Below are 57,671 nucleotides of genomic sequence, written 5' to 3'. Positions count from 1 at the left end.
CAACAGGGTTTTCGGTCTCTAAGTACTTTTTAAAGGGAACATCATCGACTCAAATCTCTATTTGCAACAGTGCCATATTTAGCTTATCACGTCAGCCTATTTGCAACAGTGCCGTACAAAGGTCGGGTGCATAAACTAAAGCCTGACCAAGCTGAAGCTTTACGACAAGCATGGAAGGAGAGGAAGTATCCATCGAAAATGGCATTAGGGAAAGCTTTTGGGATTAGTTGTCAGGCGGTATACCGATATTTACAAGTTAGTGAATAGCTTATTGGGATTAGCAACTAAATTTAGTTTAACTTATAAAAATCATGAAACACTGTTCGAATTTTAAGCGTGGAACATGAATAATCAATAAAAAGCCGCTCTGGTGCCTTACTTCCTAGAGCGGCTTAATCTAATATACTGAAATTTAATGATAAATATAAAGTGTTTCGTATAAGGTGTATTATGTTAATTTTAGAAAAATTTAAGTACAGGCTACTTTTAAAGTACGATATGAGTAGAGATAAATTTTTAACGTATTGAGCATTTTTTATGAGTAATATTATTAACACAACTAAAGAAATTTTTAGGAAAAAAGCTGCGCAAAAGAAAAATAGTAATTTAGGTAAATTTTCTTCTATTACAGAAGAACTTACTCATTATATGACACCTTCGAATATAAAATATGAAACAGAAATCCACAAACAAGTTAAAGATCTCCTTTCAAAAAAATTGGGTATAAAAACATATGCAACATCTAAAAAAGTTATTTTTAATCAGGAAGGAACTAAAAAATTTTTATTCTTACCTGATAAAAAGATAGTTATTCATTTTATTTTTAATGAATTAAAAACCCCAACAGAAATTCAAGATGAATGGAATCACCAGCTATTGGTGTTGACAAAACAGCCTAAAATACAGAACATTGAGAGTCGATTAATCGACTTAATAAATGAGTAAGATGCTATGACTGAGCTTGAAAAACAGTTACAAGGTGAAATTAAGAACTTTATTGCAGGTGGACGAGCTGTAAACAACTCATTTAAAAGTGTTGCTGGGCAACAACTTCAGAAGGGAGATAATACTGTAATGCACATCTGCCAAAAAAATGATCGAAATCTCGATAGTATTGAGGAAAAATATATTTCGTCTTCTAAATCTGATACAGAGGATAAAACAGGAACCTAAATAAATTTAGTGGCATCTTATTTTTTATTCTAAAAAAGCCTCTTAATCGAGGTTTTTTTTATACTTATTTTTTCAAATTATCCTCTATTTAACATAATGGCTGTTATACGAAACGAGAGTGTTAGAACCCATTTAAAGTGTCTATATTCTCACCAATAAAAATGTCCGGTTTCTCCGAGGTAAAATATGACTTTTGAACAAAAATAAGCCATTGTTTATTCTTTTTATTTCCAACAAAATTCCAGAACTCATCTACTTCGAGAGATTCATAATGACTTTGCTGAGGCTGAATTTCATAGGTTGATTCAGTTAAAGTACGTAAAACTTTACCGATACTGATGCGCTCAACTTCAGCAATATCTCGTATACCGCTGCCTCTGACCATCAACTGTAATATTTTACGAGTAATACCTGACTTACATCCTAGATAGCTCAGTGCATGATCACCAATAAACTGACGTTTACAGTCTTTGCACTGATAGTTTTGTTTCCCATCTACTTTGATACCATTTTTCTTTATACTATCACTGAGGCAGGTTGGACATTTGATTGCTAGAGTTATTTGCATTTCTCTATTTTATCAAAATCCAATCGGCTTTTTCTTCAGCATACTTTTTGAAACACTACCAAATTTTAAAGTTGTATATCATGAAATTATTAAAAATATTGAGTTTAGTTTGCTTAAGCATAAGTATTGGGGCTTGTGCTGAGCATAGTATGAGTCGAGCAAAAACAAGTACAATTCCACAAGTGAATAACTCAATCATCGATCAGAATGTTCAAGCGCTTTTTAATGAAATCTCAGCTGATGCTGTGTTTGTCACATATGATGGTCAAAATATTAAAAAATATGGCACGCATTTAGACCGAGCAAAAACAGCTTATATTCCTGCATCTACATTTAAAATTGCCAATGCACTAATTGGTTTAGAAAATCATAAAGCAACATCTACAGAAATATTTAAGTGGGATGGAAAGCCACGTTTTTTTAAAGCATGGGACAAAGATTTTACTTTGGGCGAAGCCATGCAAGCATCTACAGTGCCTGTATATCAAGAATTGGCACGTCGTATTGGTCCAAGCTTAATGCAAAGTGAATTGCAACGTATTGGTTATGGCAATATGCAAATAGGCACGGAAGTTGATCAATTTTGGTTGAAAGGGCCTTTGACAATTACACCTATACAAGAAGTAAAGTTTGTGTATGATTTAGCCCAAGGGCAATTGCCTTTTAAACCTGAAGTTCAGCAACAAGTGAAAGAGATGTTGTATGTAGAGCGCAGAGGGGAGAATCGTCTATATGCTAAAAGTGGCTGGGGAATGGCTGTAGACCCGCAAGTGGGTTGGTATGTGGGTTTTGTTGAAAAGGCAGATGGGCAAGTGGTGGCATTTGCTTTAAATATGCAAATGAAAGCTGGTGATGATATTGCTCTACGTAAACAATTGTCTTTAGATGTGCTAGATAAGTTGGGTGTTTTTCATTATTTATAAGAATTAGAAGTTTGAGGTTAATCTATTTTTGGTAGTGTTTCAAAAAGTATGCTGAAGAAAAAGCCGATTGGATTTTGATAAAATAGAGAAATGCAAATAACTCTAGCAATCAAATGTCCAACCTGCCTCAGTGATAGTATAAAGAAAAATGGTATCAAAGTAGATGGGAAACAAAACTATCAGTGCAAAGACTGTAAACGTCAGTTTATTGGTGATCATGCACTGAGCTATCTAGGATGTAAGTCAGGTATTACTCGTAAAATATTACAGTTGATGGTCAGAGGCAGCGGTATACGAGATATTGCTGAAGTTGAGCGCATCAGTATCGGTAAAGTTTTACGTACTTTAACTGAATCAACCTATGAAATTCAGCCTCAGCAAAGTCATTATGAATCTCTCGAAGTAGATGAGTTCTGGAATTTTGTTGGAAATAAAAAGAATAAACAATGGCTTATTTACGCCTATCATCGAGAAACAGGTGAAATTGTTGCTTATGTTTGGGGTAAACGAGATTTAGCTACAGTCTAACAATTGAAGACAAAGCTTAAACAATTAGATATTCACTACACCCGAATTGCAAGTGATCATTGGGACAGTTTCATCACTGCTTTTAAAAATGGTAAGCAAAGTATTGGTAAATTTTTTACTGTAGGTATTGAAGGCAATAATTGCAAAATAAGGCATAGAATTAGGCGTAGCTTCAGAAGAAGCTGTAATTTTTCAAAAAAGCTTGAAAACCATTTTAAAGCTTTTGATTTAGCCTTCTTTTCTTTTACATCAATAATGGCTTCATTTAAAGGCAGCATACTTTTTGAAGCACCACCAAAATTTTATGTTAAGTAGAGACTAAAAATGCCCTTGATTAAGGGCTTACAAGGGCATTTTGTATAAGGTGTATTATGTTAATTTTAGAATTTCTTCATTAGATAATTTTTGATAAGCTAAATCCATTAGGACTAATTAAGTAAATATGAGCAATTGGGTCAATGTCACACAGGATAAGTCTACAGGTATAGAACTAATTCATGCCCACTTCAAAGGCTTTGCATACGATCCTCATCTACACTCAAGTTATCTTATAGGGGTAACAGAGTTAGGACATCAACAATTCAATTGTAGAAAAAAAATTATTGATAGCTATCAAGGTCAAACTTTCATGCTTGAACCTGAAGAAGTTCATGATGGTAATGCACCAGATCCTCTCGGCTTCACTTATAAAATGATGCATTTAGATCCAGCATGGTTAAAAAAAAGCTATGAAGGAATATTTAATGAGCCTATCGAACTTGCTATCGAATCAACCCTACGTTCTGATCCTCAACTTTCACATTTGATACTTTCAACCTACAATATATTGAATAACAATGAATCTCAATTGATGAAAGATACGTATTTAGATCTTTTATTAGAAAACTTAGTAAATAAAAAAATTTTATATAAACGTGAAAAGTCTATCCAGACATTACCTAATATTGCATTAAAGCTAAAAGAAATTTTACATGAAAGTCTCTTTCATGATTTAGACTTACAAACACTCTCAACATTGGTGAAAACAGATCGTTTTTATATTAACCGTGTATTTAAAAAAAACTTTAACTGTTCTCCACATCAATATCTGATCCAACTCCGTTTAAATAAGGCAAAAGAATTGTTAAGAAAAGGATTATCAGCAACAACTGTTGCTTCATATCTTTGTTTTTCTGATCAAAGTCATCTAGGTCGATGGTTTAAACGTTGTTATGGCATAACATTGAATCAATATCAAAAAGCGTGCACAAATGTTCTAGATATATCTTGAAGATATTTATCAAACTAGCCAAATAGTTTATTAATTTTTGGATTTTATTTTGGAAACGATTTTAGCTTTTTGTGCCTTTTCTTTTGTTGCATCAATTACTCCTGGACCAACCAATTTCCTTATTCTTAGTACAAGTCATCAATTTAGTATTAAAAAAACATTAGGCTTAATCTTCGGTGGAAGTATTGGTGCTGCATCATTAGTCTTAATTACAGGACTTGGAATTGGTACAACACTCAATGAATACCCCAAGATTCAATTAATATTAAGTTTCACTGGCGGCATTTGGTTAAGCTATATTGGATGGAAAATTTTTAATTATAGACCTGATCTAGAATCTAAAATCCAAAATCAAAATAAGAAAAATGGTTTTTTTACAGGCTTCTTTTTACAGTTTATCAACCCTAAAAGCTGGTTGATGGCTATTGCTGTTATTACTGTTTATACAGCACAACTAGCTAACTACTATCAGTCACTCATTCTATTTTCATTCATCTTTATGCTGATTTCTCTACCTTGTTTATTTATTTGGGCTTATTTAGGAAAAATCACAAAAAAAATACTTTCTACAGCTCATCATATGGTGCTCTTTAATCGAGTATTAGGTACTGTTTTACTTATTTCAGTATGGTATCCAATATTGCATGCTATTTAACATAATGGTGGTTATACGCAGTCACAAAAATGGGAGCCTAAGCTCCCATTTTTATTGATGATTTTTTAATTCTTTAAGCATGGCATCCCGTAAAATTTTATTCATTCGTGTTTGATAGCCTTTGCCTTGGGCTTTTAGCCACTGCATGACATCTGCATCGATGCGAACCGTAGTTACTTGTTTAGTCGGCTTGTAAAATGGATTTTGCACTGCATTTTTCCAGAAGCTGTCATCAAGTTCAGGAATATCTGAAAAATCGATTTCACTGTCTGGACGTTTAGCTAACGCTTCCAGTCTTGCCTTTTGTTCTTCAGACAAAACAGGAGGATTATTCAAATCCATTTTGTAGGTAACGGTTTTGCTCATATTGTTTCCTCTCTTTTTTCTCTGCCTGTCGTGCTGAAATAATACGGATATGATCAATCCCATTATGATCTTGTACAGTATGAGCCACCAATAAAACTGTCTGCCCGTGTACGAGACCTATCGCTTGCCAACGATATTCACCATTTTCAAAGCGATCCTGTTTGAAGACGGCATGAGCATCATAAAAAACCAAGGTTGCATCTTCAAAAGCTACACCATGTTTTTTGAGGTTTGTTTCTGCTTTATGCTCATCCCATGAAAACTCAATTTCCATAGTTGCATCGCTTTTGTTAATATAAAAATGTTAATACAAAATTGTAAATTTTGCAAAGTTGTTCCATTTTCTATTGGCAAAATCTTACAGAATCGAACATAAAAAAGCCGACTTGTTTCAAAATCGGCTTTTTGGGCATTTTGAGATTTTTCTGATTTTATTAAGTATCTGATATTTATATTAATATACAAGTGTATTGCGTGTAACCACCATTATGTTAAATAATTAAGGATAAAAGCTTTATTACTAAATAGAACAGTTGCTTAAAGCAGTATAGAGTTAAGTTTGCATTTTAATATCAAGTTGTCTTTCAGCACCGATAATCACCATACGAATCCCATTTTCAAAAATGTCATCCGCATTCATATTTTGTAAGGTATTCACTCCTTGGAGCATGAGTGGATATATAGTTGGATCGGCTTCGAATGGTGGGTCTGATCTTATTTCTTCTTGCTGCTCCTCAAGGACCCACCCAACAATAAACCTTCCTAATGTCATAAGTAATGCAACTGCTTCAACAGGAGAAAACCCAGCATGAGATAACAGCGCAACTTGGGCCTCAATCGTGTTGAAATGTCCTTGACTGGGGCTAGTTCTTGCATGTAGACGAGCACCATCACGGTAAGCTAGTAGTGCTCGACGAAAGCTTACAGAATTAGCGAGCAACCAATCTTGCCATGTCATCCCATCGATGGGTAAAGAAACTAAATGGTGTTCATTTATAATGGTTTCCGCCATTGCTTCCATTAACAAGGATTTATTCTTGAAATGCCAATATAGAGTTGGAGATTTAATACCCAATCGTTGAGCTAGCTTGCGTGTGGTTATTGAATCTATGCCTTCTTCATTCAACATATCCAATGCGGTACGCAGGACTATTTCACGTGTCAGACGTTGAGGTGCAATATCTTTTTTACTCATAAATCTATCACTGATAGGGAGTGTGTGAGAGAATATTAATTCTATCATTGCTAGAGAAGGCATTTGTGAAGAAATCATTGAGCGTGATTTTAATCACTATATTTCTGGATGCTGTTGGGATTGGTTTAATTATGCCGATCTTGCCTGAATTATTACGGTCATTGGCTGGAGCTGAAGCAGGCGGTGTTCACTATGGTGCTTTATTAGCTGTGTATGCTCTGATGCAGTTCATTTTTGCACCTATCCTTGGAGCGTTGAGTGACCGATTTGGACGTCGACCTGTATTAATTATTTCAATTGCTGGTGCAACGGCTGATTATCTCCTAATGGCTGCTGCTCCTTCTCTATTGTGGCTATATATTGGTCGTATTTTTGCGGGAATTACAGGTGCCAACATGGCTGTTGCAACAGCTTATGTTTCAGATATTACTCCAGCCCATGAGCGTGCAAAAAGGTTTGGTCTCCTTGGAGCTGTCTTTGGTATTGGGTTTATAGCGGGTCCGGTAATAGGTGGAGTTTTGGGTGAATGGAACTTACATGCACCGTTCTTTGCTGCTGCTTTTATGAATGGGATTAATTTAATAATGACAGCAGTCTTATTAAAAGAATCAAAACACAGCAATAAAATGACTGAGAAGGTTCAGGAGCAATCAATATTAAAGAAATTATCCTATTTGATCACTCAACCTAATATGGCTCCATTGCTTGGTATCTTTTTAATTATCACATTGGTTTCACAAGTCCCCGCAACTTTATGGGTTATCTATGGGCAGGATCGTTATGGCTGGAGTATATTTATTGCAGGTGTTTCCCTTGCTAGTTATGGAATATGCCATTCTATTGCACAGGCTTTTGCTATCGCCCCTATGGTAAAGAGGTTTGGAGAGAAAAATACGTTGTTATGTGGAATAGCTTGCGATGCAATTGGTTTACTTCTTTTATCTATTGCTGTTGAAGAATGGGTGCCTTTTGCGTTGTTACCATTGTTTGCCCTTGGTGGAGTAGCCGTTCCTGCTTTGCAAGCAATGATGTCCAGAGGTATTAGTGATGAAAGACAAGGTGAATTACAAGGGCTATTAAGCAGTTTTAATAGTCTGGGGGCTATAATTGGTCCTGTATTAGTTACTAGCCTCTATTTTATGACTCAGGCATCAGCTCCTGGAATGGTATGGGCATTAGCTGCAATACTTTATGTAATCACCCTACCCTTATTGCTTAAGTATCGCCTGAATAAATATTCTGGAGTTCCATAAAATATTTAATTTATTGGTTTAAAAACTAATGGATTCTATAGTTTATCTAAAATTAACATAATACACGTTATACGAATTCCCAAGGCATGGCTTTTAGTCATGCTTTTTTTATCAAAAGACTATACCTGAATGATAGCGAGCCAAATCGCATACAATATCTATCATTAGACTTAATGCAATAATTAAATGATAGTATTATCATTAATCTAATAGAATTAAGATTAAATGATAGAAATGAATACACGTATTTATCTACGAGCTTCAACTAAAGATCAAGATGCAGAAAGGGCTTTGCAGATTCTTCAGGATCTAAACCAAAACTTGAATTTGGGTGAAACCATTGTGTACGTGGAAAACTATAGTGGTACGAAGTTAGACCGACCTGAATTGAATAAGCTACTGTCAGAAGCAAATCAAGGTGACACATTGTTAGTTGAAAGTATTGACCGCTTATCACGCCTAACCCAACGAGATTTTCAAGAGCTGAAGCGCAGGATCCAGGAGAAGGGACTTCGTTTAGTCGTAGCAGATCTTCCTACTACCTACCAAATGATTCAAACCAGTGACAGCATTACTCATTCAATCTTGGAACTCATCAACAATATGTTGATTGATCTTCTGGCAACAATGGCCCGCCTAGACAATGAGAAACGTATAGAACGTATTAAGCAGGGCCTGGCACGTTCGGGTTACAAACCAACAGGCAAGAAGGCAAATGAGGCTAAACATAAACGAATAAAAGAATTGCTAGTAGTTGGCAATATGACTAAGGAAGAAATTGCCAAAGCAGTGAATTGTGGAGTTGCAACTGTCTATCGAGTTGCTAAAGTTATCTAAAAGAGGCTTATCTCAACGCGCCCCCAATGGGGCACCGCTGCATTCAGGTTACTTCACATAAGAAATTTTATGTTAAATGATTGTTAGAAATGCCCCTTGATCGAGGCATTTTCTATAAAGAATACTAAAAACTAATTAAAGCCAACCAAGTTTCAAAACAAGGCAGTTCTCAGCAATCATATTTTTAAATTATATAACTCCCAACTGAGCTTTTGCTCCAACGATAAGGCTTTCATTTTGAGTTTCTAAGGCAAATAAACCATACATCAAAGGAGAGGCCGCTGCTCTTTCTAAAGTCTGTTCATATAGTTTATTCCAAACTTTACCCCCTAGTTTTTCATACTCGATGATTAGAGTTTTGAGGCTTTCTTCTCCAAACAAAGTTACATGCCCAGCAAAATCAATCGCTGGGTCATCTATATGGGCTGTTGACCAATCAATAACGCCTGAAACAGCTCCATCCTTTGAAGCTAGTACATGCCCAGCATATAAATCGCCATGTATAAATTGGGTGAAATCTGCCCATAGAACATCATTATCCAACCATTTTCTGTAGCGGGTTTCCAATTGCTCACTTATACCAATTTCAGATTTTACTAACTGCAAATTGTTTGCTATTTCAGGTCTTAAATCTGAAGGTTTCATAATTTTCAAATCATTTTCCCGAACTTCTTTTTCAGGAATACTATGGATTTCAAATAAGGTTTTTGCCAAAGATGTTATGTATTTCGGGCTATCTTTGTCCATATTCCAAATTATTTCATAGGTTTCAGCATCCAAATTTAAAACAGGATTATCTTTAAGTATGGGATAAGCCACTAATTCTGTAGATGAAATTCTCCAATCAGGAACCTCTACAGAAAGATGTTTTTTTACCAATTCTAAAATGCGTTTTTCTTTCTTGATTTGTTCCCTCATGCCATCACGACGAGGAATACGCAGCAACCATTGTTGCCCCTTTGTATCAAGAGCAAAAACGACCTTAAAATCAATGCCCATTTCATTGAAATTCATTTTGTCCGTAAGCAACAAGCCGTGTGCTTCAGCAAGTGATTGAATATCTTGAATTGTCATTTTTAATTTCCTTTAAAGAGTTCAATAATTAATGTTCGGATTAGATTGGCTATCATTAACAATCTCTCTCAAAAGTCTTGATGATTTTGTGGTCTTTGATCTCGTAGATAATGTCAGCAATATTATCGACCAATTGCTTGTCATGAGATACGAAGATAATAGTTCCTGCATAGGACTTCATCATTGTTTCTAATGCGGCAATACTTTTTAGGTCAAGATAGTTTCCTGGTTCATCCATAAGCAAAATATTATATTTTCCTAAAAGCATTTTGGATAAAAGCAGTTTGATGATTTCACCTCCCGATAAGTCGGATAAGTTTTTTTGAATATCATTCGCTCCGATCCCCATTGAAGCCAATACTGCACGAATTTCCGCAACTGTGTACTCGCACTCTTCCTGCATAAAGGAGAGCACAGATTTATGCGTGTTAAATTTATATCCTGTTTGTGTAAAGTAGCCAATTTCAGCTTTTGGAGATATGGTTAATCCATCAGCACGTTCTGATATCATTTTTAACAAGGACGTTTTCCCTGTTCCATTCGATCCAGTTATAGCGACTTTAGCGCCAAGCGGTATTATAAAGTTAGCGTCATCAAAGATAGTACGGCTACCAAATTTTAAGCTCAGACCATCTGCCGTAATCGGGAACTTATTGTGCAGTTCTAGGGCTGAACTTTGACGAAAACGAATAGAACGCAAATGCTCTGGTGCTTGAATATCTTCTAATGCAGCCAAACGCTTTTCCATACTCTTAGCTGCCTGATACAGTTTTCTTTGCTTGGTGCCAGTCATTTTTGCATGCCCAAGTCGTCCAGCACTTTCGGTAGAGTTTTTGGATTTTTCTCCTTTTTTCTTATTGTCTAATCGATTAGCTTGCTGGCGTTTTTCTTGCACAGCAGATTCTAATCGCTCCCGTTCCTTCATCATCAGCTCATATTCTACGGCTTGGTGTTGTCGCTCTTCTTCTTTTTGACGCAAGTAATCCGAGTAACCACCCCAATATTCCGTAATTTTACCGTCTTTTAACTCCCATATCTTGTCTACAACCATATCAAGAAAATATCGGTCATGACTGATAACAAGTAATGCTCCATCAAATGCTTTAAGTTGACCAATAAGTAGATCTATTCCATTGAGATCAAGGTGGCTGGTTGGTTCATCCGCTAGAATGCCATGTACTTGTTGGGAAAATGCGGCAGCAATTTTTGCACGAGTTTCCTCTCCGCCACTCATTGTGTCGTTTTGTACATTGGAAACACCAAGGCGAGATAACATTGCCCGGTCTTCGACCGTTTCTATTTCGATTCCGCCCAGTTGGCTGATATGTGCAAAATCACCAAAACGCTGTAATGTCGCTTCGGCTAAAACAATTTCGCCATTAAGTACTTTGAGTAAACTACTCTTTCCTGCTCCGTTATCACCCACAAGACCAATACGGTCATAAGAGTGAATTTCCAATTCATCAATATCCAAAACATCACGCCCAGCATAATCCAAGCGTATGTTTCTCGCTTTAATAATTAAACTCATTTTTATTTACTCCTGTTTAGCTCTTGAAATTTTTTATGCAGCAAACAGGATTTAGGTGAAAACAAAAGCTAGCATCACAGTGTCCTCCCAAAAAAAAAGCTATTCATCCACAGGGTGGACAAATAGCTAGTCAATTAAGTTATAACTGGAAACTATGCACTAAAAGCATACTTATAAATTAAGCATACTTTTACTTTATATATCCGCATATATTCTTAAAGACACAACAAAAGCCCACCATTATAAAATAGTGTCACTATGCAAATAGTTGTGTCTTAACGAATGCGGATAGAATGCATAAACTTACCTAAAAAATAAAATTCAGTTTTATGATAACTTTACTGTTAAAAGAAGTCTAGACAACCTTGTTTTATGCTTGGATATAAGGCTTATTTTAAAATAATAGTAGTGAAGATTTTCTAAAATTAACATAATACACCTTATACGAAATAAAAATGGGAGCCTTAAGCTCCCATTTTTTAAGTAATTTTTTCAAATAAGGCTTGGGTGAGCATCTAAAATTCGAATCAATGTAGCTGCTGGTCCAGTTGGATAGCGTCGTCCCTGTTCCCAATTTTGCAGGGTACGGGGGCTAATATGTAGACGTGCAGCAAATTCATTTTGGCTCAAGCCAGTTTTTTCACGTACTTCTTTAATATCAGGCAATTCGAGTTCTGTAACTCGGCTTGCTTTAACTTCTTTACGTTTGATAGCTCCAGCTTCTTTGATTGAAGCAACCAAGTCATCAAATAAGTTGTTATCCATGAAATTGCTCCTTCACGAGTTGGTGCAGAATGGCGGTTTCCTTATCTGTTAAATTATCTTTTACTGATTTTGGATAAGCCACTAAGAAAAAGATCTGATCATCCTCGGTGACCCAATAATAAATCACCCGTATCCCACCACTTTTCCCTTTGTTACCTTGAGCACAACGTACTTTGCGAATACCACCGCCATTCTTGATTAGGTCACCTCTATCAGGCTGTACCAAAAGATCTTGCTGAAGTTGACGATATTCCTCATCAGATACAAGGTCTTTAATTTGCTTGGTAAAGATGCTGGTTTCAATAAATAACATGGACTCTTTATACGTCAATGGCGTATTTGAATTTTAGCAGTTTCCATAACAAAAAACGAGAGCTGGTAGATCTCTGTTATTCGTATAACGCCCATTATGTTAAATAGACTAAGACTTTGTTGAAATTTCTTTTATAATAAATGAAAATTTAGGGCATTTAATATAATGAAATTACTAAGCTTTATACTGTTATTCGTTAGTTGTAGTTGTTTTGCTTTATCTAGTGAAGAATTTGATAAACAGTATCAAAATTTAAATGGTGAACTCAATAAAGCCGTAATTAATAATATGATCTATTCGAAGGATTATGATGATAAAAAAATTCCATTGTCAGAAAAAATAGAATCTAAAAGTAAGTGGTGTGACTTAACCAAAACTAGAATAAATTTATTAGATTTTGTGATTCAGAATTTTTCTTCTTATAAAGAATGGGTGAAAAAAAACAATCTTGATGATGATTCTAGTTTGGATGATTTTAATAAATTCTATGAAAATCAACAAAAATCATATATTGGTTGTATGGCGGGTCTTGAAGAATTAAAGATGGGTCAAAAGATCGATTAAATTAGAAAAACTAAATTAACATAATACACCTTATATGTAATGCAAATTTTTATTTCATATAAATCATAGTCTTATCGTATAGTAAAAAGCCCAACTGTGCTCAGTTGGGCTTTTTTGTTGATTTTTCATGTTCCACGCCTAATATTTAAACAATGTTTCACAAGTTTGATTAGCTCAGTTGAATAGTTAGGATACATCCCCTTTCTCTTCTTAGCATCCATTATTGTGGCTAGGATCGAAGAGATCAAAACAGATAAAAAAACAGCCCTTAAAGAGCTGTTTTTTTTGGTGGTTGAAAGCCATTCTCTAAGAGTATCGGATAAACTTTCTTGAAAAAATTTTCTTGTAAAAGCATATCAGCAAGTGCAGCTCCAAAGGCCTCAAAAGTATCACTAGGAAGCTTTTGAGCGTATTCGGTTTGTATCCTTTGAACCTTACCTGGTTTGTCGGAGAGTCAATATTCTGAGAGACTATTCCGATGAAAAAACTAAACTATACCCCCGAAATCAGAGAAAGAGCGGTTCAACTTGTGATTGAATCTGAAAAAGATTATCCATCGAATTGGGCAGCAGTTTCCGCAATTGCTCCAAAGTTAACATGTTGAGCAGTCCAAAATGACCGCTATATTAACCAAGTAGGGCATTTTTACACTGCCGCTAACATCAAACCTTATGATCTTCGTTATTCGATGCTGTAACATCTTATAACTGCGTACCGCCAAATCTAAAGCCCGCTTGACAAACGTCAGAGCGGGATTTTTTAATTTTTGTTTATTAAAACATATACTTATTGACTTATGCCATGTTCTAGATATATATTAAATATAAATGTTAATAATTATTTAATTTAAAATGAAGAAGTTAATGAAAAATATTGCGGTGATTCTGGGGTTTGGTTTAATCGGTCTTACTACAACAGCAAACGCCCAATATCCAAAAACGAAAGCACCTGGCGAAATCTGTTATTATTTTAATTCACAAGGCTTGCTTGGAGAGTGGAACGAAGAATTATTGGTTTCTAAAAAGAAATTAACTGATAAACAAGCTGCTGCTTATATGCAGAAAAATCACGGCATGTCCGATATCTATGATATAGAGGTATTGCCAGAAGATGAGTGTGATGCTGCTGTTGTAAGTTACAGCTTTGAGCCAGGCTTCCTGTTCTATTATAAAGAGCCTAAACCTCAAAAAGTTAAAATTAAAAAATAGCAAAAAAACCTCTCGTTGCTATAGGGACTGGTATGATCATTACGGCTGTCATACGACAGTTTTAGGGATAAGCTCTTGCAATTGATTTGATAAAGCCCAACACACAAGCGTTGGGCTTTTATGATTTATCAACAGGATTATTAAAGTGTCCAACTTGGATGAGAATCGATGTTCAAGTAGTTGTTGATTTTGCACTTCAGTTAAGTAGTTGTGAATTTCAACTATTTTGAAATCAATATACAACTATTGTAAAACCAAAACGAAATCAATTTATATGCAGGACAATCACTTTATACAAAGCAGTTGATCCCACTTAAAGTAGTTCTGTGTTAGCCGATCTCGTGACATATTCCATGTTCTGTTCGGCATTAAACTCGCGCCCAAGGCAATCTTGGTTTTGCCATACTTAAGATGAATCGCTTCAAGGGAATCCATCAAGGCATTGCTGACTTCGATGTGTTTCATATCAGTGAACATGTCATACACATGGTTTTCCTTTGGTTCGAGACACGTCAGAATCACGCCGCATTTCTTGAATGCTATATCATTTGCATACAGGCCATCAATCATCGTTGTAGCGAGTTTAGAGAGCACTAATAAGTTGTCGGTAGGTTCTGGTAAAGCTAATGATAAAGACTTGTTGTAGAAGGGCTTTGAGCTATCAAATGGGTTTGATTGAACGAAACCAATCAGACAACCACACAACAAATTATCATCTCTCAGTCTGCTAACCGCATCCATAACATACAATGACATGGCTTCTTTAAGATCATCAATGTGGTAGATGCGTTGACCAAAAGAACGACTAGCAATGATTTGCTTCTTTGCAGGTGGCGTATGTTCCAATTCAATGCAAGCAATTCCATGGAGTTCCAATAAGGTTCTGTGCATCACTACAGAGAATTGGTCTCGGATCATCAGAGGGGAAGCCAAGACAAAATCCATCACTGAATGAATCCCCAAGCTGTTGAGCCTCTTCGTATGCTTTCGACCAATGCCCCATACTTCACTTACATCAATTGCTTGATATACGCTCTCGGCTGAGCATGGATCCATTGAAACCAAGTTGCATACGCCATTGAAGTAATCGTTCTTCTTGGCAATATGGTTTGCGAGTTTCGCTTCAGTCTTTGAGCGTCCTATGCCAATACATACAGGTAAACCAAGCCAAGAAAACAAACGCTGACGAATCTGATGAGCATATTCAGTCAAGTCGTAATTCCCTGCATGAGCTGTCAGATCCAGAAAGCACTCATCAATTGAGTAAATCTCTTGCTCTTTTGGCGATACAAAATCGGCTAGGATTTTCATGAATCTGCGAGACATCTCTGCATACAGTGCATAGTTGCTCGATAGCACCTGAACCTGATGCTGCTCTACGATGTCCTTGATCTGGAAGAGAGGAACACCCATCTTGATGCCCAAGTCTTTGGCTTCTTGGGAACGTGCCACAGCACAGCCATCATTGTTGGATAGCACAATGACAGGCTTATTGTTCAGACTAGGGTTGAAGACACGTTCACAACTGACATAGCAATTATTGATGTCTACAAGTGCATAGATCTTCTGGTGAGCTACTTGCATGAGCATGAAACCAATCAAGTATTAACGCTTTCTGAATGGCTTGATGACAAAAGTCACTACACCCCAAATTAGCATTTCCTGCCCATCTTGCAGATGAATGTCGGAATACTCAGGGTTCTCTGCTTTAAGCCAACGATTATCATCACCTTCGATCATGAGGCGTTTTACAGTGAACTCGTTGTCTATTAGTGCAATTACGATGTCTTCATGCTTGGCTTCAATGCTACGGTCTACAATCAGTTCGTCATCAATCTCAATACCTGCATCCCTCATGGAAAGTGAAGCGACCTTCACAACGAATGTTGCTGCTTCATTTTTGATGAGGTGTTCATTCATGTCTAATGTTTTGTCTATGTAATCCTGGGCAGGAGAAGGGAAGCCAGCAGCAACCTTTTCTGAAGCCAAAGGAATATGCATGGAGATAGATGGATCTACAAGAGTGATTGAAGCGACATCATTGAATCTGGCTTCATTGGATTTGGCCAAGTAGTTCTTAATCTCAATGACACGAGATTCCGGCACACGTACAACCTTTGTTGGTTCGTCGTACAAAGACTTTCTTCCGGCACCATCTCGACTACCTCCACGTTGTCCAACCATACAATTCACTCCCCAACAATTGAATATGTAACATAATCAAATGATAGGGGATGAGCTTAATCGAAGACAATGAAATTACGATGAATGGTTACACACGTACTCAATATTGGTTACTATTCATCTAATTAAAACTAGATAAGCTATTCATTACAGGTTGATTTTATGGCTCGTGCTCCAAAGCAAACAAAACAAGAACCCTTAGAGGTTGTGTTATGGAAGACTGCAGACAAACTTCGCAAGAACATTGATGCTGCAGAGTACAAGCATGTAGTCCTTGGTTTGATCTTCCTCAAATACATCAGCGACACTTTTGAAGCGCACTACAATTTACTGGTTTCAGGTGAAGGTGAGTTTGATGGAGCAGATCCTGAAGATCGTGATGAATACACGGCATACAACGTATTCTTCGTACCAGAGAATGCACGTTGGTCTTACCTGTTAAACCAAGCCAAACAGCCTAACATTGGCAAGCTCGTCGATGATGCAATGGAAGCCATCGAGAATGACAACCCTCAATTAAAGGGTGTACTTCCTAAAGTCTATGCACGTCAGAATCTCGATCCTACGAGCCTAGGAGAGCTGATTGACCTGATTGGTAACATTGCCCTAGGTGATGCGAAATCGCGCTCTGCTGACGTTCTAGGGCACGTATTTGAATACTTCCTGGGTGAGTTCGCTTTAGCTGAAGGCAAGCAAGGTGGGCAGTTCTACACGCCTAAATCCATTGTGAGCCTATTGGTAAATATGCTTGAACCATACAAAGGACGTGTATTCGATCCTTGCTGTGGTTCGGGTGGTATGTTCGTTCAGTCTGAGAAGTTCGTAGAATCACATCAGGGCTTGGTAGATGACATTTCCATCTATGGTCAAGAAAGTAACCAGACCACTTGGCGTTTGGCCAAGATGAACCTGGCAATTCGTGGCATTAACTCAGAGCATGTGAAATGGAACTCTGAGGGTTCATTCCTGAATGACGCACACAAAGATCTAAAAGCCGATTACATCATTGCCAACCCACCATTCAACGTCTCTGACTGGAGTGGTGAACAGTTGGTTGGTGATGCTCGTTGGTCATTGGGAACACCACCTGCAGGTAATGCCAACTTCGCATGGATGCAACACTTCTTGTATCACATGAGTCCTAAAGGTCAGGCAGGTGTAGTCCTTGCGAAAGGTGCGCTTACTTCTAAGACCAGTGGTGAGGGTGAGATTCGTAAAGCCTTGGTTTCTGAAGCCAATGTCATTGACTGTATTGTGAACCTACCTGCCAAGCTGTTCCTGAACACACAGATTCCTGCTGCTTTATGGTTTATGCGTCGTGATCGTGTGGGTTCAACTAAGTACAAAGACCGCAGCAATGAGATTCTGTTCATTGATGCTCGTAACTTAGGGCATCTCATTAACCGCAGAACCAAAGTCCTGTCTGATGAAGACATTAAGCTGATCACGGACACTTACCACAATTGGCGTAACCAAGACGGTGAGTATGAGGATGTTGCAGGCTTCTGTGCATCTGTACCGCTTGAGAAAGTGGCTGAGCTTGACTATGTACTCACCCCAGGTCGTTATGTTGGTTTAGCGGATGATGAAGATGAGTTCGACTTTAAGGAACGCTTTACGAGCTTAAAGGCAGAGTTTAAGGCACAGCTTGCAGAGGAAGCGAAGCTCAATCAAGCGATTGCTGAGAACTTGGCAAAGGTGATTGTATGAGTTCAGTCTATGGATTGAATGTACCTAACGATTGGGAAGTCGTAGCATTAGATCAAATAAAATCCGATGAAAAGAAAGCACTAATATCAGGACCATTTGGATCAAACATTAGTGCAAAGTATTTCACACCAACAGGTGTTCCTGTAATTAGAGGGAATAATCTGTCTTTGGATGTATTTACAAGGTTCAAAGAGAATGGATTTGTATTCGTAAGTCCTGAAAAGGCAGATGAATTAGGTACATGGGCTCAAGCAGACGACATCATTTTTACTGCTGTAGGAACACTTGGACAAATTGGTCTTCTTTCAGATAACCAAGATTATCCTCGTTACATCATTTCTAATAAGCAGATTCGACTAAGGCTTAATCAGGAAAAAGTGACTCCTCAATTTGTTTACTACTGGTTAGCAAGCGATTTGATGCAAGAGGTCATTGAACAGCGGAATACGGGTTCTTCAGTTCCACTAATTAACTTGGGAGTAGTTAAGAATCTACTAATACCTCTGCCCCCTCTCCCAGTACAAAAAGCCATAGCCTCAGTCCTCTCATCATTAGATGACAAGATTGACCTACTGCATCGTCAGAACAAGACCTTGGAAGCCATGGCTGAAACACTGTTTCGTCAATGGTTTATTGAGGAAGCGAAAGAGGATTGGGAAGAGAAAACGATAGGTGACATCTTTACCATTAAGGGCGGTGGAACACCTAGTACTAAAGAGCCAAGCTATTGGGATGGTAGTATTGCATGGACATCACCTCGAGACCTTTCAACTGCTAAGTCTTTGTATATGTTTTCAACTGAGCGAACAATTACTGAATTAGGCTTAACAAAGGTCAGCTCCGGGTTATTACCAGTTGGTACATTGCTCATGTCATCTCGTGCTCCTATTGGCTATTTAGCATTAACTGACATAGAGGTTGCTGTAAACCAAGGATATATTGCAATTCTTAAGCATGATTTGTACAGCAATGAGTTCATGTACTTGTGGTGTAAAGCCAATATGGAGTTGATCAAAAATTCAGGTAATGGTTCAGTGTTTCAAGAAATTTCCAAAGCAAGTTTTAGGGAACTTCCATTTGTTTGCCCACCTGAGTCTCTGTTAAAGAGATTCAATGGCTACTGTATCAATTGGTTTAGCAAAATTAAGCTAAATGCAAAGCAAATCCAAACACTAGAAAACCTAAGAGACACGCTTCTACCAAAACTCATGAGTGGTGAAGTCAGAGTCCAATACCAAACAGAAGAAGTTGCATAACATTGAGGTGAAGTCATTTGATGGCTTCATCTTTTTTACATTCAGGGGTAAACATGAATAAGAAGTTGATAGGGGTTTTAATAGCAATCGTAGTCGTGATCTGTGGCTATTTGTATGCTTCACCATACCTTGCCATCAATAGCATTAAGAAAGCAGCACAGGCAGGTGACAGCGAAACTGTGTCGAAGTACATCGACTATCCAAGTGTTCGTCAGAGCTTCAAAGACCAAATGAATGCCAAGATGGCTAAAGAGCTGATGAATCAAGACAATGATGGCTTTGCAGCATTAGGTGCAATGATTGCTTCTACCATGGTCGATAAGATGATTGATGGCTTTGTCACACCTGAAGGGATGACTCTAATGCTACAAGGCAAAGACCTAAAGCAATCAGCACAGCAGTCAATGGGTGGGCAAGATTCATCAAACCAAGAAAATGAAGAACCTAAGCCAGAATATGAAGCGGGCTATACCTCAATGAATGACTTTGAGGTGGTCATTAAAGACCAAGACCAATCCAAAGACGTCAAAGTATTCATGGTTCGTGATGGCTTGAGTTGGAAAATTCACAAAATCGCTGTGCCGATGGATTAAGTAAAAGAGAACAAAGAGGAAAAACAGAATGATAAAGCGCATGATTCAAATGGGATTTGGCTTGATTGCTGTAGTTAGCTTTGCTGCAACCGTTCAAGCAGCACCGGCTAAATTCAATCATAGCGGCATACAAAAAGGTAAAGTCATAGAAACCTGTTATCACTCTCCTTGCTCAGTGGCTAAGTTTGTCTCTTACAAACAACTGAACAAGACTGCGACAGAATCCAAGATTCAAGTCACCTTGCTGGGCGGTAGTCGTGAGTGGGAAGCCAAGAAAATTGACTGGAACAGATCTCCACATAAAGTCACTGTGAGTTGCTCATACCAACGACCAACAGTTCAGATAGGTTCACAAAAGACTCTGATTCCACTCAATGATGGTTTAGGTGTTCCTGGAGTACTGATGGTTGATGCTGAACTCTATCTCTATGCTTGCCATAAGTTTGAGGGCTCTATTGATAAAGCTGTGCAGAAGTATGGCTATAACGTGCAGGACGATGAATAAGGTTTCTCAGCTTTACATCAGATAACAATTAATGAGTCCAGGTTATATGGACAAGTTTAGGGGGAAGTAATCAAGTGACTAAGATGACCGAATCAGATATTGAGCTGATGGCGATAGAGCAACTGGAGGGAATGGGCTATACCTATGTGTATGGTCCTGAGATTGAATCCAAGGGAAGCAATCCTCTGCGAAGCTATAAGCAGGTCATCTTAGAAGCCAAAGTGCTTGAAGCATTACAACGTCTAAATCCTCATTTGAGCGAAGACAAATGCCTTGAAGCACTGAAGCAAGTCACCAATCTGCACTCCCCTGATATGCTCAGTAACAACCAAGCATTTCATCGCTTGTTGACCGAAGGGGTAAACATTGAAGTCAGTAAAGATGGCAACACTCAAGGTGAATATGCTTGGCTGATCGACTTCGACAACCCAACCAATAACGAGTTTCTAGTCATCAACCAAGTCACCATCAAAGAAGATCGTTGGACAAGACGACCAGACCTGATCCTGTATGTGAATGGCTTACCATTGGTAGTCATTGAACTCAAGAACGCTACTGATGAAAATGCTACTGTAGATGGCGCATATAAGCAGATCCAGACTTATCAAAGCCAAATCCCTAGTCTGTTCACCTACAATGCCTTTAACGTCATCTCTGATGGTTTAGAGGCGAAAGCAGGGACTGTCTCAGCAGACCTGAGTCGTTACATGGCGTGGAAGACTTCTAATGGTCAAACCAAAGCAAAGAATACGCAGGCACAGCTAGAAGTCTTAATTCATGGTTTGCTCAATCCAGTCACCTTACTGGACATGATTAGGCACTTCATTGTGTTTGAATCCAACAAACAAGAAGATGCCAATGGCTTGATCACCATTAAAACCATCAAAAAGATGGCTGCATATCATCAGTACTATGCAGTGAATGCAGCAGTCCTCTCTACTATTCGTGCATCTGCAGTGAACTCGGACTCGAAATCTGCAGAAGTCGCAATGCAGCATCAAGGTAGAAGCAAGCTCGAACTTGTGCAACAACAAGCAGTAGGTGACAAGAAGGCAGGTGTTGTTTGGCATACACAAGGCTCAGGCAAGTCTCTGTCCATGGTTTTCTATACAGGTAAGATTGTCTTGGCTTTGGATAATCCAACTGTTGTTGTGATTACAGACCGTAATGACTTAGATGACCAACTGTTTGGAACCTTTGCAGCATCAAGCCAACTACTCAGACAAACACCGAAGCAAGCAGAGAATAGAGATGAGCTCAAAGAACTGCTGAAGGTGGGTTCAGGTGGGGTGATCTTCACCACTATCCAGAAGTTCCAACCTGATGATGGTGGCAGTGTCTATGAGCAACTCTCAGACCGAACCAATATTGTCGTAATAGCAGACGAAGCACATCGTTCTCAGTATGGCTTCAATGCAAAAGAGGTCGATGTCAAAGACGAGAATGGCAAGGTTGTCGGTAAGCGGACAGTCTATGGTTTTGCCAAGTACATGCGTGATGCTTTACCGAATGCCACTTACCTTGGCTTCACAGGAACACCTATTGAGAAGACTGACGTCAACACGCCTGCAGTCTTTGGTAACTATGTGGACATCTATGACATCTCACAAGCAGTTGAAGATGGTGCAACGGTTCGGATTTTCTATGAAAGCCGGTTGGCCAAGATTGCCATCAGTGAGGAAGGCAAAGAACTGATTGAGGACTTTGACGACCAATTCACCGAAGACGATCTAAACCAGACACAAAAAGAGCGAGCGAAGTGGGCAAGAGTCGAAGGACTTATTGGTAGTAAAGAGCGTATCAAAACCATTGCCAAAGACATCGTAGAACACTTTGAGCAGCGTCTAAAAGCCAATGCAAACCAAGGTAAAGGCATGATTGTCAGCATGTCTCGTAGGATTGCGGTAGACCTCTACAACGAGATTGTAGCAATCAAACCAGAATGGCACAGCGATGACTTGCATGATGGTGTAATCAAGGTGGTGATGACCTCATCTGCTTCGGATGGTGAAGAAATTGCCAAGCACCATACGACCAAGCAGCAGCGTCAAATTCTGGCCAATCGCATGAAGGACAATGATGACAAGCTGAAGCTCGTGATTGTTCGTGATATGTGGCTGACTGGTTTCGATGCACCGAGTATGCACACGCTCTACATCGACAAGCCAATGAAAGGTCATAACCTCATGCAAGCCATTGCCCGCGTCAACCGTGTCTACAAAGACAAGATCGGTGGGCTGGTGGTGGACTATCTCGGCATTGCCTCCGACCTGAAAGAAGCCCTCGCCTTCTATTCGGAAGCTGGCGGCAAGGGTGAACCGGCATTAGTACAAGACGAAGCGGTCACCATCCTGCAAGAGAAGCTGGAAGTGCTGGATGGCATCATGCATGGCTTCAATTACAGGGAATATTTCACGGCCAATACCTCGCGCAAGCTGACCATCATCCTGGAAGCTGAAGAGCATGTACTGGGTATCGACCAAGGGCAAGGCAAGACCCGCTTCCTCAATGCAGTCTCTGCCATGTCGCAAGCCTTTGCTCTGGCAACACCGCATCCAACCGCCATGGAAGCTGCCCCTGAAGTTGCTTTCTTTCAGGCACTCAAAGCCCGTCTAATCAAGTTTAGTGATGGTTCAGGCAAAGTCTCCGGCATGAGCAATGCTGAACTGGAAGCCAAGGTCAAACAGACCATTGATCAGGCATTGGTGACTGAACAGGTGGTCGACATCTTTGATGCTGCAGGTATCCAGAAGCCAGACATCTCCATTCTCTCTGATGAGTTCATGCAGGAGATGAAAGGCTATAAGCACAAGAACATTGCCCTAGAGACCCTCAAGAAGCTCTTAGGCGATGAGATCAAGATGCGAGAGCAGCGCAGTGTCACGCAAGGTAAAAAGCTCATGGAGATGCTGAGCTCTGCGATCAAGGGCTATCAGAACAAGGTACTGACTGCAGCCGAAGTGATTGATGAACTCATCAAGTTGGCTAAGGCAATCCAAGAGTCAGACAAAATGGCAGAGGAACTCAACCTGACTGAATATGAATATGCGTTCTATTCAGCAGTTGCAGACAATGACAGTGCTAGAGAGTTGATGCAAAAGGATATTCTTAGAGAGCTTGCAGTTGTCCTCACAGACTCGATTCGTAAGAATGTAACCTTGGATTGGACTGTTAAGGAATCTGCGAGAGCGAAACTCAGAGTTATTGTGAAACGATTACTCAAGAAGTATGGCTACCCACCTGATATGGCTTTGCTTGCAACAGAGACTGTCTTGGAACAGGCAGAGCAGTTGGCAGATGAGTTATCTGCCGCTTAATTCTTTGCAATCAAATTGAAATTATTACAAAACTAGATTAGTTCTACATAACAACTAATCTAGTTGCATATCATACCTCTAGGCCTAACTCTTTGAGAACACCAGCATACTTTCTGACAAACTCGACATCTTGTAGTTCAATCAGAAGCCTTTTCTCTAGATCAGCATAGCTTTCCCCTACTGCAGCTTTTTTGCTTGCAAATGGATCATGGTGAGCTAGCTTGTTGGCAAAGAATTGAATCTGTTTATCTGTCAATTTCTTAGGTTTATTATGCGTAATTGCATCCACAGGTTGCTTAGGTTTGAATGAAAAAGAGAAACCACTAATTACTCGACCTGTTTTTTAGATTGGTTCGATAAAAAGCGTGTACACAGTGCACTGGGTTATGTATCGCCTTTTGAGTTTGAAGCAATGTACTATGATAAGATTAACCCGTTAGGTCAGGTGGCCTAACTTAAATAAAAAAGTCTCCGACAAACCCGGTACGGTTCAGAATTATTAGTGCAAGACAGGTAACAAAAGCGGAGCGAGATAAATATGAGCATGGTTAGACACTCACGCAAAGAACTGAATGAAAAATTCAGCGACAAGCAAGATGCTGAAATTGAACGCTTGCTTGCTAAGGGAACAGTTTCTGACGATCAGCTAGATCTATCAGATATGCCTGAAATTACCGACTGGAGTAATGCTGTACGCCAAAATCAATTCTACCGTCCAGTGAAGCAACAAACATCTATTCGTTTAGATGCTGATGTGCTTGCTTGGTTCAAAGCACAGGGAAAAGGTTATCAAACACGTATGAATGAAATCTTACGGGATGCCATGCTAAAAGAATTAAAAAATCATCAATAAAAATGCGAGCTTAAGCTCGCATTTTTATTAAGTTAATATCAATTTAAATTAATCGACTAGATATAACTTGTGTTTTTTCTTTGGTAGCTCAACTTTTTCTAAAGTATCAAATGTTAACTGATTAAAATCTTTTTCAGAAATTCCAATCTCGTCAAGCATTTGATTCTTATCGAATTTTTCTTGTGAAGCTAAAACAGACATAATCTTGGGTAACATGAGACTCTCATCACGGTGAGTTTCCTCAGGTTCATTAATGTTGTAACCCAATGAGTTAATCTTAATAGAATTACTACGATTAACCCAGTCACTAATTAGTCCAAGCTTATGAGCTTTGTAGTTAATGGATTTTAGAGACGTTCGCCACACCTTCTTATACTCGATCATATTTTCGAGTGAAAGATAGCGTGGCGCAGTCGCAAAAAATGCATCTGTTGGCATTAAAAATTCAGAAGAGAATTGATCCGCTTCAGTTTCAAGAGCACGGTTATCTTTCTTGACACGAATTTTCTTATTATGCGTGTGCATAACAACATGGCCAAGTTCATGGGCACAATCAAAACGAGCTCTTTCCGCTGACTTAAATGTATTTAGAAATATGAAAGGACTACCACTTTCATCATCAAAAAAAGATAGCGCATCAATTTCTTTGATTTCTGTAGGCAATCTAAAAACACGTATTCCTTTTAGCTCACACAATGAAACTATATTATTAATGGGCTGACTACCTAAAGCCCATAAGCCCCTTAGCTCTGATGCTAGATGTTCAGCATATTTAGGCTCTCCCAAAAATTCAGTGATATCTAAATCTGGGCGCTGAAACTTAGGTAACATTACCTTTTGATTCAAGTATTTATTAATACTAATTGCTAAAAGTGTGTACGCCTCATTAGCTTTTCTATGTTGTGCCTTGATACGGGCAACAGATCTATAAAAGATCTGGTCTGTTTCATGTGGTTGTATTTCATTACTTGTAAAAAATGACTTAGGTAAATTTAATACGCGACATATATCATTTTGATCATTTTCACTGATTTCTTTTTCCACATCCAAAAGTTGCTTTACCTTAGAGATAGAGCAATTTAATTTGTCTGCGAAATCGGTATTGCTAAGGCCGCGTAACTCTTTAGCAATACGTAAACGATCTTTATTAAACACATTAACCTCAGATTAAATTACAAGCTGAATATCAAAATCATCAGGTTTAATTTCATCAGATGGTTCTAATACTGGCTTAGGATCAGCTTTCACAGGAAGTGTATTATCTATTTCGAAGGCGATTCTGCAAGTATGGTTACTAGGCAAAATAGAGATTTTTTGAGCTTTTGGATCCTGAACAAAACTGGTTGGATATGCAAACTCAAAAGGAATTGTCGGGATATCAGTACTGATATAAGCTGGATGAGATGCGGAAGGAAAATATAAGATCCATGTCCGTAATTTTGTCTCATCATCATAACTGGACTGGTTTTCCTTAATATTTTTTAAGGTCATAAACCCTTTCTTACAATGTGCTGATACAATTTGGTCAGCAATTCCTAAGGCAATGTTGCCACTCATAAAAATAATTTGTATTTTCTTCGCTGTATTTTCAATTCTTGGCTGACTGTCATTATGGAATACCCAATCAGGATCAGATTGTCGAAGCAGCAAAGCAAGTTGCTCTCCAATTTTTCCCCACCGTGCGATAAAGCGAGCGCGGTTATAGTAAGTATTTGTCCTAAATTCAGCATCACCAATCATGATGGCTTGTCTTACTAACTCAAGATCCGGTAATCCTAATAGTTTTGCTTTTGTGATTGCATCTTCGCCTTTGAAAAAGTCGCAGGGCGTGGGTTCAGAGGGTTGCATTGAGTCTTCATCAAGAAGATTTAAATTCATGAGATATATGTCCTAAAATAGCGAATGTCCATTTTATAACATCATTTGATGTTTTAAAAAAGACATTTAAAATATATTTTCTTATTAAAATTAAAAACTTTTAATCGAAACTCTAATTAGGAATATTTTCTAATTTTTAGGGGCTTTGTTGCATAAATATGTAAGCATCTGATTTAAATAAATTTAATTTTGGATCAAAAAAAATCAAAATTTTTAAAATCATATAGTTATGAAATCTTTGTGCAACAAAGCCCTCTGGTTCTCAAAACTCGAAATTTTATTTAAAAGTTTTATCGAGGTTTATAAGTCCCTGAAACGAAAAAAATGCCTGAACTTCAGGCATTTTTTACGTCATCACTAACAGCTTAAAACAATCAAAAAACGAGAGTCTTAGTCTTTTGAATACGACTTAATTTTTTCAAAAATAGGGTAAAAGTCTACACCCTCATCTTTCATGCTAGAAAGCAAATAAACCAGAACAGCGATATGTGTAGGTACTTTTCCGATCTTTTTATAGTTAGTTATGGAATTTGGGTTCATGTCCAATAAGGTAGCAAATTCCTTAATTGAAAGACCTGCTTTTCCCATAAGTCTTTGAAATTCTTCGTACGGCATGGTGATAAATACAATTTATTTGGATTAGAAGTATAACACAGACCATAAAATTACAAAAAACACATAAAAAATGTGACAAGCACATTTTTTATGTGTTATAAATAGCTTATCAACTAATCTATTTATCATCTCTATAGGAGAAACATACGATGTACTCATATCCTAATTCAAACACTGAAAAGAAAATTGCACTGATGATCATTAATGACTTTTTCATTCAAAAAGCACATGACCTCTGGATTTTTTTACAACTAGATCAGAGTTTTAACGATTATGAGGCCACGCTAATTTGGACTCGACGTTATTTAGAGGAACATCCAGAAGGTGAATACAGTGATATTCAAAAAGCTTTTCTTTCTTGTTTCCCAGAAAATTTCTTTAACTTTGACTATTAATTGATGAATAATCTTTCCTCTTTTGTAGCAGTTTAAATCAGAGTAAACGCTATAAAAGAGGAAAAATTGGTAGTGTTGCAAATAGCTTTTTAGCTAAAGGTTCAGTAGATGAATCCCTTCCATAGTCGGCATCATTCTTTGGGCTGTTCGCTAGTATTGTATGTATGGCAGTACAGGAAGAGTTTTCAATCGCATAACTCTCTTCAGCGTTTCATAAGATCATAAGTTGCGTAAGTTATGTAACTTTATAAATTTATATCTCTGATAGATCAGCCCCTGACGGTTCTTCTGGTCAGCTAGATCTTTAATTTTTCAGCACTGCATTTCATATATGGACAAATCCCTGACAAGAAATATAGGGAGAGTTTTCAATCTCATAACTCTCTTCAGCATTTCATAAGATCATAAGTTGCGTAAGTTATGTAACTTTATAAATTTATATCTCTGATAGATCAGCCCCTGACGGTTCTTCTGGTCAGCTAGATCTTTAATTTTTCAGCACTGCATTTCATATATGGACAAATCCCTGACAAGAAATATAGGGAGAGTTTTCAATCTCATAACTCTCTTCAGCATTTCATAAGATCATAAGTTGCGTAAGTTATGTAACTTTATAAATTTATATCTCTGATAGATCAGCCCCTGACGGTTCTTCTGGTCAGCTAGATCTTTAATTTTTCAGCACTGCATTTCATATATGGACAAATCCCTGACAAGAAATATAGGGAGAGTTTTCAATCTCATAACTCTCTTCAGCGTTTCATAAGATCATAAGTTGCGTAAGTTATGTAACTTTATAAATTTATATCTCTGATAGATCAGCCCCTGACGGTTCTTCTGGTCAGCTAGATCTTTAATTTTTCAGCACTGCATTTCATATATGGACAAATCCCTGACAAGAAATATAGGGAGAGTTTTCAATCTCATAACTCTCTTCAGCGTTTCATAAGATCATAAGTTGCGTAAGTTATGTAACTTTATAAATTTATATCTCTGATAGATCAGCCCCTGACGGTTCTTCTGGTCAGCTAGATCTTTAATTTTTCAGCACTGCATTTCATATATGGACAAATCCCTGACAAGAACGACAGGAAGTAGTTTCCCATCCCATAACTCTCTTGGAGGTTATATAAATTAAGGTTAAGTAAGTTAAGTAAGTTAAGTAAGTTAAGTAAGTTAAGTAAGTTAAGTAAGTTAAGTAAGTTAAGTAAGTTAAGTAAGTTTAAAGCTTTATGTTCATTACAGATCAATCCCTGGCGGTTTATGTAATAGCTCCAGTTAAAACGGACACTTCTCAATTAAGACTTAGTCATAGCACTAGAATTAAGGAGTGTTCTATGGAACGTATTGAAGTTATTAAATCAGTTCAGTGTCGTCAGCGTTTTTCAGCTCACGAAAAAGCCCAATTTATTGCTATGACCATGCAACCAGGCTCATCTGTTTCTTCTCTAATCAGACTGTATGGCATTTCGCCAAATTTATTATGTAGGATGCTGGAGTAACTGCCGTGGAAACCAATGCGTAGGTCTTCAGTGTGATTGACTATAATTCGCTGTTAAAAATATCAAACAGCTTCAGTAAAGGTTTGGATGAAAAAGCGCAGAAGTTCTCAGGAATTGCTCAGGCAAAAAATACTTATCGCACATGCCATACTCTTTATTTGAAAGCACCCAAGAATCAAAATAGCTCATCATTTGAAGTCTATGATCTGTTGCAGTGAAGCTTGGGTCTACTCCTCACTTCAAATATTACAGTCTGCAAATTTAGCGTTATTCATTACCAGGGCAGACTAAATTTTTCCTGTAGGTTGGTAGCGTTCAAAATAAGAATTTCTATTATTCAGGTTACGATAACTTTTCTGATTTATATTTTTCTTTATAGCCCACTTTTAACAAATCAGAATAATACTTTTTTACCTTTTCAGGGTCGAGAAGTTCAAGTGAAATCCTTTCTTTAAACGCTTCGATCTCCTCGCCTACATTGGCATATTTTCCCCCGAATTCGGGATATTTGATAAGGTCACACAATTTTTGAGCGAAAAATATAGATTGTTTTGGTGTCAACTGATATGTCGGTTCCAGTACCTTATCACTAACAATTAAGGAAGCTTTTTGATTAAAAGAAAATTCGATATGTGTAATTGTTCTTCCTTCTTTTTTCTGCTCGTAACTAACGTCAATATCAGTAAGTTTATTAATTTGATCTATGGCAACCGTCAATACACGCTTTTTGAAATCACCCATGGTTTTATATTCATTTTCAAGTAGACCTAACTTATCACGCAATTCAACCATACTAATATATAGCTTACCTTTGCTACGCCATCTAATCAAAAGTTCATACAGCCGTATAGCGTATACGCTAGATAATTGAGAAATTTGCTTTAATTCATAACGGGTAAATTTTTCTTCAAGTTTTACAAAAAGCTGTAAAATATCAGGAGCAAAAATTAGTTGAGCGCATGCAGCTTCTTTAACATAGCCAACTTTTGATACCCAACGGCTTTTGTAGACCGCTTGCTTACCTGTAACAGGATCTATGGCCTTATAGGTGAGTCTACGTTCAAACAAGTTATCACACGCTCCCTGAAGAGCCTCATAGGCCGCTTGACGACCCAAATTAAAGTGCTTCATGTATTCAGATGCATGTATTGTTAGCAAGGTATCCGATGTAAGCTCTTTTTCAATTTCCCTAGCTGCAATAATCGCAACTAAAATTAAGCGTTGTTCAGACAAAGTCAACGCATAAGATGCTTCAATCAAGTTATTATCTTTATAAATTAGATTTGCCATATTGTGATTAGAGAAACAAATATCATTAATTGACATTAACACTTAATGACCATTAATGGAATATCTATAAACATCTTGCGAAAGTATGGGTAATACCCTAATTTTTGAATTGGCTAAGACCTTATTAAATGTAGCTTTAAGATGTTTAAATTTTGACCAACGCAAGAAGTCTTATCTATATCAGGAAAATGTCCATTTATGTCAGGAAAACGTCTATTTAAATAAAGGAAAATGTCCACTTATTGTCAGGAAAACGTCTATTTAAATAAAGGAAAATGTCCACTTATTGTCAGGAAAACGTCCATATGAATCCTCTGAGAACTAGACTACATAAGGCATACAAAGGTTCTATAAATATAAATTTAAAAATATATATAAAATTAAAAAAGAGCATTACTTGTGGATAACTTTATTTTTTAACTTTATTTTTCACAATAGTTGATTCAGGAGATTGAAACTTGTACATTGTTTTTAACGAAATTACGTAACTTACATAACTTATGATTATTTTAGTAGGTGGTGAAAAAGGCGGAGCTGGTAAAAGCTGCCTTGCACAAAACTTAGCGGTTTATTTACAAAAAAAGAATAGAGATGTTCTGCTTCTAGATGCAGATCCTCAAGGTACAACAACTGACTGGATTAAAGAACGTGATGAGAATGAGGATTTGAAAAATATCCCATCTGTACAAGCTTCAGGCAATATTCGTCAAGTTTTAAAAGATTTATCAAAAAGATATGAAGATATTATCATTGATGCTGGTGGGCAAGATTCAGAAGCATTGCGCTCTGCTATGACTATAGCAACACATATGCTATTGCCTTTTAGACCTAAACGTAGAGATCTAAAGACTTTGGATCATATGGAACAAGTATTAAAACTGGCACGAGCAGTGAATCCAGATTTGAATGCCAGAGCAATCATTACACAATGCCCAACATTACCGTCACAAGTACAGCGAATTTTAGATGCTAAAGAAGCCTGTGTATCGTTTGGAATAAAAGCCTTAGACCAAATCACGACAAACCGAAATGTTTATGATGATGCAGATGAAAATGGCTTATCTGTTTTTGAAGTAACAAGTGATCCAAAGGCAAAAGCAGAGATTGAAGGGATAGCTCAAGAGTTTTTAGGAGTGTAATTATGGCAGGTCTTAGCGGTTTAAAAAAGAAAACTGACGATCTTTCGGATCAAGATAAACTGGTTGAAAACTTTATATCTGGAGCTGATAAAAGAGTTAAGGACCTAGAAGTTTCACAAAAGAAATTCGTTCGTTGTACCTTTTCTTTAAATCAAGAATTAAGTGAGTTAATCGATGAGTTAATTATCAAAAGTAATAATGCTCGTGTTAACAGATCTAGTATTGTAAGAATAGCTTTAGAATCACTGGCAGAGCAGAATTTAGAAGATTTTAAGCAACTAGTTGATAAAAGTTTTAAATAAAATGAGAAGGGAACAGGTTATTTAATCTATAAGATTAAATAACATAACCTCATAACCTCATAACCTCATAACCTCATAACCTCATAACCTCATAACCTCATAACCTCATAACCTCATAACCTCATAACCTCATAACCTCATAACCTCATAACCTCATAACCTCATAACCTCATAACCTCATAACCTCATAACCTCATAACCTCATAACCTCATAACCTCATAACCTCATAACCTCATAACCTCATAACTTCATAACTTCATAACTTCATAATATATTAAAATTTAATTTTTAGATTTATGCCACTGTTAATTCATGGGCTACCACAACGTATGTTCTTCGTTTTCGCAAGAGATGCGGTGGATGTCTGGTGATTTGTAGTCATAAATTGTAGTCCCCACTTGTTTTTAAGTGGGGACTAAATTAAGGCTTATAGGATGAATTCATAAGGTGTGTTCAGCGGACGCTTACAAAAAAAAAAAACGAAAAAATAGTTAAATTAACTTTTCAGTATTAATTTGACTATTTTTAATTTTAATTGCTATTGAATAAAATTCGATTTAAATACAATTTTTTAGTGATTAAGTCCAACCCAGATATTTCTTTTTTCAAATCACATTTAAACGTAATAATTTTTTTTCCGTGGTCTACAGTGTAGCTAAAAATTAAACCATTATGTACTTTATAGTATTTATTACCGATATACTTGTATCCAAAAAAATGAAATGAAAGAAGAGAGTCACAAAATATTTCTAACATATTAGAATTATTTATATTAATAAAAGAGACAGTAAAGCTATCCGATGAATTGTGAACCAATTTATCAAGAATATTAAGAAGAAATGTATTGTATAGTTGCGAAGATTTCACTATTTAACCTTATTTAGAGCACACGAAAAACACGTAAAAAACGAGTTATCCTTTCATGTCTTTAAATAAGAGTGACTTTCTCCCGCTAGCCTTAATTCTAGCTAACCAACTAGTCTGTTATAAAACTAGGGGGCTATTGATTTTATAACTCAACAAAGATGGAAAATCTAGTTTTTTTTAGAAAATTATTCATTCTTCCTGCATTCTATTTAAGAGTATTAGAAACCAAAATCAAGGCTATCATTTGTATGGTTTAGACTCTTAGAATTTTTGTCTAATGTTGTAGATTTCTCTTTATTGAGGAGGTCTGTTTGATCTTCTATAGTTGGTGATGTTGGAGGCGAATTAGGAATAACAGTCTTGTGCTCATTTATTTGGTGCACAATATTGTGATCTATCTTATCGTTCGCTGAGCTTTCAACTTGACGATCTATTGCTAATGGGTGGTCAAATTCGATTCTTATATTTGTTGCACGTGCAATTTCTTGCACCTGTCTTTTAAAGTCATCTGTACCAGAGACCAATACAACCCCAAATTTATCTCTAGCTAATAATAAGGCATCGTGAATATGGTCAAGCTGTTGGCTGACTACTGTAATATCTAAAGTTTTTTTGCTTTCAAAAAAAGCGACTTTCTCTTGATCGATATAAAATGTTTCTCCAAATCTGTATTCGATACGATATTTTTTAATAGGGGAAGCTGACTGTAAAATTTGATCAGAATCTTTCAATGTTTCTTTTGGCCTCGTGAAGATATTATTCCGCTCTAATTCCTGTTGTTTTTGTAGCTTAGCTTTTCTACTGTATTCGTAAAACTCAAACATCTGTAAGTAATCTAGTTCAGATAAAGATTCTGTCTGTTGATAGGATTTGTTCACTTTATTTTTAGGTATAAGTGTTAGGTCTTTCAAATGTTGCGAAGCATCGTTGGTTATAACAAGGGTATGGCATTTTTCGTTGATCATAGGCTGATGTTGTAAAGAAAAATATAATTGCCAGGTTTGCTCAATGTCATTTGAGTTGAAATATTTTTTATTTAATTTTGAAGCTTGTGTATAGATCAGGTTATGCAGTCTTTGGATCAAGATACTCTGATCGTCTTGATTAAGCTGAGGCAATTGATGCTTTTGAATACATGTTGCTAAAATAGATGTGAGCTGGCTCAGTTTGATGCCACAACAGTTCAGAAGTAAACCAGTTTTGATCAGTGCTGTGCTTTTGCATTCGCCTGTTGTCTTAAAATGTTGATAGAGTTGCTTGAAGCCAATTTGGAGTTGCTCTAATGATAATTCTGAGAGAGCAGGCAGAGTTCTACTTTTGTTTGTATCTTGAATTTCATTGGATTTATGTTGGGACAGCATCTTAAATAAGTTTTTAAAATCTGATGATCCTCGAACTGATACTTCATGCTCGGGATGTAAATTCTTTAAACATTGCTGTAATCGGGTGATTGAATAATTACTAAAGACCAGAATTCCATATCTATTTTGAATCCCAATAGGCTCTTTATGATCTTCTGAATCAAACAGTATTTTGGCAGTCTTGATATCTGGATCTTCTTGATAAATAAAATTCTTAGACTGACGTTGATCAAATAGAAATTGTTGTTGTATCAATATAGGATTAGTTGGTGAAACAAATCTTAAAAAATCAGCATAAGAGGTAATTTGGGTTGAATCAAAGTTTCTAGACAAAAAATTTTGATCAAATAGTTTTTCAGAAGTCTGTTGGCTTAAATTTTGATTTTGGGAAAGAAATACTTTTCTAATTTCAGCTCTGGTGGTCAGTTGTTCTGCCTGATGCTGATAATGCAATAGGGTATAAATGGTATCAGTAGACTGTTCTGGAAATTTCTTTTGATGTTGCTTTAAAAAAGAAGATTTATTGTATTTATAAAGTTCATTCTCGAAGCTGATATCCTGATATTTAGATCGACGATTCTGACTATAAACATCTTTAGTTGATTTCATCTTGAGATAAGCGTCATGAAGCTCCTTAACCAAAAAGTCTTCACTTTGGAATAAATGATAAGCAGAGATCTTTGAGGATTCATGTGGAGTGTGCTGAGCTGTCGCATTCAATTTGGGCTGATAGATTTTGATCTGATCAACGTGATGAGGTGTAAACTCCCCCCAACACTTTTCCAAATTCTTTAAAGTGACTTGTTTATTGCAAAATAAAGAAGCCTTAAACGTCAGAGACTGTTGATCATCAGTTTTTATTTTAAAAATACTACCATTACGTTTTCGCTCATACAAAATTCCTAAACCTGCTAATTGTTGATGCCAGTCCTGCCAACTATTTGCATCGTTTAGGATAGGCTGAATGGTTTTTTCAAGGTCAGCTTGATAGTTGCCTGCAGTCGCAATGTCATTGCGCAACTGACTCTTTTGTTGATGTCGATGTTCTTGATCACGAATCTTTGCACTGATTTTAAATGCATCAGGATTTGATATGTGGTTGATGTTTTTTTCACATTGGCCAGTTTCATGATTATAGATAAACAGAGGATTTGGCTCAGGTTCCCAGCCTTGTTTTGCTTCAATTTCTGCAACAGCTCGATGTACTGCATTTAAGATCCAACCATCTCCGAGATCCACCGCTTGATGTTCATTATGATTATTTTTTCTGTATGGATGGATTCGGTTAATGATCAAATGGAAGTGTACATTGTCTGTATCCATGTGCAATGCATACTGCATTTGTAAGTCATCTGCTTTGAGATGTTTACTTAAAATATCGATTTGTTCTTCTAATTCCTGGGTCGTTGGGACTTCAAATTTTTTAAAACTTCCGACGATATGAACAATTGGGTCATCCACGCGTGTATTCAAACTGGCAGTTTGTGACATTTCAATTTTTTGATACTCAATATTGTCATCCAGAAAGTTACGTGAATTCGAGTAAACACATTTTTCAGAAATGAGCTCATGACTAAAGCTAGCATGCAACTGAGTAATATAGTCACTGAGGTAGTCGATACGCGTTTGATTTGGATTATGTATGTAGTCTGATAAACCGTTGATACGATTTTCAACAGAAGTGCCTAAGGTGTTTGGAATTACTTTAATAATCATGTCTAACGTACCTGGTCATTTAGTCGACGCACAATGATTTTCAACTCATGCACGAGCTCTGTAATGTCACATAATTCTTCGGGGATCAAATCTTTATCTTTGAGTTCAATCAGTATTTTTGGAAGGACAACCCCAAGAATTCTGATCGTATGAATATCACGTTGATCAATCAATTGAGCGTAGTCATCACTTAAAATTTTTTTACGTATGTAGTCAGATTGATTCATCTGTAATGCCTTACAGGCATCTTTGATGAGCTGATGTTCATCTGCAGTTAAACGAACAATGATTTGTTTTTTTCTTAATGCTTTAACTTTCATTTTTTTCTACTGTATGCAAATTGAGACCGAGCGAAGCGAGCTCGAGATTTGTGAATTGGACGATGTGATATACATCGTCCCATCCTGTACTTTTTTAGTGGTGGTCATGGTCAGTGAGTGAATTAACGACGTTAATGAAAATAATGAATGATTTATATTTTTTTTTGAGTGCAAAATGTTACATTTTTCAGTAATTCAAAAATTAGAAATGGGTCAAGTTTTACCATTTCTGTAATAGAATATATTCAGAAAAATTGGCTTATATATTTATTCTTAGGAAAAAACATGATACAAGACCAGAATGTTTCAGAACTTGATATTCAGAATCTAGCTAATAAAAATTTAACATCCTCAACAGAAAATACTTCTGAAACTGTATCGACAAAAGAAGAAAAGCATTCAAAAATTGTTGAGAAAAATCAAAAAATTTATAGTGTCAATGATTCTAAAAAATTTGAAGATATTCTTTTTCGTCATATAGAAAAAATGAATGAAAAGACGATCACACGTAATCAGTTACTTACTCAACACAAGAAAACCTTACTTGAACTCTTCAGTCTCGGTGCAACTGTAGAAGAAGTAGTGACTTTTCTAGAAGAAAATAATTTCACGAGTATTACTGCAGAAAATTTAAATGAATTTTTGAAGAAGAAAAAATAAATTATTGAATGTGAAGTAAGATCAAGTTGATTCGAGTGCATATGAAATTACTTCACACAAAGCAATTGAGCCCATCGAAAGTATGATGTGTGCTTAAAAAACAGGAGGGTTTAACTTGGTAAACTATACATACTCATTAGGAGTTTACCATGAGCAAGAAATAGAAGACTTACACCGCAGAATTTAAAGCTGAAGCCATAAAAGCCATTGAAGAGAACCAAGGTAATGTATCGGAATCCGCTAGACAACTTGGCATTTCAATGCAAACCCTTTCGAACTGGAATAACAAAGCAAAGGCTGGAACTTTAGCAGGCACAAAACAGTATTCGCCCGATCTAAACGCCTTACTCGAAGAAAATAAGAAGCTTAAACAACAGCTCAAAACAGCTGAAATGGAACGTGAATTTTTAAAAAAGGCAGCAGCGTACTTTGCCAAAGAAAGTCAGTGAGGTACGCCTATATGAAATCGCAAAGCCACTTATTTCCGATTATTTTAATGGCTCGATTACTTCGTGTATCCGTTTCTCGCTTTTATGATTGGCTAAAGCGAGGCATGAGTAAAAGATCAATTCAGCGAAATCAGCAGACAATTTTGGTCAAAATAGCCCATGAAGAAACCAAACAAAGCTATGGCTATGTTCGATTAACCAAGCATTTACAAGCGCAAGGTATCAAAATAAGTACGTATGCTGTGCGCCAAATAAAAAAATCAAATCAGTTGTATTGTAAGCGCCATAAGCGTTTCAAAAGAACCACGAACAGTGATCACAACCGTTCTATTTATGACAATTTACTCAAGCAACAGTTTTCAATGACGAAGCCTAATCTTGCGTGGTCGAGTGACATTACCTACATTTGGACGGCTGAGGGCTGGTTGTACTTGGCAGCTGTCAAAGATCTTTACACGAAACAGGTTGTTGGCTATAGCTTAAATGAGCGCATGACAGCCAAGCTTGTTTGTGATGCATTGAATATGGCTATTCGCAATCAGAAACCTGCTAAAGATCTCATTGTACATTCAGATAGAGGCAGCCAATATTGCAGTAATGAATATCGAAACTTACTTGAGAAATTTGATTTTCAGGGTTCAATGAGCAAAAAAGGCGACTGCTTTGATAATGCACCGATAGAGAGTTTCTGGGGCATACTCAAAAATGAACTAGTCCATCATCGCAACTACAAAACAAGGGAAGAAGCCAAAGCGGATATTACAAAATATATAGAGTTATTTTATAATCAGCGAAGAATTCAAAAAGGCTTGGATTTTAAGACACCAAATCAAATGGCAGAAGACTTTTATCGGTTAGCTGCCTAGAATCTCCCAAGTGAAAGTCTCCTGCTAATTCAGCACACATCAGTCTTTCCACAGATGGATAAAAAGTAGGATGTTAAATTGACCAACACCTCTAATAAACACAACTCCTCCTTTAATTATACAAGTAGATTAAGACGTGCACGCCATCGCTTTAGTCTGCTGGCAGATAAGGCAGAAGATGATGAAATCGAGCGTCGTATTCGTGATGGGATTGAGCTATCAGGAGCCATTCCCTGGATTTTAATATTCGCTATTTTTATTGCATCAGTCGGATTAAATATCAATTCAACAGCCGTGGTTATTGGAGCAATGCTAATTTCTCCACTTATGGGACCGATCATGGGGGTGGGGCTGGGTGTAGCAGTTTATGACTTTAAACTGGTAAAACGGGCACTCTTCAACCTAGGTATTGCAACACTGATCAGCTTGGTCGTATCCACTCTATATTTCTCGATATCACCCCTCGATAATGCACAATCTGAACTTTTATCACGAACTAGCCCAACCGTTTGGGATGTGCTCATCGCATTATTTGGTGGATTGGCAGGAATCATTGGGATCACTCGAGAAGAAAAATCAAATGTTATTCCAGGGGTGGCGATTGCTACAGCATTGATGCCACCTGTCTGTACTGCTGGATTTGGTATTGCAACTGGACAGTGGAGCTTTGTTGGTGGTGCACTGTATTTATATACCATTAATTGTGTGTTCATCAGTTTGGCAACTATTATCGGTATCCGGATTTTAAGGTTAAAGCCACATAGTTTTGCTGACGAAAAAGTAGAAAGACGTGTAAAAATATCTTTGCTGATGATCGCAATGGTGACCGCAATTCCAAGTGCCTATCTGGCGACTAAATTAGTTAATGAAGAAGTTTTTAAATCAACTGCCAACAAATTCATTACACAAGAATTTACCTTTAAAGAAACACAAGTCGCCAGTTCAAAAATTGATAGCAAGACACGGACCATTGAGTTGGCTTTAGTCGGTTTGCCCTTAAGTCAGGCGACGTTGCAGAATATTGAAGGGAGACTTGCTGTTGCAAATCTCGAAGGAACTAAAATTATTGTGCATCAAACCAATGATGATAAGGTTGATGTGACTGCCTTAAAATCTGGGGTATTGAGTGATTTGTATCTGAATGGACAAGAAGCCCTGCGCCAAAAGGATGAACAGGTAAAACAATTACAGCAAGAATTAAGGGTGAAAAATGCTTTATTTGCCAATGCAAATGATGTTTTTGCAGAGCTACGTGCACAGCATCCCACTGTAAGCTCTATTTTTCTAGGACAAGGCATTGATTTACCGACTGATCCCAATCAAAAGCAAATACTGCAACTTAGTGTGAGAACATCTGAACCACTATCGAGTGAAGATCAAATTCGCATTGAAAATTGGTTCAAGGTTAGAATGAAGACGGATGCTGTACTATTAGATTTTTTGGTAAATCAAGATATTGTTAATCAAAAAGATAGCAGTTCAAACTAATACTTGTTAATTTGAACTGCTATGTAGATTGTTTAATTACGGACTACATTTAAAAAATACAAGTGGCGTTCGTATTGATCAATAATGTCCTGGAGTAAATCTTCTTGTGTCCATTCCATGACATTGTAGTTTTTCCCCCCTTCTTTTAGAAAAACTTCCGCTTTGTAATATTTCAGAGAGAGGCTACTTTCGTCATCGAGCATAAAACTCGGAGCTCGTGTTTCAGTAGCCACGACTTGATAGATGAAGTTGATTTCATTTTGATGATCTACTTTCAGTAATAGCCCCCCATCAACCTCACGGATTGAAACATCCAGATTCCGGCGCTGAAATTCATGTTTTATGTTCTGAAAAGCCTGATGATCATTCTGATGAATATAGGCTGTTACTTCGGCTTTAGAATGTGGGTAATGCATAATTAAACCTAGACGCTGTTGCCAGCTTCTTGGGTTTTGTATAGCTCGTGGTGTGATCCTAGCACTTTGTAGGGCCTGTACTTTTAAGGGCACTGTTGCAAATAACCACGAATGGTAAGCTGAAGACTGTTTTAGCTAAAGGTGCAGTATATGAATCCTTTCCATGGTCGGCATTTTCAGGGCGAAATCATTCTTTGGGCTGTGCGCTGGTATTGTAAATATGGCATTAGCTATCGTGAACTGCAGGAAATACTGGCCGAACGTGGTGTGAATGTTGATCACACGACGATTTATCGTTGGGTTCAACGTTATGCTCCTGAAATAGAAAAACGTTTACGCTGGTATTGGCGTAATCCTACAGGTCTGAGCTCGTGGCATATTGATGAAACCTATGTAAAAGTGAATGGACGATGGTCTTATCTGTATCGTGCAGTCGATCAACGTGGCGATACCATTGATTTTTATCTTTCTTCTAGACGTAATACCAAATCAGCATATTGTTTTCTTGGAAAAATTTTAAATAATGTGAAGAAGTGGCAAATTCCACAAGTGATCAACACGGATAAAGCGCCCACATATGGACGTGCTTTATCACGGTTAAAACGGGAAGGTAAATGTCCACCAGACCTTGAGCACAGGCAGATTAAGTATAAAAATAACGTGATTGAATGTGATCATGGTAAGCTAAAGCGGATCATCAGGGCCACATTAGGATTCAAATCTATGAAGACGGCTTATGCCACAATTAAAGGTATTGAAGTCATGCGTGCACTACGTAAAGGCCAAGCTTCGTCATTTTATTATGGTCAGCCTCAGGGTGAAGTCTATCTGGTGAATAGAGTTTTCGGTCTCTAAGCACTTTTTAAAGGGAACATCATCGACTCAAATTTCTATTTGCAACAGTGCCATCCGATGTTATTCCTAAGTAGAAATGTCCTACCTAATAACCAAATAGAAATGTCCTATACAGACACTTCCAAGTCAAGCACAGGATTCAGATTTCGTTCTTTGATTACTGTTTTCTGTGCACGTCTGCTCGGCATCTTTTGAGAACGATTGCGTTTGTTTTGCTGTTCTAATTCTTCGTGCTGTTGTTGAATATGATTGAGAACAGCACCTAAACGTTTATTCTCAACAACCTCTCGCTGGTTGAGCTGACTTAATTTATCGAAGATGCTGTAATTGATTTTTCTTCCTTGATGTTCAATGGCTACCGTGCCATCCGGGTATTCCAGAAACTCAAGATACTTGCCGATCAACCTTTTATTTTCTTCGGTATTTTCCAGTAAATATACGCATTTATCATAAGTAATCGTCAGGCTGTTCGTGACTCTGCGGGGTTCACGCCAGGTAAAAACATCATCTAATTCTTCGGCTGTTTCAGTGACAGTCCGGTGTAGATCCTTGGGATTAAAGGCCATATTGGCAAATTTACGATTAAATTGCTCGATAAAGCAGGGCAGCCAGGCATTCGCTTGCTCAATCGAATAGATGCCTTCCAGGCGCATTTCTTTAATCAGACGGTCCTGAAGCGTTCTATTCGCCCGTTCTACACGGCCTTTGGCTTGTGGTGAATTGGCGAAGATGATATCGATATTGAGGGTACTGAGTACGCGTCCAAACTGGGTTGTCAACGGCATTCTAAAATTGACCCCTTTCACCTTACAAATGGCAAAGTAAAATTGACCCCTTTGATCTCGTATTAAATTTCAACCTGGGGCTGAATCCCAATTCTTTTTTTATCCTTCAAACGATAACTCTCACCCGATATTTGTACCACATGACAGTGATGCAATAACCGATCTAACATCGCAGCGGTCAACGTGACATCATCTGCAAAGGATTTGGACCACTGGCTAAAGGGTAAGTTACTCGTCAATATCGTACTGCCTTTTTCATAACGCTTGGCAATCACGTTAAAGAACAGATTCGCTTCTTCACGTCCAAACGGTAAATAACCAATTTCATCGATAATCAGTAACTTTGGTCCCAGTACCGCACGTTGCATATAGGTTTTCAATTTACCTTGCTGATAGGCTGTACTCAGTTGCAGCATGAGATCGGCGGCGGTAATAAACTTGGTTTTGACATTGTTCATGATGGCCTTATAGCCTAATGCCATGGATAAATGCGTTTTCCCTACACCGCTAGCCCCGAGAAACACCACATTTTCTGCTCTAGCAATAAAGCTCAGGTTGAACAACTCGACCACCTGTGATTTGGGAGCACCCAGTGCATAATTAAAATCGTAACCTTCCAGCGTTTTCACTTGAGGCAGGCCTGAGAGTTTCATCAGGACCTGCTGGCTGCGCTGTTGCCTGGCAGCATATTCATGCGTCAAGATCGCTTCAACAAAGTCGGCATAACTTCCATCCTGACCTAATGTTTGTTGTGCATGATGTGACCATTGTGATGCGATGGCAGGCAGATTGAGCTTTTGGCAAAGTTGCTCTATACGGTCGTATTGCAGATTCATCAGGAAACTCCCAGCAACTGGTCATATACCGATAAGGGATGCTGCAAACTCTCGTAGGGCATGACATGCTGTGCTGCTGCAACAGGTACAGTGCTAGAACCTGTATCTGATTGCGGTAATGGCGTAAATTTTTGCTGCTCCTGTTGCAGTCGAACAGCCGGTTTTTCTTGCGTGGTGGCATGAATCCGCTGATTGGCGGTTTCATGCAGCCACCGGCCAATGTGGGCATTGGCGACATCAACATCTAACAGTAAACCCGAAGTCTTCAGGCTTGCTTTCAATGGCACAATAAAGCTTGATTTGAGGTATCCATTAAAGCGTTCAACTTTGCCTTTGGTCTGTGCACGGTAGGGCTTACATACGCGAGGACGAAAGCTGTATTTCTTGGCGCAGTCGAGCAGTTTGGGATTCCATTTATGCTGCCCCTCCTGATAGGCATCCCGTTCAATCATGATCGTTTTAGCGTTATCAAACAGGATTTCTTGAGGTACTCCTGCAAAAAACTGAAATGCATTTTCTAGACCATCGATCCATGCATCGGTACGTTCATGATCATAAAATTTCACGAAAGTCGCTCTGGAATACCCTAATGTTGCGACAAAGGCTTTTAAAGTCGTGCTGTTACGTCGAATCGTGGTGAAATCCACTTGCATTTGTTGGCCAGGTTGGGTTTCAAAACGAATGATCGGTTCCGGTTGAGCAACTGGTTTTAATGTTGCAAGATATTCCCTCAAGATCCTGATCTTTCCTGGATATCCCAACCCTAAAATTTCCTGGTAGAGCACAACAGCAGGAATCCATTCAGGATGAGCTGCGTTTACACGTTGGAGTAAATAGGGTTTATATGGGTCAAGGATACTTATTCTAGGCTGTATACGCTGATACTGAGGTGTGGTGTTTTGCCGTAAATATTTACGTACGGTATTTCTGGACACCCCCAGTTCACGACTAATGGCTTTAATAGATTTACCTTGTTGATGAAGTATTTGGATTGTCACTGCTTGCTCCAAAGTTAACATGTTGAGCAGTCCAAAATGACCGCTATATTAACCAAGGGGGTCAGTTTTTAAATGCCATTAGGGGGTCATTTTTACACTGCCGCTAACAGGGTAATCTTGGTGTCTTTCTTGCTGCTTTGATTCACCCTGAAGACTGAATGTTTATCACTGTAAAACGCCAACGGCTTACCATGCTGCTCAACATACAAACGTGTTGAAATCATATAGTCAAATGCTGATTCCGACTCACAGAAACGTAAATGCTGTAATTTTCCTGTGGCATCATCGATAAATACCAGCAGACAGCACTTAGCAGCGCGTCCTTCAAACCAGTCATGGTGTGAGCCATCGATTTGAATCAGTTCACCATAACAATCTCGGTTATAACGAGGCTGATACGGGCGTTTCAGGCGCTTGGCGCGAGGAATCCACAGATCGGCTGCAATCATCCAGGAACGCAGTGTTTCCACTGAAATATCGAATCCATGAACAGTGGTGAGCTTTTCATGCGCTAAAGTGGGTCCGAAACCATGCAGTTGATCCGAAACAATATTGAGGCACTTGAGTCTGAGCTCTTCAGGAAGCCTGGAATTGCTGATTTGGCCACGTGCAGCATGTGCTAATGCAGCTGGGCCTTGAGCTTTGTATTTTTGCAATAAACGTCTGATCTGACGTTCTGAAATATGAAGTAGCTGAGCAGCTTGGGACTGGGTTATGCGTTGATCACAGATTTCTTGCAAGACCGACAATCGTTTAAGTTCTTTATCCGACATAGACACCAACATATCAAACCGTCCGCTAAGAAAATTGCAAAAGTGCATATTCTAAAAGCGGACATTTTTACTTTGGAGAAACCGGACATTTCTACTTGGGGCTTACAATCCGAATTGGGTATATGAGACTTTATGTTAAATGAATGATATAACCCATAGAGAAATATCATCAAATAATGAAGATACTTCGGATAAATTTTTGCTATAAATTATTGTTTTTATATCATTTTCTGAAAGCTTCCAAAATCCATCGGATGCTAGAATATATGTGGATTTTTTTTCAATATCTAAGGTCTTAAAGCTCAAGGGTTTTAACTTTTTTGTATTAAATGACTTGGTGACAATATTATCATTTGAAGAAGACCTAAGTATCATTTCGATATTTTGGGGATCTGTTTGATTATTTAAGCTCATCGCTAAATTATGAGGATAAGTAATCCAACTGATTTGTTGCTCATTATTGATTTTCCCAAGTCTGCAATCACCCAAATGTGCTGAATAAATTTGAGTCTGACTAAAAATAACCATCAAAATACTCATTGCTGCAGGTCGCAATTTTCCCCGATGTTCTATATAAAAATTCTCTGTTAGACGTTCAAAAAAATCATGTATATCTTGTGTAGTATTATTTAATTGAGCAAAGACGTCCTTCAAAGAAAGCACATAAGCCTGAAAATTTTTAACTAGTATGTCGCTGTTTTTACATCCCCCATGACCATCCACTACGTAACAAAAATATAGATTTTCATTATCAGTAAGGTTCCCTACAGCATCGATTCCAAATTTTTCTGGTGCGCTAAGATTCTGACATAAGGAAAAGGAGTTTATTAATATGCTTTTGGCCATTGTTTTATGATCGCTTGAATTACTTGTAAAGCTCTTTCTCTTGAGCCAAATCTACATTGATCTTCCATTATGATTTCAAAATCAGTTAATTCAGTGAGTTTTTTAAATTGGTCAGATAAGTAATCTTTGAGTTCTGTTGGAGCATTATAGACTTCTTCAACTAAGGAGGATCGTCCCAAGCAAATTGTGATGATATCTTCTAAGTCTTTGCTATATAAGGGATCTTCTTTACGGCCATGTAATGCTTCAAACTTGGTTGCTAAGAAATATTCAGGCATTAAGGTATTGATAATTAAATTATTTCCTAGCTTATACTCTACTTTTTTCTTATAAGCTTCTAGATACCAAGAATTAGAGAAGCCTAAAATTTTTTCATCAGTGGGCATAAAGTCTACAATTAGATCTTCCCCTAGTTGGTAGCGACAAGTGAAGTCCGTGTTCTTTTCAAATGGATCTGAACTTTGATAATTTTTAAACCCTAGTTTTCTGACTTTCTCATCTAACTCATACCATTGGGTTGTAGTCTTTATATCTACAATTAAATCAACATCTTGAGTGTATCTAGTTGATAAAGATAAATTTTCTGGATCTAAAAACAGGCTAGTAGTGCACCCTCCAATAAATACTAGGTCTTTGATAAGATCCTCGCTTAAAGCACTTACAACCTGCTCTAGCATCTTCATTTGTGTTAAAGCATTATTCATTGTAGATACTCACGTAATAACTTTTCAGCTATTTTCTTTTCCCTTGGGGAACCTATTCTAAACACATCAATAAGAGCAAAAACTTCATACAGGAAATTATCATCTAACGCTGCATATGGTACAGATTTATATAATGGTTCAACTGCTAATCCTGAAATTGATTGATAGCTTTGAGCGGGCCAAATATAAGGTAATGAAGAAGAATACGATAAATGATCTGAAAGTTTTTTATTATTGAAAACAGTAGGAATACCAATATCAATAGCACCAACTTCTGTATGGAAAAAGTATTGAAAACTGTAAATAATTAGGTCTAAGAGAGCTCTTCTATTGGTTTTCCATTGCATTTCTACTAGCTCTAATCGCTTAAATGGTGAATTAGAGGTTACGATCAATAGCCCTATCTTGATTAAACGCTTTAAAGATTCTGCAACCTCACTTTTACTAATAACTACTGCTTCAGCCAACCCTCTGATTGATAAAGAATCATAAAAAGCACTTAATTTTAAAAAGATATCTAACTGCTCATCTTCTAATTTATCCCACTCAAGTTGTGCTTCTGAATAGTATTCTTTGAATATCTGGTGCTGATTCTCAATAGAGATCAGTTTTACGAGAACTAGGATGTCTTGAGGTTTAATCATATTAAGTTACCTTGTCCTTAATCCGTGGACTGAATTCATATTTGATCAACTCATTACACTATTTGCAAGTATTTTTTAAAAATAATATTAAATAAAAAAGCCCGACATCTTGTCGGGCTTTTTCATGTTTGGTGCTAGGTAGGGCTGTCTACCTAATAATCCTGGTGCTAGAACTTATCGTTATTGTTTTATGTTCCGGAACGTCCTGTTCCTGTATGACTTCATCATAAGTAAAAAACCGCAGCTGCCCTAGCCGCAAAATCCCTAAATCTCTGTGCGCCAGGGCGTACAAAAATGGCTAAAAGTTGTCCCGGTTTTATCCGCAGAAATTGGGGATAGTTGGTGTCTATGTCGGATAACCGCCATTATATTTAATAAAAGTATAAGATCAGGGAAAGTTACAGTTTTTATTTAAAATTGAAGTATCCATTAGACTTATGAATATTTATAAAAGGTATATAATGAGTATTATTAACCCTCAAGAAACCTCTATGAAAGGTTTACAGTCAATCATTCTTTATGATTCTTTTCTTTCATCTAAACTATTCCGAGTTGATATTAGTGGTGGTCATACAAACATTACCGGTATCAACGGTGCAGGGAAAACCTCATTCCTGAACCTGATTCCTATTTTCTTTGGTGCCTCACCAAATGGGTTAATAGAGAAAGCTGCAAACAAGAAAAATTTCGTAGACTACTATTTGCCGAGCAGTCGAAGCATGGTGATTTTTGAATACCTTGCTCACTCAGGTACAAAGTGTGTGGTGCTGTATCGCAATAATAATCAGGGCAAGCACAACTACCGATTTGTTGATGGATGCGCGGAAGATACGCTATTAAGTGAGAGCAGTCTGGAAATCTTGGGTCTTTCTCAGAATGTGAAAGACGTATTTGATCAGGTTTATAAATCTGGCGTTGATGTGAGCCGTCAGATCGACAGCATCCCTGAATATATCTATACGCTGACTGCAGATAAATCACGACTGACAGGTGAAAGAAACCTTCGTGATTTATGCAACCGCTATTCACTGTCTGGAAGCAAACAACAGCTAAAATTCCTGAGCAATCTGACCCAGGTAACGATTAACCAGAACAATGTTGTCTCAAACTTCAAAACCATGTTAATTGAAGCGTATTTGGACAACGAGAAAATCAAAACAAAACCAACCTCTACCGCAGATTGGTTAGCAACCATCAATGATGTGAAAGCCCTACAAAGCCTTCAATCGGAAAAGCAGAAGATTATCTCTGGCATTCAGTTAAAGAATGCGGTCTTAGCCTCCTTTAATGCGCTTCATGCACACCTGTTGGTACTCCGGGACCATGTGGTGAACTACGAGCAGCAGATCAGTTCGATAGAGCATGAAATCTATGCGGTAAAGAACAAAGGGAATGAGACAGTCCGTAACCTGAATAACCAGATTGTACAAGTCAAAGAGCTGATTGCAGTAAAAGAAAAGTCTGCAGGTAACTTTAAACAGGCAATTCATGATATTGAAGTTGCGGAAAGACGTTATCAAGACATGAATATTTCCGTCATGGAACAGGAATATAAGAAACGTGCGCACTACTTCAACGAGATTGAAGAAGCGAAGAAATACAAACAGTTTTTGACTGAAAGCTACGAAAATATCAACCGCGAGTACGACAAGCATTCAGCAGATTTGCTTCGTGAAAAAATGGCATCCAGTGAAGCCCTTAATGCTGAATCTAACGAGGTTCAGGAGGCAATCAACCAGTTGCGAAACCGCTTTGATCTCAAGGTGAAAGAGCTTGAGCGCAAACAGGCTGAACAGCTCCAAATTCTTGATCAAGAAATTTCCAGTGAACGTCAAAGGCTTCTGGATATCCAGTCAGCAGCTATGGAGCGCATGCACCAATCAACACTGTTTACGGATGAAGAAAACCTACAGCTACAGCGCCTCAAGTTGGCTTATGAAGTCAAAGAGAATACCTTGTCTGCAAAGTCTGACGAATTGAAAGCGGCTCAAAACAAGCTTAAACAACTTAATTTTGATCAAAACAAGGCGCAGTATGATCTTAATGGATTAAAAGCCAAGCTTGAGAAAGCCAAGCAGTCAGAAGAGAATCTGCGTACAACCCTGTTCCAGAAAGACACCTTGCTACGGTTCCTGAATGATGCACCGAATGAAGATGTGGACTGGCGTACTACCATTGCGAAGGTCATCAATCCTGAGCTTTTCTTCAAAACCAACCTGAACCCTGTCTGGCAAACTGGCGTGAATGCCAATGCCCTAAGCCTCTATGGTCTTGAAATAGACCTGAACAAGTTGGAGATTCCAGGGGAAGCCGACAGTCTTGAGCAACTACAAATACGTCTGAAAGATGCCGAGATTTACACGGCTTCTTTGGTTGAGCAGTACGACAAGCAATCGCATCTGGCTCAGTCCATCCATAGAGAGATCAACGAGACCAATATTGCAGTTGTTAAACTCGAAAATGAGTTAAATACCCTGCAAAACGAGAAGCAGCAAGCCCGACAGGTTTATGACCAGACTGAGAAAGAGCTGAAAGCGAAGAAGGCAGAAGCTACACGTATTGAGCAAGAAGCTGTAAATAGAGCGAAATACGAGCTGCAAACTTTCAACAATCAGATTGAGCCGAAGAAACGTGGTGAGCTTCGATCAGCCAACATGCTTGAAAAAAATGGCTTAAAGGAGAGCTATGATGCGTCCTATGCAGACTTGCGTATCAAGCTTGATCTGATTGCCACAAAGGAAAAGCAGCTAGAGAGCAGCTATCAAGCCAAGATGGATGATTTGACCAACCTGTATCACAGCAAACTGCGTGAGCAAGGCGTGGATGAAAATATCCTGAAACAGGCAGAAATGAAGATCAAGGCTGCGATTGCACAGCACACCAAAGTCAAAGGCTATGAAAGCATTTTGGCTGAGTACGATATGTGGAAGAAAAACCACTATCAGTACAAGCAGAACCATATCGAGGACATGAACCAAGCTCTGAAACTTGTATCTGAATACAGCCACAATCTTTCCAAACTGGAAAGTGAGCTTGAACAAGTCCGAACCTCCCTTCGTACAAGAGTGGACAATCTTGAAGCGAGTGCACAAGATTTCAGGGAGAAAATCAAAAAGCTGGATAAACAGGGGCGTGAAATCGAAAACCTGTTCGATGACGATATCCTATTGGTAGAGGTAGATCGACCTGAGTTTTTAAGCTTCGACAGCTTCTCTCGTGATCTGGGTACGTTGGCTGATACACAGAAGAAACAGATTTATCAATTACGCTTGCAGACAAACGCTTCTAAGGCATTACTGCGCAAATATGAAGCCTTCTCTCTGTTCAAGCTGTTTGAGGAAAAGATGGAGAGTATGGGGACTACCAGTGAAACCATGAACACCATTAACTCCATGTCTACCATCGAAAGCATCATGGACTACGACTTGCCGAAAAAGCATGATGCAGTCACAAACATTTTCCGTAATAAATCGGCTCAGTTGCGTAACTATATTCAGGAAATCCTTAATCTAAATAAGCGTTTAAAGAGCGTATCTACGGAACTGTCTGGCTACCTGAACCGTAGCAACAAGTTCAAGGCATTTACTGACTTCTCAATGAATCTGGAAAGTGTGCTGAATGACAAGAACACCCTAGATCAGCTCAATCAGTTTGTTTTGCAGTGTGAGGACTATCAATCCTTTGAAAACATGCAAAGCAGCTCCATTCCGAGCGAGGATTTCATTCGTTGCTGTGAATACACCTTAAAGGCAATTGAAAGCACCAAAGGACATACTGATGATATCCGCTCTATGGTACGTCTGAAAATGAGCGTGATGAACAATGGTCGTCTTGCCGAGCTGCGTACTGACAACGACTTTACCAGTGCAGGGAGTACAGGAACGTCACGTATTCTGGTGCTGATCATGTTCCTCGCATTGTCACGGAAGTTATGCCCTGATAACTCGACCTACATCCATATCCCGCTTGACGAGATTGGCAACTTTGATGCGATCAACACCAATTTGCTGTTCGACATGATGGACCATAACAAAATCTATCTGGTCTGTGCTCAACCGGAAAACTCAACCTCTAACCACAAGTTTAAGAATCTCTACATTGTTGGAGCCAATGGTGTCAGCACTGTTGTTCCACTGGAAATCGAAGGCGATAACCCATTGCTTGCAGCAGAACCAGTCTAATAGGGAAAAAGTGGAGAATTTTAAATGGCTGATAAACGATTAACAAAAGTAGCGACCAAATTATTAGAAGGTTATCTAATTGACCAGTGGAGTGATTTTGAGAACTTTGAGTTTTTGAATGATGTCGAATTTTTAGATCAACTAAACAACCATATTAGTTTTCTAGGCAAAAAGTGTATTCAGACACCGTGCGGTGGTGGGTATTTCCTGATTTACCTTGATATTGAAAGTGACCCTGAGATCAAAAAGGTCATCACCAAACAGTTTGAGGAAAACGTCAGCAAAATGGAGCCACTTGTGGACTGGCTGCGACTGTTCAGAAAGGCAGGGGGGCGCAATGAACCTCTGATTGGAGGCGACAGAATTACGTCTGGTGAAATCCTGGTTGAAGTGGAGAAGTCCAAGCATGTCCAAAAAGGGCTAAAAGAACTCTCTGCAAAGTTGGGTAAGACCGCAAGCACAGTGAAAGACCAGATCAACGGTGTTATTCAGTTTTTGGTACAGCGCGAATATTTAGTGCCGGTTGGGGTTGTGGGTACTGAGTTTTTGGCAACTTCACGTTGGTCGATTTTCTACGATGAAGCTGAGTACCTTGCCGAACACAATGCGATTGATATCACTCAAACAGATGATGTGGAGCAGGGCGAGTTACTATGATCGACTTCGTGAATCCGGCTGAACGTGGGGCGAAGGTTTTCTCTGCAAACATTGATGCTATTGCCGAAGCAATCATGTTTACCAGTTCGTCTATTCAGGTCAATGAATCAAACAAATCCTTGATTGATAATTTGCTGTCTTGCGATCTTGGGTATCTGGATGCAGAAAAAAACACGCTGCATCTAAGAAACTTCGTCATTGAGTTTGTGAATTTCTATAAAAACAGAAAGAAACGCAACATTTCCGCACCCGACATTAGCGGTCTGATTGATCGTATCAAAACGGTGAGTACCGACTATGCCTTGTCAAAAGTCGAGGACCCGGAAAGTGCCGAAGTATTAAAGGTTGAAGCAAGTGACCTGATTATTGAGCTTTCAAACAATATCAGCGAGAACATGACCAATTTTGCCGATCAGTGCTTTGAGTATCTGTCGCTGTTCAACAACTACGACATGAAAATGCGTAAGGCTGAACAAAGCTTAAAGACTGCCAAAATGCTAATTACGGCACTGGAAATCCTTTCACCAAATACGATGGATGAATTGGCGGTAGGTGATGCAGACTTGCAGAGAGTGATCTCCAAACGTCTCAAGCCAAGCGTGTTTGAAGCCATTGAAGAAATGAACCACAGCCATCACCGACTGGACAAGCAACTCTTTGAATGGAAAAAGGACATAAAAACCCAGGAGCGAATCAATCTGATTGATGCGCTGCACCGTCATTTTGCCAACAACCGGACGCTGAATGCCGATATTGATTTCAACAAGGCACCTGATAGCTTCCGTCGTGTACCACTTATCAAGCTGAAAGCTCGTGCCGATATCTACCTTGAGGATTTTGAGAACACTTTATCTGCGGTAGCTCAGACAGCCAATCAGAAGCGTGTTAAAAAAGATGGTCCAGTTGTTGAAAAAAAACGCCCACCGGTAGAGAAGGCAACGCATACGATAGTGAAGGCAGTCTCACCTCTGGATAAAGCTGCATTTTTCTTCTTTGACGCTTTTGGCAGTCCGGCAATCAATGAAATATCAGCAAAGAACGCCTACATACGCCTAGAGCCTGGATGCAAATTTGAATACTGGATTAGTCGCCTCCTGTATGAGTTTGAACTCAACCACTCAAACCATCTTGAGTTGCAGTTAGTGGGTGAAACGGATGCTAAATATAATGGCAACTACTACATTTCAGATATCGTGTTTCGTCGCAAAGACAGTAACGGAAAGGTGATGCAATGCGCTTAGGGCAAAGAGAACTCTCAATCATTCAGACGGTTTTACAGCTTAAAACCAGAGTGGTGAAGCTTAACAAGACATGGACAATGCTGAACAAAGACATGCAGATCGGCAGCATCATCAAACGTGAGCTGCATCTAAGTGAATCAGATCTTGATGTGCTTCGGGTTCTGTACGGAAAGCATGTAAAAACGGAGCCAGAGGTAACGTATGACTCCAATGCAGACCGAATATCGCTTGCTGATCATCGTATAGATGAAAAGTCTGGCAATGCCAGCGTTTTCGGTGAGCAGCTTTGGTTTGCTGCGATCAATGCACAACTACCGTTAAAGTCCGGTGAGATGCACATTGCACATCCTGGCGTGACAACAGCCGTGTCCTTAGAGCATCTTGCAGTAGAAAAAATCAGGAAGCTGATCATTATTGAGAATGGCACTATGCTTGTACGGATTTCGGACTGGTATCAGCAAGTTCCACTCGAATGGCAAGACAGCCTATTCCTTTACAGGGGGCATGGTAAGAACTGCCGGTCAGTCAATCAGTTGCTTGAAGTTCTGCCAGAAGAATGTCCGGTAGCGGTGTATACCGATTTCGACCTGTATGGGTTGAATATCACCAATAATTTCAACCTGATCAGACCAGTCTCTGTGATGGTTCCCCAATGTTGGCAAAGCATTAAAGAACAACACCCTGATAACAACTTCTATAAGTATGTAGACCAGTCAGAGTACATTTCGGATTTGTCGGAAACCGAAGGCATGTCGGAGCCGATGAAAGCGATCTTGAAGCATGTGAACTTCAATAAAGTTGCAGTTATGCAAGAGAACGTGAACCGGCTTGGTCCATTGGTGTGTATAGCAATTTAAGGGCACTGTTGCAAAAGTTCAAGGTGTTACTTTAGACTATACCCTAAAGTTACAATCTGAAAGTTCATGAAATTATGTACCATTTAAATGATTTTTAATCATAAGTAACATGTAACTTTAGTATTAAAGATTTATAATTTACAAAATTGTTCATTTTTATCCAATTGGGGCGAGAAAGAGTGAAAGGCCAAAAAGTAGGTTATGTGCGAGTGAGTTCGGTCGAGCAAAATACTGGGCGTCAACTTGAGGGGATTGAAGTCGACCGGATTTTTGTTGACCGTGCTTCGGGTAAAAATACCGACCGACCGAAATTTCAAGAAATGTTGAACTATGTCCGGGAAGGGGACAGGGTGATAGTACATTCCATGGATCGTTTTGCGCGAAGCTTAAAAGATTTGGTCACTGAAGTAGATAAACTGGTCAAACGAGGGATTTCCATCCAGTTTGTAAAAGAAAATATTACTTTCACTGCCGAATCTACCCCGATGGATAATTTAATGCTGCAACTGATGGGGGCCTTTGCACAATTTGAACGTGAAATCATTCTGGAACGGCAAAAGGAAGGAATAAAACTAGCCTCTGCTCAAGGGAAATATAAAGGTCGTGTACATAAATTGAAACCTGACCAGGCTGAAGCTTTAAGACAAGACTGGACTCAAGGAAAGTATTCATCCAAAGTTGATTTGGCAAAAGCATTTGGTATTAGCCGACAGGCTGTTTATCGATATTTAAAAAGAGAGTAGATGGAATTTGTCTAGGAGAGTGGTGGCAGTTCAAATTAGCATGTTAACGGCTTTGTTGCACAAACCTATCTGTAAAGGCTTTTTCAGCGATATAATTTTCAAATGAAGAAGCCTACACACAAAATCTACCGCACAACCAATTGGCCCGCATATAACCGAGCACTCATGAGTCGCGGAAATATTGCCATTTGGTTTGATCCTGCTACGCAATGGTATGCTCCATCAAAAGGCAAACAAGGGCGAAATCAAACCTACTCCGACGCAGCCATCCAATGCTGCTTAATGATTAAATCCTTATTCCGTCTATCTTTACGTATGGTCACTGGCTTTGTGCAAAGTCTGATTAAACTTTGCGGATTAAATTGGATAGCTCCAGATTACACCACGCTTTGTAGAAGACAAAAGCATATTGATATTGCAATCAGCTACCAAAAAAGTAGCGATGGGCTGCATCTACTCATGGACTCTACAGGCATGAAGTTTCTAGGTGAGGGCGAATGGAAACGCAAGAAATATGGACCTGAATATCGTCGCCAATGGCGTAAACTACATATTGGTATAGATGCCAAAACCCTACAAATACGAGCAGTTCAGCTTACAACCAATAATGTCAGTGATTCACAGGTGCTTGGTGATTTACTTGATCAGATTCCACAAGATGAGCGGATTGACTCTGTTTATACCGATGGAGCTTATGACACCAAGCAATGCCGTGAGGTCATTGCAGATCGGCAAGCACATGCGGTGATTCCACCTAGAAAAAATGCGAAACCATGGAAAGATACAAAGAGTAGCTCGCTAGAGCGAAATGAATTACTTCGAACAATTAAACGTTTAGGCAGGACACTATGGAAAAAATGGTCAGGCTATCATCGGCGAAGTTGGTTGAAACTAAGATGCATTGCATCAAATTATTAGGCGATAAACTCAGTGCAAGGAGTTTTGATAGCCAAGTGAATGAGATCCATGCACGTGTAGCAGTCCTTAACAGATTTACGGAATTAGGTCGACCACTTACCCAAGTTACGCCTTAAATTTGGCTCAATTAGGGGCGCTTTGCATTTCAAATCTTTGTGCAACAAAGCCGCTAGAAATTAAAAGATTATTATAAATTATTTTCAGCAAAACTTTGATTTATCATGGTTTTGCTGAATTATTAAGATTAATTTATACTTTTATAATTGGAAATACAGAAAAATAATAACCTCATAGAGGTATTTGGGTGTCGAGTATTTTTGTTCAGAAATATAGATAAGGCTACTAATCTGTATGATTCAATATTTGAATCTGTATGATTCAATATTTGAACTTAAAGAAGCTTAAAAATATTTTGTAAAGTTTGGATAAACCAAGTTCGAGCCTCTAAATCATCACGGTGATTATACCAATTCACACTGACATTAAAGGGTTTTACTGCAAAGGGCAATTCAAAAACGTTGACCTCACTGTTGCGTTCATACACTTTCGCTGCACGTGAAGGTAAGGTCACCAGCAACTCAGAACTACTTACCACATCTTGTAGAACACTAAAATGTGGCAACTCAAGCATAATATTCCTTTTTAAACCTAATTCTTTCAGCTTTTGATCAATTTCAATGTGTCCGGTAGAGGATTTAATAGCAGCATGCTTTTCCTGTAAATATTGTTCTAAATTAAGCTGTTGTTGTATACGTGGATGCTGTTTATGAACAATACACATATAACGTTCTTCAAATACATTACGCGATTCTATGTTTGGCATAACGGTATAGCTGCTATTAAATACAGCAACATCTAAAAAACCGTCAATCAACCATTCTTCGACTTTATTTGATTTTATTTCTTCGATTTCAATCTTGATAAAGGGTGCTTCTTTGGAAAGGTACTGAACTAGTGAAGGTAGTAAGCATATTTCACCTAAATCCGATAAACCTAACCGAAATATTCGGGTGGAGGTTTTAGGATTAAATTGTTGAGAAGCGGTGATCGCCCTTTCAATTTCAGCAATAGACTGACTAAAATTTGGATATAAACTTTGTGCCAATTTGGTCGGCTTGACGCCAAACTTATCTCGTTCAAACAGAGGATCATTTAAAAATTTACGTAAACGATTAAGATTATAAGTAACAGAGGGTTGACTTAAATTCAATTTTAAAGCGGCATGACTAATGTTCTTGGTTTCATAAATAATAATAAAAACTTTAATAAGACTAAGATCAATCAATGTTTAATCGTCCAAAATCAAACAGGGAGGTTCCCCTCCCACAGTGAATTATTAAGCTTGTACAATTTCAGCTTTTATACTTTTCTTCTTTAAGCGGTAGTAAATCATGGAAACACTCAGCACTGCTATTATACAAGGGATCGAAAGCGCTATAAAATTATAATTGATGGGTAAACTTAAACTCAGTAACCATCCACATAAAATTGGGCCCAAAATCGCGCCCAAACGTCCAACGCCTAAAGCCATACCTAAACCCGTTGCACGAATATTGGATGAATAAAATTGTGACATATAAGCCAATAATAAGATTTGACCACCAATTGAAGCAGCACCCGCAATCGCAATACAAATATACAGGACAAAAGTAGGCAGACTGTAACTGAGTAAAAATAATGCAATCGCACCACTCAAAAAAAGTGTACATAAGACTTTGGCTAAATTAAAACGATCTGCCAAATATCCACCACCAATTGCACCCAACATTCCACCAATATTTAAAGCAAGCAGAAAAACTAAACTGGTTGATAAATCATAGCCGGCCTCAACCATTAATTTAGGTAACCAATTTCCTAAGGCATACACTAGAACCAGTGCCATAAATACACTGCCCCAGAATAAAAGCGTGATTGGACCACGGTTTTCTGAAAATAGATCTTTCACAGGTGTTTTTGAAGTGGTTTGATTTTCATGGTGCAAACTAATTTGAGTTTGGGCGTTATAAGTAAGACTACTATCAATTTGTCTAAGAACTTGGAATGCCTTTTCATTTTTCTTTCTACGCACTAAATAGTCAATTGATTCAGGCAGTAGTAACCAAATCATAGGTAATAATAGAAGTGGTAATCCTCCTAAAATAAACATGATTTTCCAACCATATTGTGGAACCAGCCACATACCTAACAAGGCAGAACACATGCCTCCTACTGCATAGCCACTAAACATTAAAGAGACTAACGTAGCACGTAATTTTTTAGGGGCATATTCAGTCATAAGTGCAATAACATTGGGCATTACTCCACCTAAACCAAGGCCAGCAATAAAGCGGAAAATTCCAAAACTTTGCGGATTCGAAGCATAGCCACATAAAAGTGTGAAACTACTAAATAAACAAACACATAAGATAATTAATTTTTTTCGGCTAAATCCGTAAGCTTCTAATTTATCACTCAGACTACCAAAAATGATTGCACCAAACATCATTCCAAATAAGGCGATACTACCCAGGAATCCTGCAGTAATGGAATCAATTTGCCATTCCACCATGAGCTTTGGCAGCGCCACACCATAAATAACCAAATCATATCCATCGAAGATAATGATGAGTGCGCTCAGTAAAATCACTCGCCAATGAATTGCTTTTAATGGAGCATGATCCATGACTTCATTTGCATTAATACTTTGCATTACAGACCTCCCTGGTCATATAGATTGCAATATTTTAT

At 38.1% G+C, this 57,671-nt stretch carries 50 protein-coding genes and 10 pseudogenes (1 of these 60 running past the window's edge); 33 read left to right on the top strand and 27 right to left on the bottom strand.

The genetic code is table 11. The features are described from left to right. The 4 genes and pseudogenes from LZP46_RS16265 to LZP46_RS16250 form a co-directional block, all read left to right on the top strand. A pseudogene (locus LZP46_RS16265) lies at window positions 1-22 on the top strand (IS6-like element IS1006 family transposase); it begins 684 nt to the left of the window's first position. Between the two features lie 92 nt (window positions 23-114). Further along, window positions 115-267 (top strand): annotated as a pseudogene (locus tag LZP46_RS16260) (recombinase family protein); the annotation flags it as partial. 270 nt (window positions 268-537) lie between these two features. Beyond that, window positions 538-945, top strand: coding sequence for a hypothetical protein (locus LZP46_RS16255; RefSeq protein WP_236095294.1), 408 nt, complete (start codon window positions 538-540; stop codon window positions 943-945). A 6-nt stretch (window positions 946-951) separates the two neighbouring features. Beyond that, the gene (locus tag LZP46_RS16250) at window positions 952-1,173 is read left to right on the top strand and encodes a hypothetical protein (RefSeq protein ID WP_236095293.1); all 222 of its coding nucleotides are present in this window, start codon (window positions 952-954) and stop codon (window positions 1,171-1,173) included. A gap of 199 nt (window positions 1,174-1,372) precedes the next feature. Here the strand turns inward: LZP46_RS16250 and LZP46_RS16245 are convergent. Continuing rightward, a pseudogene (locus LZP46_RS16245) lies at window positions 1,373-1,741 on the bottom strand (IS1-like element ISAba3 family transposase); the annotation flags it as partial. Between the two features lie 80 nt (window positions 1,742-1,821). Between LZP46_RS16245 and LZP46_RS16240 the strand changes: the two are divergent. The 4 genes and pseudogenes from LZP46_RS16240 (at window position 1,822) to LZP46_RS16225 (ending at window position 5,117) form a co-directional block, all read left to right on the top strand. Beyond that, window positions 1,822-2,664 (top strand): carbapenem-hydrolyzing class D beta-lactamase OXA-58, encoded by an 843-nt coding sequence (locus LZP46_RS16240; protein WP_002002480.1) that lies wholly within the window; start codon window positions 1,822-1,824, stop codon window positions 2,662-2,664. A gap of 90 nt (window positions 2,665-2,754) precedes the next feature. Beyond that, window positions 2,755-3,461: pseudogene (locus LZP46_RS16235) on the top strand (IS1 family transposase). Window positions 3,462-3,634: 173 nt separating this feature from the next. Further along, a complete protein-coding gene (locus tag LZP46_RS16230) occupies window positions 3,635-4,462 on the top strand; it encodes an AraC family transcriptional regulator (RefSeq protein ID WP_000073658.1) in 828 nt (275 codons plus the stop codon). 49 nt (window positions 4,463-4,511) lie between these two features. Next, complete coding sequence (locus LZP46_RS16225) at window positions 4,512-5,117, top strand: LysE family translocator (protein ID WP_000447788.1); 606 nt, start codon at window positions 4,512-4,514, stop codon at window positions 5,115-5,117. Window positions 5,118-5,168: 51 nt separating this feature from the next. Here the strand turns inward: LZP46_RS16225 and LZP46_RS16220 are convergent, their stop codons facing one another. The 3 genes from LZP46_RS16220 to LZP46_RS16210 all read right to left on the bottom strand — a co-directional run bounded on the left by LZP46_RS16220 (window position 5,169) and on the right by LZP46_RS16210 (window position 6,678). Continuing rightward, the gene (locus LZP46_RS16220) at window positions 5,169-5,483 is read right to left on the bottom strand and encodes a BrnA antitoxin family protein (protein ID WP_038350244.1); all 315 of its coding nucleotides are present in this window, start codon (window positions 5,481-5,483) and stop codon (window positions 5,169-5,171) included. Continuing rightward, on the bottom strand, window positions 5,446-5,757 hold the full coding sequence (locus LZP46_RS16215; protein ID WP_038350243.1) for a BrnT family toxin: 312 nt from the start codon (window positions 5,755-5,757) through the stop codon (window positions 5,446-5,448). Before LZP46_RS16215 ends, LZP46_RS16220 begins: the two co-directional genes overlap by 38 nt. Before the next feature lie 279 nt (window positions 5,758-6,036). After that, window positions 6,037-6,678: a TetR/AcrR family transcriptional regulator C-terminal domain-containing protein gene (locus LZP46_RS16210; protein ID WP_004787586.1), complete on the bottom strand. Its 642-nt coding sequence runs from the start codon at window positions 6,676-6,678 to the stop codon at window positions 6,037-6,039. Between the two features lie 65 nt (window positions 6,679-6,743). Here LZP46_RS16210 and tet(39) point away from each other — a divergent pair, with 65 nt between their 5' ends. After that, window positions 6,744-7,931, top strand: a complete 1,188-nt coding sequence (gene tet(39) / locus LZP46_RS16205; protein ID WP_004856455.1) for a tetracycline efflux MFS transporter Tet(39) — start codon at window positions 6,744-6,746, stop codon at window positions 7,929-7,931. Window positions 7,932-8,156: 225 nt separating this feature from the next. Continuing rightward, window positions 8,157-8,768 (top strand): recombinase family protein, encoded by a 612-nt coding sequence (locus LZP46_RS16200; protein WP_015060246.1) that lies wholly within the window; start codon window positions 8,157-8,159, stop codon window positions 8,766-8,768. Window positions 8,769-8,957: 189 nt separating this feature from the next. Here LZP46_RS16200 and LZP46_RS16195 read toward each other — a convergent pair whose 3' ends face one another. From LZP46_RS16195 to LZP46_RS16180, 4 genes are all read right to left on the bottom strand, one after another. After that, window positions 8,958-9,842 (bottom strand): Mph(E) family macrolide 2'-phosphotransferase, encoded by an 885-nt coding sequence (locus LZP46_RS16195; protein WP_000155092.1) that lies wholly within the window; start codon window positions 9,840-9,842, stop codon window positions 8,958-8,960. A 55-nt stretch (window positions 9,843-9,897) separates the two neighbouring features. Continuing rightward, a complete protein-coding gene (gene msr(E) / locus LZP46_RS16190; protein ID WP_000052512.1) occupies window positions 9,898-11,373 on the bottom strand; it encodes an ABC-F type ribosomal protection protein Msr(E) in 1,476 nt (491 codons plus the stop codon). Window positions 11,374-11,865: 492 nt separating this feature from the next. Then, a complete protein-coding gene (gene nadS / locus LZP46_RS16185) occupies window positions 11,866-12,138 on the bottom strand; it encodes a NadS family protein (protein ID WP_000369781.1) in 273 nt (90 codons plus the stop codon). Continuing rightward, a complete protein-coding gene (locus LZP46_RS16180) occupies window positions 12,131-12,451 on the bottom strand; it encodes a type II toxin-antitoxin system RelE/ParE family toxin (RefSeq protein WP_000897307.1) in 321 nt (106 codons plus the stop codon). Before LZP46_RS16180 ends, nadS begins: the two co-directional genes overlap by 8 nt. Before the next feature lie 165 nt (window positions 12,452-12,616). Here LZP46_RS16180 and LZP46_RS16175 point away from each other — a divergent pair, with 165 nt between their 5' ends. From LZP46_RS16175 to LZP46_RS16165, 3 genes and pseudogenes are all read left to right on the top strand, one after another. Beyond that, window positions 12,617-13,015 (top strand): hypothetical protein, encoded by a 399-nt coding sequence (locus LZP46_RS16175; RefSeq protein ID WP_026438543.1) that lies wholly within the window; start codon window positions 12,617-12,619, stop codon window positions 13,013-13,015. A gap of 478 nt (window positions 13,016-13,493) precedes the next feature. Continuing rightward, window positions 13,494-13,616: pseudogene (locus LZP46_RS16170) on the top strand (IS3 family transposase); the annotation flags it as partial. A gap of 262 nt (window positions 13,617-13,878) precedes the next feature. Next, window positions 13,879-14,223 (top strand): hypothetical protein, encoded by a 345-nt coding sequence (locus LZP46_RS16165; protein ID WP_004871193.1) that lies wholly within the window; start codon window positions 13,879-13,881, stop codon window positions 14,221-14,223. Window positions 14,224-14,508: 285 nt separating this feature from the next. Here LZP46_RS16165 and LZP46_RS16160 read toward each other — a convergent pair whose 3' ends face one another. Then, on the bottom strand, window positions 14,509-15,813 hold the full coding sequence (locus tag LZP46_RS16160) for a Y-family DNA polymerase (protein ID WP_236095292.1): 1,305 nt from the start codon (window positions 15,811-15,813) through the stop codon (window positions 14,509-14,511). A gap of 15 nt (window positions 15,814-15,828) precedes the next feature. Further along, complete coding sequence (locus LZP46_RS16155; RefSeq protein ID WP_236095291.1) at window positions 15,829-16,407, bottom strand: LexA family protein; 579 nt, start codon at window positions 16,405-16,407, stop codon at window positions 15,829-15,831. Window positions 16,408-16,569: 162 nt separating this feature from the next. Between LZP46_RS16155 and LZP46_RS16150 the strand changes: the two genes are divergently transcribed. The 5 genes from LZP46_RS16150 to LZP46_RS16130 all read left to right on the top strand — a co-directional run bounded on the left by LZP46_RS16150 (window position 16,570) and on the right by LZP46_RS16130 (window position 23,788). After that, the gene (locus LZP46_RS16150) at window positions 16,570-18,117 is read left to right on the top strand and encodes a type I restriction-modification system subunit M (RefSeq protein WP_178319475.1); all 1,548 of its coding nucleotides are present in this window, start codon (window positions 16,570-16,572) and stop codon (window positions 18,115-18,117) included. Next, window positions 18,114-19,373: a restriction endonuclease subunit S gene (locus LZP46_RS16145; protein ID WP_178319476.1), complete on the top strand. Its 1,260-nt coding sequence runs from the start codon at window positions 18,114-18,116 to the stop codon at window positions 19,371-19,373. The genes LZP46_RS16150 and LZP46_RS16145 overlap by 4 nt, the downstream gene beginning before the upstream one ends. Before the next feature lie 53 nt (window positions 19,374-19,426). After that, window positions 19,427-19,966, top strand: a complete 540-nt coding sequence (locus LZP46_RS16140; RefSeq protein WP_178319477.1) for a DUF2939 domain-containing protein — start codon at window positions 19,427-19,429, stop codon at window positions 19,964-19,966. Window positions 19,967-19,994: 28 nt separating this feature from the next. Then, entirely contained in the window at window positions 19,995-20,471 is a 477-nt protein-coding gene (locus LZP46_RS16135) for a hypothetical protein (protein WP_178319478.1), read from the top strand. 83 nt (window positions 20,472-20,554) lie between these two features. Beyond that, a complete protein-coding gene (locus LZP46_RS16130; protein ID WP_214129023.1) occupies window positions 20,555-23,788 on the top strand; it encodes a type I restriction endonuclease subunit R in 3,234 nt (1,077 codons plus the stop codon). Window positions 23,789-23,858: 70 nt separating this feature from the next. On the opposite strand, the pseudogene LZP46_RS16125 reads toward LZP46_RS16130, so the two are convergent. Then, window positions 23,859-24,131: pseudogene (locus LZP46_RS16125) on the bottom strand (replication initiation protein RepM); the annotation flags it as partial. A gap of 195 nt (window positions 24,132-24,326) precedes the next feature. Between LZP46_RS16125 and LZP46_RS16120 the strand changes: the two are divergent. Beyond that, window positions 24,327-24,641, top strand: a complete 315-nt coding sequence (locus LZP46_RS16120) for a BrnA antitoxin family protein (RefSeq protein WP_236095290.1) — start codon at window positions 24,327-24,329, stop codon at window positions 24,639-24,641. A 48-nt stretch (window positions 24,642-24,689) separates the two neighbouring features. Here the strand turns inward: LZP46_RS16120 and LZP46_RS16115 are convergent, their stop codons facing one another. The 3 genes from LZP46_RS16115 to LZP46_RS16105 form a co-directional block, all read right to left on the bottom strand. After that, window positions 24,690-25,796 carry an ImmA/IrrE family metallo-endopeptidase gene (locus LZP46_RS16115; protein ID WP_178319481.1) on the bottom strand — a complete coding sequence of 369 codons (1,107 nt, stop codon included), beginning with the start codon at window positions 25,794-25,796 and terminating at the stop codon, window positions 24,690-24,692. A 12-nt stretch (window positions 25,797-25,808) separates the two neighbouring features. Continuing rightward, on the bottom strand, window positions 25,809-26,519 hold the full coding sequence (locus LZP46_RS16110) for a hypothetical protein (RefSeq protein ID WP_178319482.1): 711 nt from the start codon (window positions 26,517-26,519) through the stop codon (window positions 25,809-25,811). A gap of 390 nt (window positions 26,520-26,909) precedes the next feature. Continuing rightward, entirely contained in the window at window positions 26,910-27,134 is a 225-nt protein-coding gene (locus LZP46_RS16105) for a helix-turn-helix transcriptional regulator (RefSeq protein WP_004676219.1), read from the bottom strand. Window positions 27,135-27,283: 149 nt separating this feature from the next. Here LZP46_RS16105 and LZP46_RS16100 point away from each other — a divergent pair, with 149 nt between their 5' ends. Beyond that, window positions 27,284-27,529, top strand: a complete 246-nt coding sequence (locus tag LZP46_RS16100; protein ID WP_004776736.1) for a hypothetical protein — start codon at window positions 27,284-27,286, stop codon at window positions 27,527-27,529. Window positions 27,530-28,866: 1,337 nt separating this feature from the next. After that, window positions 28,867-29,031: a transposase gene (locus tag LZP46_RS16095; protein ID WP_081401805.1), complete on the top strand. Its 165-nt coding sequence runs from the start codon at window positions 28,867-28,869 to the stop codon at window positions 29,029-29,031. A 342-nt stretch (window positions 29,032-29,373) separates the two neighbouring features. On the opposite strand, the gene repM is transcribed toward LZP46_RS16095, so the two are convergent. Continuing rightward, window positions 29,374-30,321, bottom strand: a complete 948-nt coding sequence (repM, locus tag LZP46_RS16090) for a replication initiation protein RepM (protein WP_214129024.1) — start codon at window positions 30,319-30,321, stop codon at window positions 29,374-29,376. 500 nt (window positions 30,322-30,821) lie between these two features. On the opposite strand from repM, the gene LZP46_RS16085 reads away from it, so the two are divergent. Together LZP46_RS16085 and LZP46_RS16080 are read left to right on the top strand one after the other, a co-directional pair. After that, window positions 30,822-31,460, top strand: a complete 639-nt coding sequence (locus LZP46_RS16085) for an AAA family ATPase (protein WP_004897614.1) — start codon at window positions 30,822-30,824, stop codon at window positions 31,458-31,460. Between the two features lie 2 nt (window positions 31,461-31,462). Continuing rightward, window positions 31,463-31,762: a hypothetical protein gene (locus tag LZP46_RS16080; RefSeq protein ID WP_004778793.1), complete on the top strand. Its 300-nt coding sequence runs from the start codon at window positions 31,463-31,465 to the stop codon at window positions 31,760-31,762. Between the two features lie 1,086 nt (window positions 31,763-32,848). Here LZP46_RS16080 and LZP46_RS16075 read toward each other — a convergent pair. Together LZP46_RS16075 and LZP46_RS16070 are read right to left on the bottom strand one after the other, a co-directional pair. Beyond that, the gene (locus tag LZP46_RS16075; protein ID WP_236095289.1) at window positions 32,849-35,707 is read right to left on the bottom strand and encodes a relaxase/mobilization nuclease domain-containing protein; all 2,859 of its coding nucleotides are present in this window, start codon (window positions 35,705-35,707) and stop codon (window positions 32,849-32,851) included. Window positions 35,708-35,709: 2 nt separating this feature from the next. Further along, window positions 35,710-36,027, bottom strand: a complete 318-nt coding sequence (locus tag LZP46_RS16070) for a plasmid mobilization protein (RefSeq protein ID WP_236095287.1) — start codon at window positions 36,025-36,027, stop codon at window positions 35,710-35,712. A gap of 285 nt (window positions 36,028-36,312) precedes the next feature. Here LZP46_RS16070 and LZP46_RS16065 point away from each other — a divergent pair, with 285 nt between their 5' ends. The 3 genes from LZP46_RS16065 (at window position 36,313) to LZP46_RS16055 (ending at window position 39,490) form a co-directional block, all read left to right on the top strand. Beyond that, complete coding sequence (locus tag LZP46_RS16065; protein WP_236095286.1) at window positions 36,313-36,687, top strand: hypothetical protein; 375 nt, start codon at window positions 36,313-36,315, stop codon at window positions 36,685-36,687. Window positions 36,688-36,884: 197 nt separating this feature from the next. Further along, a protein-coding gene (locus tag LZP46_RS16060) for an IS3 family transposase (RefSeq protein ID WP_228134754.1) occupies window positions 36,885-38,002 on the top strand; the annotation gives its coding sequence in 2 pieces (ribosomal slippage) (window positions 36,885-37,095 and window positions 37,095-38,002; 1,119 coding nt in all). A gap of 78 nt (window positions 38,003-38,080) precedes the next feature. Continuing rightward, window positions 38,081-39,490, top strand: a complete 1,410-nt coding sequence (locus LZP46_RS16055; protein WP_004871243.1) for a TIGR00341 family protein — start codon at window positions 38,081-38,083, stop codon at window positions 39,488-39,490. 32 nt (window positions 39,491-39,522) lie between these two features. Here the strand turns inward: LZP46_RS16055 and LZP46_RS16050 are convergent. After that, a pseudogene (locus LZP46_RS16050) lies at window positions 39,523-39,990 on the bottom strand (choline transporter); the annotation flags it as partial. Window positions 39,991-40,056: 66 nt separating this feature from the next. Between LZP46_RS16050 and LZP46_RS16045 the strand changes: the two are divergent. Then, entirely contained in the window at window positions 40,057-40,761 is a 705-nt protein-coding gene (locus LZP46_RS16045) for an IS6-like element IS1006 family transposase (RefSeq protein ID WP_236095285.1), read from the top strand. 107 nt (window positions 40,762-40,868) lie between these two features. On the opposite strand, the pseudogene LZP46_RS16040 reads toward LZP46_RS16045, so the two are convergent. The 7 genes and pseudogenes from LZP46_RS16040 to LZP46_RS16010 form a co-directional block, all read right to left on the bottom strand. After that, window positions 40,869-41,534, bottom strand: a pseudogene (locus tag LZP46_RS16040) (ISNCY family transposase); the annotation flags it as partial. 74 nt (window positions 41,535-41,608) lie between these two features. Beyond that, entirely contained in the window at window positions 41,609-42,382 is a 774-nt protein-coding gene (gene istB / locus LZP46_RS16035; RefSeq protein WP_096902795.1) for an IS21-like element ISAba8 family helper ATPase IstB, read from the bottom strand. After that, window positions 42,382-43,401, bottom strand: coding sequence for an IS21-like element ISAba8 family transposase (istA, locus tag LZP46_RS16030; protein ID WP_019383901.1), 1,020 nt, complete (start codon window positions 43,399-43,401; stop codon window positions 42,382-42,384). Before istA ends, istB begins: the two co-directional genes overlap by 1 nt. A gap of 74 nt (window positions 43,402-43,475) precedes the next feature. Then, window positions 43,476-44,153 (bottom strand): annotated as a pseudogene (locus LZP46_RS16025) (ISNCY-like element ISAjo2 family transposase); the annotation flags it as partial. 135 nt (window positions 44,154-44,288) lie between these two features. Further along, the gene (locus LZP46_RS16020; protein ID WP_236095284.1) at window positions 44,289-44,999 is read right to left on the bottom strand and encodes a serine/threonine protein phosphatase; all 711 of its coding nucleotides are present in this window, start codon (window positions 44,997-44,999) and stop codon (window positions 44,289-44,291) included. Then, a complete protein-coding gene (locus tag LZP46_RS16015; RefSeq protein WP_086393399.1) occupies window positions 44,981-45,703 on the bottom strand; it encodes a hypothetical protein in 723 nt (240 codons plus the stop codon). The genes LZP46_RS16020 and LZP46_RS16015 overlap by 19 nt, the downstream gene beginning before the upstream one ends. Next, window positions 45,700-46,347, bottom strand: a complete 648-nt coding sequence (locus LZP46_RS16010) for a hypothetical protein (RefSeq protein ID WP_004827010.1) — start codon at window positions 46,345-46,347, stop codon at window positions 45,700-45,702. Before LZP46_RS16010 ends, LZP46_RS16015 begins: the two co-directional genes overlap by 4 nt. Window positions 46,348-46,808: 461 nt before the next feature. On the opposite strand from LZP46_RS16010, the gene LZP46_RS16005 reads away from it, so the two are divergent. The 6 genes and pseudogenes from LZP46_RS16005 (at window position 46,809) to LZP46_RS15980 (ending at window position 55,060) form a co-directional block, all read left to right on the top strand. Next, the gene (locus LZP46_RS16005) at window positions 46,809-50,528 is read left to right on the top strand and encodes an ATP-binding protein (protein ID WP_078390059.1); all 3,720 of its coding nucleotides are present in this window, start codon (window positions 46,809-46,811) and stop codon (window positions 50,526-50,528) included. Between the two features lie 24 nt (window positions 50,529-50,552). Further along, window positions 50,553-51,185, top strand: coding sequence for a condensin complex protein MksE (locus LZP46_RS16000; protein WP_004676008.1), 633 nt, complete (start codon window positions 50,553-50,555; stop codon window positions 51,183-51,185). Then, window positions 51,182-52,426, top strand: a complete 1,245-nt coding sequence (locus LZP46_RS15995; RefSeq protein WP_005100615.1) for a hypothetical protein — start codon at window positions 51,182-51,184, stop codon at window positions 52,424-52,426. Before LZP46_RS16000 ends, LZP46_RS15995 begins: the two co-directional genes overlap by 4 nt. Next, a complete protein-coding gene (locus tag LZP46_RS15990) occupies window positions 52,417-53,283 on the top strand; it encodes a DUF7281 domain-containing protein (RefSeq protein WP_236095282.1) in 867 nt (288 codons plus the stop codon). The genes LZP46_RS15995 and LZP46_RS15990 overlap by 10 nt, the downstream gene beginning before the upstream one ends. 179 nt (window positions 53,284-53,462) lie before the next feature. Then, entirely contained in the window at window positions 53,463-54,026 is a 564-nt protein-coding gene (locus LZP46_RS15985) for a recombinase family protein (protein ID WP_236095281.1), read from the top strand. 102 nt (window positions 54,027-54,128) lie between these two features. Continuing rightward, window positions 54,129-55,060 (top strand): annotated as a pseudogene (locus tag LZP46_RS15980) (IS5 family transposase). Between the two features lie 275 nt (window positions 55,061-55,335). Here the strand turns inward: LZP46_RS15980 and LZP46_RS15975 are convergent. Together LZP46_RS15975 and LZP46_RS15970 are read right to left on the bottom strand one after the other, a co-directional pair. Continuing rightward, window positions 55,336-56,226, bottom strand: a complete 891-nt coding sequence (locus LZP46_RS15975) for a LysR family transcriptional regulator (protein ID WP_236095295.1) — start codon at window positions 56,224-56,226, stop codon at window positions 55,336-55,338. 54 nt (window positions 56,227-56,280) lie between these two features. Then, the gene (locus tag LZP46_RS15970; protein ID WP_236095280.1) at window positions 56,281-57,633 is read right to left on the bottom strand and encodes an MFS transporter; all 1,353 of its coding nucleotides are present in this window, start codon (window positions 57,631-57,633) and stop codon (window positions 56,281-56,283) included. Window positions 57,634-57,671 lie beyond the last annotated feature (38 nt).

This window comes from Acinetobacter sp. SCLZS86, from assembly GCF_021560715.1.
GTDB lineage: Bacteria > Pseudomonadota > Gammaproteobacteria > Pseudomonadales > Moraxellaceae > Acinetobacter > Acinetobacter towneri_A.
Note: the sequence above shows the minus strand (reverse complement) of the source record. Positions and strands in the feature narration are given on the sequence as shown.

Coding starts and splice junctions, on each gene's coding strand:
- LZP46_RS16255 (WP_236095294.1), top strand. CDS start 538: ATGAGTAATATTATTAACACAACTAAAGAAATTTTTAGGAAAAAAGCT.
- LZP46_RS16250 (WP_236095293.1), top strand. CDS start 952: ATGACTGAGCTTGAAAAACAGTTACAAGGTGAAATTAAGAACTTTATT.
- LZP46_RS16240 (WP_002002480.1), top strand. CDS start 1,822: ATGAAATTATTAAAAATATTGAGTTTAGTTTGCTTAAGCATAAGTATT.
- LZP46_RS16230 (WP_000073658.1), top strand. CDS start 3,635: ATGAGCAATTGGGTCAATGTCACACAGGATAAGTCTACAGGTATAGAA.
- LZP46_RS16220 (WP_038350244.1), bottom strand. CDS start 5,483: ATGAGCAAAACCGTTACCTACAAAATGGATTTGAATAATCCTCCTGTT.
- LZP46_RS16215 (WP_038350243.1), bottom strand. CDS start 5,757: ATGGAAATTGAGTTTTCATGGGATGAGCATAAAGCAGAAACAAACCTC.
- LZP46_RS16210 (WP_004787586.1), bottom strand. CDS start 6,678: ATGAGTAAAAAAGATATTGCACCTCAACGTCTGACACGTGAAATAGTC.
- LZP46_RS16200 (WP_015060246.1), top strand. CDS start 8,157: ATGATAGAAATGAATACACGTATTTATCTACGAGCTTCAACTAAAGAT.
- LZP46_RS16195 (WP_000155092.1), bottom strand. CDS start 9,842: ATGACAATTCAAGATATTCAATCACTTGCTGAAGCACACGGCTTGTTG.
- nadS (WP_000369781.1), bottom strand. CDS start 12,138: ATGGATAACAACTTATTTGATGACTTGGTTGCTTCAATCAAAGAAGCT.
- LZP46_RS16180 (WP_000897307.1), bottom strand. CDS start 12,451: ATGTTATTTATTGAAACCAGCATCTTTACCAAGCAAATTAAAGACCTT.
- LZP46_RS16175 (WP_026438543.1), top strand. CDS start 12,617: ATGAAATTACTAAGCTTTATACTGTTATTCGTTAGTTGTAGTTGTTTT.
- LZP46_RS16165 (WP_004871193.1), top strand. CDS start 13,879: ATGAAAAATATTGCGGTGATTCTGGGGTTTGGTTTAATCGGTCTTACT.
- LZP46_RS16160 (WP_236095292.1), bottom strand. CDS start 15,813: ATGCTCATGCAAGTAGCTCACCAGAAGATCTATGCACTTGTAGACATC.
- LZP46_RS16155 (WP_236095291.1), bottom strand. CDS start 16,407: ATGGTTGGACAACGTGGAGGTAGTCGAGATGGTGCCGGAAGAAAGTCT.
- LZP46_RS16150 (WP_178319475.1), top strand. CDS start 16,570: ATGGCTCGTGCTCCAAAGCAAACAAAACAAGAACCCTTAGAGGTTGTG.
- LZP46_RS16145 (WP_178319476.1), top strand. CDS start 18,114: ATGAGTTCAGTCTATGGATTGAATGTACCTAACGATTGGGAAGTCGTA.
- LZP46_RS16140 (WP_178319477.1), top strand. CDS start 19,427: ATGAATAAGAAGTTGATAGGGGTTTTAATAGCAATCGTAGTCGTGATC.
- LZP46_RS16135 (WP_178319478.1), top strand. CDS start 19,995: ATGATAAAGCGCATGATTCAAATGGGATTTGGCTTGATTGCTGTAGTT.
- LZP46_RS16130 (WP_214129023.1), top strand. CDS start 20,555: ATGACCGAATCAGATATTGAGCTGATGGCGATAGAGCAACTGGAGGGA.
- LZP46_RS16120 (WP_236095290.1), top strand. CDS start 24,327: ATGAGCATGGTTAGACACTCACGCAAAGAACTGAATGAAAAATTCAGC.
- LZP46_RS16110 (WP_178319482.1), bottom strand. CDS start 26,519: ATGAATTTAAATCTTCTTGATGAAGACTCAATGCAACCCTCTGAACCC.
- LZP46_RS16105 (WP_004676219.1), bottom strand. CDS start 27,134: ATGCCGTACGAAGAATTTCAAAGACTTATGGGAAAAGCAGGTCTTTCA.
- LZP46_RS16100 (WP_004776736.1), top strand. CDS start 27,284: ATGTACTCATATCCTAATTCAAACACTGAAAAGAAAATTGCACTGATG.
- LZP46_RS16095 (WP_081401805.1), top strand. CDS start 28,867: ATGGAACGTATTGAAGTTATTAAATCAGTTCAGTGTCGTCAGCGTTTT.
- repM (WP_214129024.1), bottom strand. CDS start 30,321: ATGGCAAATCTAATTTATAAAGATAATAACTTGATTGAAGCATCTTAT.
- LZP46_RS16085 (WP_004897614.1), top strand. CDS start 30,822: ATGATTATTTTAGTAGGTGGTGAAAAAGGCGGAGCTGGTAAAAGCTGC.
- LZP46_RS16080 (WP_004778793.1), top strand. CDS start 31,463: ATGGCAGGTCTTAGCGGTTTAAAAAAGAAAACTGACGATCTTTCGGAT.
- LZP46_RS16075 (WP_236095289.1), bottom strand. CDS start 35,707: ATGATTATTAAAGTAATTCCAAACACCTTAGGCACTTCTGTTGAAAAT.
- LZP46_RS16070 (WP_236095287.1), bottom strand. CDS start 36,027: ATGAAAGTTAAAGCATTAAGAAAAAAACAAATCATTGTTCGTTTAACT.
- LZP46_RS16065 (WP_236095286.1), top strand. CDS start 36,313: ATGATACAAGACCAGAATGTTTCAGAACTTGATATTCAGAATCTAGCT.
- LZP46_RS16045 (WP_236095285.1), top strand. CDS start 40,057: ATGAATCCTTTCCATGGTCGGCATTTTCAGGGCGAAATCATTCTTTGG.
- istB (WP_096902795.1), bottom strand. CDS start 42,382: ATGAATCTGCAATACGACCGTATAGAGCAACTTTGCCAAAAGCTCAAT.
- istA (WP_019383901.1), bottom strand. CDS start 43,401: ATGTTAACTTTGGAGCAAGCAGTGACAATCCAAATACTTCATCAACAA.
- LZP46_RS16020 (WP_236095284.1), bottom strand. CDS start 44,999: ATGGCCAAAAGCATATTAATAAACTCCTTTTCCTTATGTCAGAATCTT.
- LZP46_RS16015 (WP_086393399.1), bottom strand. CDS start 45,703: ATGAATAATGCTTTAACACAAATGAAGATGCTAGAGCAGGTTGTAAGT.
- LZP46_RS16010 (WP_004827010.1), bottom strand. CDS start 46,347: ATGATTAAACCTCAAGACATCCTAGTTCTCGTAAAACTGATCTCTATT.
- LZP46_RS16005 (WP_078390059.1), top strand. CDS start 46,809: ATGAGTATTATTAACCCTCAAGAAACCTCTATGAAAGGTTTACAGTCA.
- LZP46_RS16000 (WP_004676008.1), top strand. CDS start 50,553: ATGGCTGATAAACGATTAACAAAAGTAGCGACCAAATTATTAGAAGGT.
- LZP46_RS15995 (WP_005100615.1), top strand. CDS start 51,182: ATGATCGACTTCGTGAATCCGGCTGAACGTGGGGCGAAGGTTTTCTCT.
- LZP46_RS15990 (WP_236095282.1), top strand. CDS start 52,417: ATGCGCTTAGGGCAAAGAGAACTCTCAATCATTCAGACGGTTTTACAG.
- LZP46_RS15970 (WP_236095280.1), bottom strand. CDS start 57,633: ATGCAAAGTATTAATGCAAATGAAGTCATGGATCATGCTCCATTAAAA.